The sequence below is a fragment of the Neoluteolibacter marinus genome, from assembly GCF_014904755.1.
In the GTDB taxonomy this organism is placed as follows: domain Bacteria; phylum Verrucomicrobiota; class Verrucomicrobiia; order Verrucomicrobiales; family Akkermansiaceae; genus Haloferula; species Haloferula marina.
Window position 1 is genome coordinate 1 of record NZ_JACZFQ010000072.1, and the last position, 57671, is coordinate 57671.

The window sequence follows — 57671 nt, forward strand, 5'->3', positions numbered from 1 at the left end:
TCGGAATCGTCGGGTGAAGCGCGGAGTAAGGGCTCCAAGCCCGGAAGCGGACGCCGGCGACGAACTCCCCCTGGCGGCCGGTGGGGTGAAGCGGGACCGGGATGCCGTTGCAGGTGATCCGGTGGCGGGAGTCGGTGAAGCCACTGACCTTGAGCTGGAGGCGTTCGATCGATGAGTCGACGTAGCGGGACGTCCCGCTGCTGGACTGTTCTTCGCCGAGTACGTGCCAAGGCTCGATTGCCTGGCGGAGTTCAAGGTGGATGTTCCGCTGGTCGTATTCGCCGACGAGGGGAAAGCGGAACTCGTGGTGGGGCTCGAACCAGGCCGGGTCGAAGTCGAGCCCGTGATCCCGGAGGTCGGAGACGATGTCCTCGAAGTCGTCCTTGATGAAATGGGGGAGCATCCAGCGGTCGTGGATCGAGGTCCCCCAGCGCACCGGCTTGGCGGTGTAGGGTTCGTCCCAGAACCGCGACAGCATGCCGCGGATCAGCAGTTGCTGGGCGAGCGCCATCTCGGGGTGGGGCGGCATTTCAAAGCCGCGCATTTCCACCAGTCCCAGCCGGCCGCTGGTGCCGCCGGGCGAGTAGAGCTTGTCGATGCAGATCTCGGCACGGTGGGTGTTGCCGGTCATGTCCACCATGTGGTTGCGCAGCACCCGGTCGACCAGCCACTGGGTGTGGTCGAGGGTCGTGTCGCCCTTCGGGAGCGCATCGAAGGCGGTCTCAAGTTCGTAGAGCGTCTCGTGGCGGCACTCGTCGAGGCGCGGTGCCTGGGAGGTCGGTCCGATGAACAATCCCGAGAACAGGTAGGAAAGCGACGGGTGATTGTTGAAGTAGGTGATCAGCGACGGCAACAGCTGCGGCCGTCGGAGGAACGGCGAGTCGAGCGGCGTGTCCCCGCCGACGACGATATGGTTGCCGCCACCGGTGCCGGAGTGCCGGCCATCCTCCATGAACTTCTCGGTGCCGAGGCCGATGCTACGGGCTTCCTCGTAGATGATGCGGTTCTTGGTGACGATCTCCTCCCACGTCTTCGACGGGTGGATGTTGACCTCGATCACGCCGGGGTCGGGCGTGACCGAGAACGAGTTGATGCGCGGGTCCGATGGAGGCCGGTAGCCTTCGATGCGGATCGGGGTGCCGAGCGACCTGGCGGTTTCCTCCAGGGCAGCGACCAGCTCGAGGTAGTTCTCCGCGTTGACGACGGGGGGCATGAAGACGTGGAGCCGCCCGTCCCGGGGTTCGACGCAAAGGCCGGTGCGGATCCTTCCGGCCGCGGATTCCCCGGTTCCCGGGGCCGTGGTGGCGAGCTGCTGTTGTCTCGAGGCCTCCCGTTGCTCCTCCCGTTCGCGATGGCGGGAAGCGTCACGAAGCGGATCCTCGTCGCGCGGATCGGCCTGGTACTGGCTGCGGATGGTGGCGGACGGCGGCAACTCGCCGGTGCCGCGGCGCAGGGCGGGGGGGAGAAACTGTTCCGCCGGGAAGGGCTCGCGGGGGACCGACGGGTCGTAGGGTTCGAGGATCGGTTGGTCGATGCGATCGGCCCAAGGCAAGCCGTCGATGGGAAGCCGGTAGCCCATCGGGTGATTGCCGGGGGCAAGGAAGAGCTCCTCGTCGCGCAGGAACCAGGGGCCGGTGAGCCATTCTTCCGGATGCAGGCCGCGGGCGATCGGCAGCAGGTGCCCGATGACCGAGCCGAGGCCCTCGTCGAAGACCTTGCTGAGGGTGGCCCGCTCGAGCTTGTCGGCGAGCCGGGGGTCCTCGACCGTGACGTTCATCGGCAGCCGCCGCTCTTTCCAGAGGTAGTAGAACAGGTCCTCGTAGCCGGCCCGGATGTAATTGTCCGGGAGATCGAGATTGCGGGCGAGTTGACGGATGAAGGCCTCAGATTCCTTGTGGCCGAAGCCGTATTCGACCCGGTGGTCGGCGAACAGGTCGGGATCGTTCCACACCGCGGTGCCGTCGCTGCGCCAGTAGGACGTGAAGGCCCATCGTGGCAGCGGTTCGCCGGGATACCACTTGCCCTGGCCGTGGTGGAGGAGTCCACCGGGAGAGAATTTCTGATAGAGCCGGCGCAGAAGCTGGTCGGCGTAAAGCTCTTTGGTCGGCCCGAGGGCTTCGGTGTTCCACTCGGGGGCCTCCATGTCGGTGGCCGAGACGAAGGTGGGCTCGCCACCCATGGTCAGGCGGATGTCCTGTGCCATGAGCTTCTCGTCGAGGCGATGCCCGAGCAGCTCGATCGCGGAGCTTTGCTCCGGCGTGTAGGGGAGCGTGACCCGGGGCGTCTCGCGGATGCGGGAGACCTTCATGTCGAATCCGAAGTCGGTCTCCGTGCCCTCGGGCATCGACAGCGATCCGGAAATCGGGGCGGCGTTCTTGTAGTGGGCGGCGGCACAGAGCGGGATGTGGCCCTCGCCGGTGAGCAGGCCGGAGGTCGGGTCGAGCCCGACCCAGCCGGCACCGGGCAGGTAGATCTCGGCCCAGGCGTGGAGGTCGGTGAAGTCCTCGGGGGGGCCTTCCGGTCCGTCGCCGACAGGCTTCTGGTCGGCCTTGAGCTGGATCAGGTAGCCGGAACAGAACCGCGCGGCGATGCCGAGACGGCGCATCACCTGGACCAGCAGCCACGCGGAATCGCGGCACGAGCCGGTCCGTAGACCGAGGGTTTGCTCGACTCCCTGGACGCCCGGCTCCATGCGGATCGTGTAGCCAACGGTGTCGTGGACGATGGTGTTGATCGCGACAATGAAGTCGATGGCCGCCATGCCTCCGGAGACCGGCAGGGAATCGAGAAACTTGGTGAAGAGCGGCCCCTTGACGTCCTTGACCATGTACGGGGCGAGGTCTTCGGTCAGCTCGTCGCTGTACTGGAACGGATAGGTCTGGGCATACTCGTCGAGGAAGAAGTCGAAGGGGTTGATGGTCGCCAGGTTGGCGATGAGGTCCACTTCGATGCTGAATTCACGGACCGGCTCCGGGAAAACCACCCGGGCGAGGAAGTTGCCCTGGGGATCCTGCTGCCAGTTGAGGAAATGCTTCTCCGGCGAGATCTTGAGCGAGTAGGAGGGAACTTCGGTTCGAGAGTGGCTGGCCGGCCGCAGGCGGATGACTTGTGGTCCTAGTGTAACCGGCTTCGAATACTTGTAGGAAGTAAGGTGGTGGAGCGCGCAGTGGATCGACATCGGCGGGTGGAATGGATGGGGTGAAAGCTCGATTGGGGCCAGAATCCGGGGGGAATCGAAACGATCCGCCGAATTCTCCTGATCCGTTGCGGGTGCGGTTGGATCGGTTCGGGAAACTGATGCGGGTGATGCTGGTTTTCCGCGGCTGGAGGAGGGTTGATGCGGATCAGGGTGATGGTGGCGATCCCAATGATCCTTAGCGGATTGCACCGGCTCCATGTCGACCGGGAAAATTTGAAGAATCCGTAACGCGATCTTGGCAGAATCTTAAAAAAGTCTCATCGTCGTCCTACCTCCCATCCCCCCGTGACCCCCTTGCGACTTCCCTTACTGTCGCTCGCTATTGGCCTCATCGTCCCCTGCATGAGCCTTGGCGGCGTCGTCATCAACGAAATCCAGTCGTCGAACCATGCATCAGCTTATGATGACGACGGCGATGCACCTGATTGGATCGAATTGTTGAATACGGGCCCGGATCCCGTGAATCTGGCGGGCTGGGGCTTGTCGGACCGGCTCGACGACCCGTTCAGGTGGACCTTTCCCTCTGTCGAGCTAACTGCAGGTGAACGGCTGGTCGTGTGGTGCTCCGGGAAGGACCGCAACGGAACGGGAGCCGGCTTGTCGGCGGATTCTCCGGACGACATTCCCGGACTGGTGCTGTGGCTCCGGGCCGAAGGTGAAGGATATGCGGATGGTCAATCGGCCGCGACCTGGACGGACCTCAGCGGGCACGGGAACCACGGCGCCGCACCTTCAAACGCAAGCCGGCCGGAGTTCCGGGCCGGCGCGGTCAATGGCAAGCCGGCCTTCGGCTTCACCAAGGTGGCGGGCCAGGAGTTCCGGCTGCCGGTGTCGAGCTTCGACGGATTGACCAATCTCAACAACTTCACCGTCTTCTCGGTGGGGAGCTGGACCGGGGGCGAAGGGACCTCCGGCTTTTTCGGTGCATGGCACAGCAGCGGGGGGGCGACCCCCACCCATCTGGAAGTCGGCGGCGACGAGGCGGTGAGCTTTCGAGCCGGCGACATGAACCGCATCGAGGTGACTGACGTGGTCCGGGGTGGGGAGTGGTCGGTGTTTTCCGCGACCCTGGCGGGCACCCAGGATTCCCCCTTGGCCCGCCTGTTCAAGGACGGCAGTCTGATCGGCAGTCGCGCGGAGAGTCCCGGCCTGATCCCGCTTGAGGATCTGGACCGGATGGCGGTGGGAAACTCGCAGGACGATCACCACCTCGACGGTGAAGTTGCGGAAGTGCTCCTCTACAACCGTCCCTTGGACGCCGCCGAGCTCGCCTTTCTCAATGTCTATCTCGGCACGCGCTATGCCTTGCCCGGCGCTTCGCTGCCGCTCATTCCGCAGATCCACACCTCATTCAGCATCGACTCCGGGGGCGAAGCCCTGGTGCTCACCCGTCCGGGTGGCGAGACCGAGGATCTCGTGCCGGCGGTCGCGATTCCGCAGGATGCGAGTTACGGGAGAAGTCCCGACGGTGGCTCGCCATTGGCCTACTTCGCGACGCCCACGCCCGGTGCGCCGAATGCCCTGGAATCTTACGGCCCTCCATTGGCCAGGCCGGTGCTGTCCGAACCTCACGGCTTCAAGACCAGCTCCTTTCTCCTGGCCATCACCCATCCGGACCTCGGCGCGACCATCCGCTACACCACCGACGGCAGCGACCCGAGCCCGACCCACGGGACGGTCTACACGTCGCCGGTCCCGGTCAACAAAACCACCGTGGTCCGGGCCGCGGCCTTCAAACCTGGCGCGTTGCCGTACCGCGCCGTTGCCACCCAATCCTATCTTTTCCTCGACGACATCGTCGACCAGACCGCGGCGGTGCCGCCCGGCTATCCCGCGGACTGGGATGGCTTTGCGGAAATCAGCTATGCCATCAGTCCGACGATCGCCTCCCGGCCGGGCTACGAGTCGAAGATGAAGGCGGCATTGGAGAGTTTTCCGTCGCTCGTGATCTCGATCGCACCGGACGACATGTTCGGCGTGGAGGGGATCTACTCGAATCCCCGGCGCCATGGCTACGAGAAGGTCGCGTCGGCCGAGTGGATCACGCCCGACGGGTCCATCGACGTCCAGGTCGATGCGGGGCTTCGCATCCATGGGGGGGCGAGCCGCTACATGGACCGGACGCCGAAGAAGTCGCTGCGTCTCAGCTTCAGGGGGATCTACGGCGAGGACCGCCTGAAAGTGCCGGTGCTCGGGGATCTCGGAACCTTGCCGAGTTTCGACACGATCATCCTGCGCGGCGAATACAACAACTCCTGGCTCGCCACCGTGTCTTCAGGGCGGGACCGGGGGACCAACATGCGCGATGAATTCCTGCGCAACACCCAGGCGCTGATGAGCGGCCAGGCGTCGCGGGGCAACCACGTCCATCTTTACATCAACGGGCTCTATTGGGGCGTCTACAATCCGTGCGAGGCCCCGGATGCCGCCTTCGCCGCCAATCTCTTCGGCGGGGATTCCGAGGAATACGACGCGGTCAATCACGACGGGGTCAAGGACGGCGACAACATCGCCTGGGAAGCGATGCGGGCGATCGCCGAGGCAGGCCTGTCGAGCCCGGAGCAATACGCGGCGATCCAGCAGTATCTCGATGTCGACCAGTTCATCGACTACATGATGGTCAACATCTACGGCGCCAACCAGGACTGGCCGGACAACAACTGGGCCGCCACCCGCCGGCGCCAACCCGGAGCCGGCTACAAATTCTGGATGTGGGACGGGGAGAAGGCGATGGAGTCGGAGAACTCCAACCGGACCAATCCGCCCCGCTCGAGTTTCAACTACGACAATCCCGCGGTCATCTACATGGCGCTGCGCGACAACGCCGAGTTCCGCCTGCGCTTCGCCGATCACGTCCACCGGCATTGCTTCAATGGCGGGGTTCTCGCCGCCGATGTCGTCGCCCAGCGCTACGCCGCCCATGCCGCACTTGTCGAAGCCGGTGTGTTCGGCGAAGAGGCGCGCTGGGGAGCGTATCGCAATGAGATCTTTGATCTCGATGGACCTTCTCCGATCTACTCGCTGGACCCCCACTGGTTGGCCGAGAGGGACCGCTTGCTTGACGACTACTTCCCGGGGCGCACCGACTTCGTGGTCGAGGAATTCCGCGAAGAAGACCTTTATCCGTCGATCGATGCCCCCGTGTTCAGCCAGCACGGCGGCCAGCTCACGGCCGGGCAGACGGTCACAATCACCGCGAACGGGGGCACGATCTATTACACGCTCGACGGCAGTGATCCACGGGTCGAGATCACCGGTGCGGTCTCACCGACGGCGATGGCCTATGCGGCCCCGCTGGTCCTCAGCGGCCACAAGACCCTCAAGGCCCGCGTCGTCAATGGGGGTGAGTGGAGCGCCCTGAACGAGGCGGACTTCCACACGATGTTGCCGGAGTCGGTCTTCAAGCCGGCAGGCAGCGGCGACTGGACGCTGAACTCGAATTGGACACCGAGCCCTTATCCGAACGGTGCGGGAGAGAGTGCGCTGATCCATGCTCCGGTCGGCGGCGATCGTAACGTCAACCTTCGTGCTCCGGTGACGGTCGGTAACCTTCGCTTCGACGAAACCGGCAATCTCTTCCGCAACCGGCTCCGCGACCAGCTCACTGGCAAAACGCTCACCTTCAACGGCGGAGGCGCAGATGCGCTGCTGCAGGTGGATGGCGACGGCAGCGGCTACGTCGAGCTGGAGGTGATCGCCGGGACCCATCTCGCCAGCGATCTGGAGGTGGCGGTCAATCATCCCGGCGGGGACCCGGAACACGGGGCCCTGCGCCTGCGCGAGACCTGGAGCGGAAGCGGCGGCATTCACAAAAGCGGCCCGGGGGTCCTGAGTCTCACCGGCGATGGCAAGGATTTCACCGGCGGCCTGGAGGTCCGCGAGGGAGTCGTCCAAGTCTCCGAACCGGCGTGCCCCGCTCTCGTCTCGTCGGTTTCGGTCGCCGCGGGAGGACAACTTCGCCTCACTTCCGGCAGTTCACCGGGGGTGCCGAGGCTGTATGGCTTCGGGGTCCCGATCCAGATCGCCGGGTCCGGCCGTGGCGCCGCCATTCCCGATGGCGGGGGATTCGGCAAGACGGGGGCCCTTCGCTATGACCCGGGCAGCGGTGAAAACCACGCCGTCCTGCCCGTGCCGGTCCGGCTCAACGCCTCCGCCGGCATCCACGTCGATGGGTCGGAAAATCGCCTCGAACTCACCGCTCCGATCGACTCGGGTTTGCTCGACCCGGCGGCGCTCACACTCACCAAGTCGGGTGGGGGGGCTCTGCACCTTCATGCCTCCAACGAGACGTTCACAGGAGCCATGGTGATCTCCAACGGCTCCTTGGAAATCTCCGGTGCGCTCGGGTCACCGGTCTCGATTTCCTCCGACGGGGTGCTGACAGGCTATGGTCAAACCGGACCGCTGTCCGGCAGTGGCACCCTTCGTCTCGACCGCCAGATCCTTGCCGCACCGTCGTTTTCCGGTGGCGCGCTCTCCGTCGTGATCGGGGAGGAAGGCTCGCCGGACTATCTGCAAGCGTCGGATTCCGGCAACGGGCTGCTGCGGGTGGATGCCCTCGCCGTGCCACCGTCGGTTTGCCGGATCTATCTCACGGGGAGCGGGAGTGTCTTCCGCGGCGTCCTTTTCGCGCCGTTCCCGGTTGACCTCGCGGCTGCGATGCATGCCTCCGTGACGGAAGTCTATCAGCCGGACGGTGGCGGCTGGTTGCTTGCCCCCGGGGCCCAGGTCGTCACGGTGCCGGAGATCGCGGATTTCGGCAGCGGGCCGGTGATGGGACATGTCGTTGAAGTCAGGCTCGACGCCGCGCCGGCTTCGATCGACGCGTGGAAGCTCCTGGCATTTCCCGATGCGGGCGACCGCAACGACCCGCTCGTCGGCGGTCTCGAGGCCAATCCGCAAAACGACGGGATCCCGAATTTGCTCCGCTACGCGCTCGGCATCGGGCCGGGAGACGATCCACACGCGCTGCTGCCACAGCTGGAGCTTCCGGGTGACAGGGCGGAGTTCCGTTTCCCCTTCGATCCGGGCCGCGACGACATCGCCTGCCTAGTCGAGGCCACCAGCGATCCCGCCGATTGGGCCAATGCCGAGGTCTTGTTCGATTCACGCAGCGACTACCCGCTCCGTCTGGAAGACGGCTGGCTCGTCATCGAAGACTTGCTGTCGGCACCGGTCCGCTTCTACCGGCTGCGCGTGTTCGTCCGATGAACAACGGTCTCAGTCCTTTGACGACTTCGGGTCGAGCGCGTCGCGCAACCCATCGCCGAGGAAGTTGAGCGAGAACAGCGTCAGCGAGAAGAAAACGGAGGGGAACAGGAGCAGCCAGGGATTGGAAAGCATCCGGTTGGAACCTTCCTCGATGAGGATCCCCCAGGAGCTGTTCGGCGGCTTGACCCCGAGGCCCAGGAAGGAAAGTACCGCCTCGAACAGCATCACTCCGGGGATGGTCAACGCGGTGTAGACGATGATCGGGCCGATGCTGTTCGGGAGAATGTGGCGGGTGAGGATCCTCAGGTGGCCGAGTCCGAGAGAGCGCGCGGCTTCGACGAAGTCCATGCGGGAGACGCTCTGGACCTGGGCCCGGACGATCCGCGAAACGGTGAGCCAGGAGAGGGTGCCGATGGCGATGAAAAGCGGAACCAGGGTGGTGATCGGTTCGACCCAGGTCCGGGTGTCGTTGACCTTCGCAGTAGTGGAACCACTGCCGGCGAACAGGTCGACGGTCCACTCGGTGAGCTTGCCGGTGAAGGGTTCGATGGTCTTGCCGAGCAGGATCACGACGATCAGGAACGGCAGCGCGTAGAGGATGTCGACGATGCGCATCATCAAGGCGTCGGTGCGTCCGCCGATGTAGCCGGCAAGGGCGCCCCAGCACACCCCGATGGTGACCGAGACGAAGGTGGTGATCAGTCCCACGGCGATCGAGATGCGGCCGCCGAAAAGCACGCGCGAGAGAATGTCGCGCCCCAGATGGTCGGTGCCGAACCAGTGTCCTGATCCGGGCGACATGTTTTTGTTAGGCAGGTCCTGGACGTTCGGGTCGGCAAGCAACCCGGGGATCGATGGCAGCACCAGGCATGCGAGCATGATCAATGCAACGATCACCAGGCTGGGCATTGCCGCGTGGTTCTTGCGCAGGCGCAGGGCGGCGTCGCGCCACAGCGAGGAGCCTTTTTCAACGGGGACGGGAGTGCTCACGTTCGGAGTGGAGAAGCTTCAGTTCGAGGACCGGAGTCGGGGATTGAGCCAAAGGCCGAGCAGGTCGGTCGCGAAGTTGGCGATGATGATCAGGGTGCCGTAGAGCATGACGATGCCGAGGATCACCGGGGCGTCGCCGACCTCGATGGCCTTGATGAAGTGCAGGCCGAGGCCGGGTACCACGAAGATGCTCTCGATGACCACCGAGCCCGAAATGATGCTGGCAAAGGCGGGGCCGATATAGGCAACGGCGGGGATGAGGCCACCGCGCAGGCAGTGGCGGGTGAGGATTGACATGCTGCCGACGCCCTTCGCCCGGGCGGTGCGGACGAAATCCTGGCTGAGGGTTTCCAGCATGCCGGCGCGGGTCAGCCGCGAGAGGTAGGCGGCGGTCCCGAGCCCGAGCGTGATGGCGGGCAGGACCCAGCTGGCGGGCGACAAGGGCGACCAGCCCATGACCGGCAGCCACTCGAGCCGGCGGCCGAAATTCTCGGCGAGCAGGGGGCCGATCACGAAGCTCGGGATGCAGATGCCGATCATCGCGATCGCCATCGAGGCGTAGTCGAGGGACGAATTCTTCTTCCACGCGGCGAGCACGCCGAGGGGAATCCCGATCACGATCGCAACAGCCATGGCGACGATGCCGAGCTGCAGCGAATTCGGGAATGCCTGGGAAATGATCTCGATCACCGGACGACCTTCGAGGCGGAGGCTCACGCCCGGGTCGCCTTTCAGCAGGTTGCCGAGCTGGCGGGTATACTGGGTGCCGATCGACTCGTTGAGACCGTAGTAGGACTCGATCTTCTCGCGGATATGGTCGGGGATCGCCTTTTCGGTCTGGAAGGGACCGTAGGGCAGCGCCTTGATCAGGAAGAAGGTGACCGTGAAGAGGACGAACAGAACGAGAAGTCCCTGCAGGAAGCGGCTGATGAGGGTGCGGAACATGGTCAGGGTTCGAGGCGGATGGCGCTGTAGGGGTGATTGTCGAGGAGCAGCGGATGCCAGCCCTTCACCTCGGGGCGCAGCAGGTAGTTCCGCGAATACCAAGACATGGGCAGGATCGGATACTCATCCATCATCAGGCGCTCGGCCTGGCGCAGGCTTTCGAGGCGTTTGGCCGGGTCGGCTTCCAGCGCGGCCCCGGACAGCAGCTCCTCGTAGCGGTCGGAATGCCAGCCGGTGTTGTTGTTCCCGTTGCCCTCCGTCCACATCGTGAGGAAGGTGGTGGGATCGAGGTAGTCGCCGATCCAGCCGGCGGAGGCCATGTCGAAGTCGAGGCTCTGCTGGGCGCTGATGTAGGAACCCCAGTCCTTGTTCTGGATGTCGATCAGCACGTTCAGGTTCTGCTTCCACATCGCCTGGATGGCTTCGGCGCTGGCACGTGCGGCCGGCTTGCTGATGAGCAGGGAGAAGCGCGGAAAGCCGCTGCCATCGGGATAGCCGGCCTCGGCGAGCAGGGCCCGGGCTTTCTCGGGATCGAATGACAGCACCTTGTCCGGTTCGTACGATCCCATTTTCGGCGTCAGCGAGGTGGCCGGGGTGTAGCCTTCCATGATGTAGTCGCAGAGTTGCTGGCGGTCGATCGCCAGGGCCAGAGCCTGACGGACCCGGGTGTCGGAAAGCACCGGTCGCGTGGTGTTGATCCGGATGAAAGTCGTCCCGACGTAGGGTTCCTGACGGAGATACTCCGGGGTGGTTTCGCGCACCTCCTTGATCAGGTCGGACGGCAGCTGATAGGTCGTGTGCAGCTGCCCGGACAGGAAAGCGCGGGTTTCGGTGTAGGGGTTTTCGATCGGCAGGAAGCGGATGCCATTGAGCCCGACATTGGCGGCATTCCAGTAGTGGGGATTGCGATCGACCTCGATCACGTCGTGGAAGAGCCAGGTCTTGAGCTTGAAGGGACCGTTGCCGACGATGTTCGGGTACAGGCTCCACGGCGTGAAGCGGTCGGAGATCTTGCCGTGCTTGAGCACCACGTGGCGCGGCACCGGGAACCAGGTGTAGTGGCGGACCAGCGAGGGCAGGTAAGGTACCGGTTCGCGCAACTCGAGCTGCAGCGTGTAATCATCGACCGCGGTGGCACCGACGCCGGCCAGCTCGAACAAATCGTCGGAGGCCTTTCCGGCCATGGTCGTCAGCAGGGCCTTGGCCTTCGCCATGAACGTGCCCACCGGCCAGGAATAGCGGCCGGCAGGATCGGCGAGGATCCATTCCAGCGCTTCTGCGGGAAGGGCGTCGAGTCCCTTCGCCGTGACGAACAGTTTCCGCTGGGCGTCATCCGTCAGGTCCGGCCATTTAGGCGATTCGCCGAGGGGGGCGAGGTCAACCTTGGCATCGGGACCGAATCCCACGTCCTTCATGTCGTCCCAGCTGGTGTTGGGGACGGCACCGGCCGTCAGGAGGATCTTGCCGCGGCGGTTCTTGTTGTAGTCCTCGGCGTTCTTCAGCGGGTAGACCATCTCGACATAGGGCGCCGCGAGGTCGGGATGGAGCATGCGGTGGTAGGAAAAGACGAAGTCGTGCGCGGTGACCGGTGCGCCGTCGGACCACCGGCCATCGGGCTGCAGGTGGAAGGTCCACCCGGTCAAGGTGTCGTTGTGCTCCCACGAAACCGCGGCACCCGGCGGCAGGCCGTCGTCTTTCTCCGGGTCGTCGGCGACCAGTCCCTCGAACATCGCGCCGATCAACTTGCTCTCGATGACCCCGGTGACGAGATGGAGATCCAGGGCCTTCGGTTCGGACGAATTGCCGATGAGCATGATGCCCTCGCGGTTCGCCTTTTCGACCTGGGTCTCCCGCTGGCAGCCGGCGAGGCAGAGGGCGAGGGGAAGTAGGAAAAGTGCGCGGTGTGTCATGGGGCGGGCGATGACTAGCGTTTCCCGTGCTCAGATTGCAGGGAAAATTTCACACGAATCGTTTGTTCGCGGCGCTAGATGGCAGGATTGACGCGATTTTCAGGGAATCCTGCACAATTGGCCCGAGGGGGCTTGCAAGGGTGTGAAGGATCGCTAGAACCGCCGGAACCGCCTTTGTTAGCTCGAATTGAAAGCCTACTTCCTGCGCCGCATCCTGCTGGTTCCGTTCACCTTGATCGGGATCACGGCGCTGGTCTTCTCGACCATCCGGCTCGCACCGGGCGGCCCGATGGAGCAGAGCCTGGCGCGCCTGATCGGCGGTGAGAAGCGGGCTCGTGCCGAGTCGTCGTTCTCGCTGACCGCGGCGCAGGTGCTGGAGGAAGAAGAGAAGTTCAACCGCGACAAAGGGCTGGCACGCGCCTACCTGGAGTGGCTCGGCGCGGTTCCGCGGGACCTGGAAAAGACCGGCAAGGAGTTTCCCGAGGGCAAGATGGAAGTGCAGATCCCGGTTCCCGGGACCACCCACGTTGTCACCGCCCGCAGGGATGCGGCGGGGGGCGTGAAGCTCGATCCGCTCGAAGGGGCCGACCTTTCCGCCTGGCAGGTCCGGCTGCGGACACCGGAAGAGCAGGCGGAGCGCTGGGCCCGCTGGGTGAAGGGCATCGATCTGGAAAAAATGCCCGACTACCGCGCGGTGCTTTTCAAGCCCGGCTTCGACGGTTTGCTGCAGGGGAGTCTCGGAAAGTCCACGAAATACCAGGATTCGGTTTGGTCGATGATCCTCGACCGTTTGCCGGTGTCGCTGTTCTTCGGCATCGCCAGCATGATCGCGGTCTACGGGATCTGCCTGCCCCTCGGGATCGTCAAGGCGATCAAGCACCGCAGCTTCCTCGACAACATCACCTCGGCCGCCGTTTTCGCGGGCTACGCGATTCCCGGCTACGCCCTCGGTTCCCTGATGGTGGTCTTCCTCGGTGCCAAGCTCGGCTGGTTCCCGATCCGCGGGTTCACCGGCGATGACTTTGAGACCTTGTCGAACGCGGACAAGGCCAAGGACCTCCTCCGGCACACGGCGATGCCGCTGGTCTGCTACCTGATCGGCAGCTTCGCCTTCATGACCATGATGATGAAAAACAACCTCATGGACAACCTGGCGGCCGACTATGTCCGGACCGCCGCCGCCAAGGGCGTGTCGTTCCCGTCGGCGGTGTTCAAGCACGCGTTCCGCAACTCGATCATCCCCATCGCCACGACCTTCGGGAACAACGTGTCCCTGCTGGTGGCAGGCAGTATGCTGATCGAGCGGGTGTTCGACATCAACGGTTTCGGCTTGCTGCAATTCAGCGCGATCTACGAACGCGACGAACCGCTGATGATGGGCGTGTTGTTTTTCTCCGCATTGTTGCTGTTGGTCGGCAACATCCTCTCCGACTTGTGCGTGGCGATGGTCGATCCGCGGGTGAGCTACGAATGAGATGAACTTTCCGCGCAAGATCGGCTTGTTGTTGATTCTCGTGGCACTGGCCGCGGGGTGGTCGCATTCCCGCGAGCTGGCCCTGCCGTCGCTGCGCTGGTTCTTTTCGTTCGGTGCCACACCGGACGAGATCCAGGTGGCCAGCCCGGCGGAGTGGAGCTTGTTTTCCTGGGAAACCAGCAACCGCTGGCTCCGCGAGCATCAGGGGGACATCGTCGGCTACGGGATTTGCGGGGTCATGGCGATCGCCGGGTTGGTGATGATTTTCACCGGCGGGAAGTTTCAATGGAATCCGCTGACGCTGCGCAAGTTCGCCCGCTTCCGTTCGATCGGCCGGGGGTGGACCGCCTACCGGATCCTCATCCTTCTTTTGTTGCTGGCGATGCTGGACCAGGTGTTGGTCGGCAAGCGGGCGCTGGCGGTGAATTACGAGGGTCGCTGGTTCTTCCCGGCCTTCCAGCAGCAGATCCTTTACGAGAAGGATTTCGGGGGCTCGGCCGAGCAAGAGGTGAACTACCGCAAGCTGCACCAGCGCTTTGTCGATGAGAAGTCCGGCAACAAGGTGATCCTGCCGCCGATCCCGTGGGATCCGACCTTCGATTCGGATGAAGTGATCCGCCGTCCCTTGCTGGTGATCGAGGGCAAGATCCACCGGAATGGCGACAAGGAGCCGTTCAACGGCCAGGCGGTGCAGTTCCGCGAAGACAATCTGGAGATCCAGAGCCTCGCCTCTCGGTTCCGCAAGGGGCTGCGCGACGGGACGACATCGGTTTACGACGAGAAAGGGGAATTCACCCGCCGGGAGGAATGGCGTGAGGGCAAGCGGGTCATGGAGGGGAGCGAGGAGCCTTCGGCCGATGTTCCCGAAACCGGCTGGGTCGAACTGGTCTATCCCCCGGCGCCGCCGTCGTGGAACGACAAGCACTTCCTCGGGACCGACTCCAAGGGCTGGGACATCGCCGCGCAGATGTTCGGTGGCTTGCAGGTGATTTTCAAAGCCTCGGCGATGTTCCTCGCCATCACCTACGGGGCCGGGATCGCGCTGGGCTGTATCATGGGCTACTTCGGCGGGTGGTTCGACATCACCATGCAGCGGCTGATCGAGATCCTCAGCAATGTCCCGTTCTTGTTGGTGGTGATGATCGTCACCGCGAGCATCGGCCGGGACAACGTGGTGCTCGCCAACATCCTGCTGATCTACTGCGCCTTTTCGTGGATCTCGGTGGCCACCTACCTGCGAACGGCCACCTTCAAGGAGAAGGCCCGCGACTATGTGGCGGCCGCGAGGGTCCAGGGGGCGGGAACCACCCGGGTGATCTTCCGTCACATCCTGCCGAACGCGATTTCAACCATCGTCACCCTGTTGCCGTTCAGCGTCGCCGGCCTGACCACGATGCTGACCGCCATGGACTTCCTTGGTTTCGGCCTGCCCGACTCCTACCCCAGCTGGGGCCGGGTGCTGGACGACGGCACCTCGAATCTTTCCTCGCCATGGATCGTGGCCTCGGTCTTCGGGGTGATGGTGACGGTGCTGCTGGTGATCACCTTCATCGGCGAGGCAATCCGCGAGGCCTTCGATCCCAAGAAATTCACCACCTACCAATGATCCGCCGGCTCACCATCCTGGCCGCGGCCGTGGCCGCCCTCGCTTCCCTATCCTGCACGGACCGGGGCGCCGACGAGTTTCCTTCGTACGACAACACTCGCGAGCGGGAACTTTTCTACGAGCGCAAGAATGCCGAGGTGCTGGAGGAGTTGACCGCCTCGCGGAACAAGCTCGAACAGGAGTTGGCGGGAGAGTTGGCGGACGACGTCAGGATGGAGAAACAGCAGCAGCTCGGTGCGTTGCGTCACCGGATGGAGCGGCCGAAGTTCTTCGACATCCTGACGGAAGCCGACCTGCCGCAGGACTTGGAGTGGAAGACCGACCTCGACCAGCCGGAGCTTGGATCGCCGGACGCCAGGAAGGGCGGAACGTTCCATTCCTTCATTCCCGGGGGCTCGTACCCGCCGACCATCCGGCCCCTCGGCAAGGAGGGCAACAACTCGTTCCGCAGCTATCACTGGGACGATGTCGAGATGAGCCTGACCGCCTGGCACCCCGGAACCGGCAAGCCGATTCCGGCGCTGGCGGACCGATGGGCGGTCGCCGAAGACGGGCAGACGGTCTACTTCCACATCGACGACGACGCCCGCTGGTCGGACGGCAAGGAAGTCACCTCGCGCGACTGGCTGATGGCCTTCTACATCTACCTGTCACCCTACCTGACCGAGGCGTTCTACCGCGCTTATTACGGCGAACAGTACTGGGGCATCGCAACCTACGGCGACGACTATGTCTGCATCCGTCTCGCGTCGGCAAAGCCGATGGCGGAAGGATTCGCCGGGCTGACACCGTTCCAGGAAGACTTTTACAAGGAGTTCGGGCCCGACTTCGAGACCCGCTACAACTGGCGGCCGCGGCCGACCACCGGTGCGTACAGGATCCGGTCGGAGGATATCCAGAAAGGCCGTTCGATCGCGTTGACGCGGGTGCAGGACTGGTGGGCCAAGGACAAGAAATACTACAAATATCGTTTCAATCCCGACCGGCTCGAGTACATTCAGGTCCGCGACGAGGAGAAGGTCTTCCAGCTGTTCCTTCGCGGGGAGATCGACGTCTACCTCCTTGGCGACGCCCGGAAGTGGTATGAAAAGACCGAGGTGCCGGAGGTCTTCAACGGCTACATCGAGAAGGCGACCTTCTACAACGAGTTCCCGGCGGTTTCCCGCGGATTCTATTTCAACCTGCACGAGGACTCGTTGAAGAACCTCGAGGTCCGCATCGGCCTGCAGCACGCGTGCAACTGGGAAAAAGTCATCGAACTGGACCTGCGGGGCGACGGCGAGCGGCTGAACCTGCTCAATGCCGGCTATGGCGAGTTTTCCCATCCCACGCTCCGCACTCGTCCGTTCTCAGTGGAAAAGGCCCGCGAGCACTTCGCCAAGGCAGGCTTCACCGATCGCGACAAGGACGGCATCCTCAAGACGCCGTCCGGCAAGCGGCTTTCTTTCACCGTCACCTACCCGAAGCACCCCATCTGGGACCCAATCCTCCTGCGGATCAAGGAGGAGGCCCGCCGGGCCGGGGTGGAATTCAAGCTCGAGGGAATGGATCCGGTCGCGGCGTTCCAGAAGATCAGCCGCAAGGAGCATGAGATCGCCTTCGCCGGTTGGCAGAGCCCGCCGCCGATCCCGGATTACTACCAGGGCTTCCATTCGAAGGATGCCTACGAACCGGGGTCGACCAAGCCCCGGCCGATGACCAACAACATCAACTCCTTCGCCGATCCGGAGGTGGACAAGATTCTCGAGGAAAACCGCGCCGCCCGCAGCCTCGATGTGATCCGCGACACCAGCTACAAGATCGAGGAGATCATGCACGAGCGCGCCGTGTGGGTGCCGGCGTTCACCCGGCCGTTCTACCGGGTCGGCTACTGGCGCTGGGTCCGCTGGCCGGACGATTTCAACGTCCGCCTCGGCAACGACCCGGAGATGAACCACGTGCTGTGGATCGACAACGACATCAAGCGGGACACGCTTGAGGCGATGAAAGAGGGCCGCACTTTCCCGGAGCAAAACCACGTGTTCGACCAATTCCGTTCCAAGCCCGCCGCGGCTGCCGCCGAGTGACCATGTCCGAGCCACTTCTTCAGGTCCGTGATCTCATCACCGCCTTCGACACCGATGGCGGCCTGATCCGTGCCGTCGACCAGGTCTCATTCGACATCGAGCGCGGCAAGACGCTCGGGATTGTCGGCGAGTCGGGCTGCGGGAAGAGCGTGACCGCGATGTCGATGATCCGGCTGTTGCCGCAACCGGCGGGCAAGATCCTGCAGGGCGAGGTGATGTTCAAGGGCCGGGACCTCACCCGGCTCAAGCCGTCGGAGCTCCGCAAGATCCGCGGCAACGAGATCGGGGTGATCTTCCAGGAGCCGATGACCGCCCTCAATCCGGTCCACCGGATCGGCAAACAGCTTTCCGAGTGCTTCCGCCTGCACAAGAAAATGAGCAAGCGAAAGGCGTGGGAGGCCGCGATCGAGATGTTGCGGCTGGTAAAGATTCCGGCGCCGGAGCTGCGGGCGGGCGACTACCCCCACCAGCTCTCCGGCGGGATGAGGCAGCGAGTGGTGATTGCCATGGCTCTTGCCTGCCGGCCCGACCTGATCATCGCCGACGAGCCGACGACGGCTCTCGATGTCACCGTCCAGGCGCAGATCCTCGATCTCATGAAGCGCTTGCAGGCCGAGATGGGGATGTCGGTGATCCTGATCACCCATGATCTCGGTGTCATCGCCGAAAGCTGCGACGAGGTGGTGGTGATGTACGGCGGCCGGGTGGTCGAGCGGGCGCCGGTGAAGGCGCTGTTTGCGAATCCCTTGCACGCCTACACCCGCGGGCTGCTGGCCTCGATCCCCCGGATGGAGACCCCGCGCAAGACGAAGCTGCCGGTCATTCCCGGGATGGTCGCCACGCTCAAGGATTTCGTTCCCGGCTGCCGCTTCTGCCAACGGATGGACCGCCAGGGAAGCACGCTCCGCGAGCGCCCTTCGTTCATCGAAGTGTCGCCCGGCCATTGGGTGGAAGCTTGTCCCCTTTGTTACGCCTCCAACGACGCATGACCCCGATCCTCTCCGTCCGCGACCTCAAGGTGCACTTCCCGGTTTCGGGAGGCTTGCTGATGCGCCAGATCGGCTCCGTGCGCGCTGTCGACGGGGTTTCATTCGAAATTGCGCCCGGCGAGACCCTCGGCTTGGTGGGGGAGTCGGGTTGCGGGAAATCGACCTTGGGAAAGACGATCGTCCGTCTGAACGACCCGAATGCCGGCTCGGTTGCCTTTGACGGCCGGGACATCACCCGGCTCAGCCGGCGGGCCATGCGTCCGCTGCGGCGGGACATCCAGATGATTTTCCAGGATCCGGTGGAATCGCTGAATGCCAGGCACAGCGTGCGGGAGATCCTCGAGGAACCGCTGATCATCCACGGCTACGGGAATGCCCAGGCCCGCCGCAAGCGGGTGGACGAGGTGCTGGAGCGCGTCGGACTGCAAAGCGCGGCGGCCGACCGGTATCCGTTCGAATTTTCCGGCGGCCAGCGGCAACGGATCGGCATTGCCCGCGCGATCGCCCTGAAGCCAAAGCTGATCATTTGCGACGAGCCGGTGTCGGCGCTGGATGTTTCCGTGCAGTCGCAGGTGCTGAACCTCCTTTTGGAGCTGCAGCAGGACATGGGGCTCTCCTACCTTTTCATCGCCCATGACCTGGCAGTGGTGAAGCACATCTCCGACCGGGTGGCCGTGATGTATCTGGGAAAAATCGTCGAAATGGCCGACGCCGAGACGATTTACCGGGAGCCGAAGCACGCCTACACCAAGGCCCTTCTTTCGGCGATTCCCGAGCCGGACCCGACTCTGGAGAAGAGCCGCATCTTGCTCGAAGGCGATGTGCCGTCGCCAATCGATCCGCCGAAGGGAAGTGCCTTCGGTCACCGGATCCAGCACCCGGGATACAAGGACACGATCGGGGCCGATCTGTCGCTCCGGGAAATCGATCCCGGGCACTGGGTCGCCGCGGATCCCTGTTGCCTCGAGCCGAAGGACTGGGCGAGGGTGTCCGGGGGCGTCGTCAAATAGCCGGCGGGAGGAGGATCCGGAGCCGGCGGCTGCTCAAGGGCAGTTGATGAAGAGCAGGGTGACCACCGAGTAGAAGGTCACGAGGGCCAAGAGCAGGCCGAGGGGAAAACGGGGTTTCATTGCGGAGGGGAAGGGTAAAGGGGGGGGAGGGCGATCCGATCAAGCGACCTGGGTCGTGACCGGACGGCTGAGTTCGGGAGCCGCGTCGGCCATGCGCACCTTGCGTTTGCCCTTTTCCTGGGGGATCCAGCCGATGCTGGTCCCGGTGATGGCAAGGGCGAGGACGAGGCGGGGGATGAAGTTGGAGCGGTTGGCGATCTTCATGGCGACAGAATGCCGTGGATGGTGCCATGGAACCATTACGTCATGACGGATTACGCAAACGCGTAGGGTCAATTGGGAGTTGAGTCCGGCGCTTCCATCACCCAAAACCGCCGCGAGAATGAAGATCGTCGTGGTGGGAAAGGGAGGGCGCGAGCATGCGCTGCTGAGGGCGCTGTCCGAATCGCCGGAGAAGCCGGAGCTCTATTGCTTTCCGGGCAGTTCCGCGATTTTCCAGATCGCCAGCCCGGTCGATGCCGACGGGCTTGAATCTCTGGTCGCCTGGATGGCTGCGAATGCCATCGACCTCTGTGTCGCGGGCGAGGAGAGCTACCTGGTGAAGGGCGAGGGGCTCGCGAACCTCTGCGAGAAGGCCGGCATCCCGTGTTGGGGGCCGCACCTGCAGTCCGCCCAACTCGAGGCCAGCAAGGAATTCGCCAAGTTGTTCCTGGAACGCCACGGTATCCCGACCGCCAAGGCCAGCGCCTGCGAGACCTTGGAAAAGACGGTCGCGGCCATCGGCGGGAAGTTTCCCACCGTTCTCAAGTTCGATGGCCTGGCTGCCGGCAAGGGCGTGGCGGTGTGCATGGTCGAACAGGAAGCCACCGATTTCCTCGACGAGGTCTTCGTCCAGAAGCGCTTCGGCCCCGGCCGCGTGCTGGTGGAAGATTTCCTCACCGGCCCGGAAGTTTCGATTTTCGCAGCGATCGTCGACGACCGCTACCTGATCTTCACCCCGGCCCGCGATTACAAGCGGATTGGCGAGGGGGATGCCGGCGCCAATACCGGCGGCATGGGCGCCGTCGCCAGCCGCAAGTTGATCCCGGCGGAACTTTTGGCGGAGATTGAAAAGAACATCGTCGCTCCGACCGTGGCCGGGCTCCGCAAGGACGGCCTGCCGTACCGCGGGTTCCTCTACTTCGGACTGATGCTGACGCCGGAGGGGCCGAAGGTCATCGAGTACAACTGCCGCTTCGGCGATCCCGAATGCCAGGCGGTGATGCCGCTGGTAAAGGGCGATCTCGCGGGCTTCTGCCTGGCCGGGGCAAAGGGTGAGTTGAAGCCGGAGCTTGTTTCCTTCGACGAAGGCTGGAGCGTCTGCGTGGTGTTGGCGTCCGCGGGCTACCCGGAGAGCTCGCATTCCGGGGACCGGATCTCCGGGTTGGACAGCGTCGGCGATGCCCGCGTTTACCATGCCGGGACGCTGCTCAACGCGGACGGGGTTTGGGAAACCAACGGCGGTCGCGTTTTGGCGGTGGTCGCCGGAGGGGAGAACCGCCATGCTGCCGTCACTGCGGCCCACGCCGCCGCCGATGGTGTCGAATTCGACGGCATGCAGCGCCGCCGCGACATCGGAATCCTCAATTTCACCGACTGATGAGCCGCATTCTCGGACCCGACGATATCGACGAAGGGATCGTCAAGCTGGCGACCGCGATCCGCGAGCGCACGGCCGGCCGGCCGATCGCGCTGGTGGGCATCCGCAGCCGCGGTGACGAGGTGGCGGAGCGGGTTTGCAACCGCTTGGCCGAGGACGACCGGGAGCTCGAGATGGGGGTGCTCGACATCTCGCTCTATCGCGACGACTACGAGCATTTGCACGAAAATCCCAAGCTGCAGGAAAGCGACATCCCGTTTACCGTCGACGGCGCGCACATCATCCTGGTCGACGATGTCCTTTTCACCGGCCGCACGATCCGCGCCGCACTGGATGCGCTCTCCGACTACGGTCGCCCGGCGAAAGTCGAGCTGGCGACCTTGATCGACCGCGGTCACCGCGAAATGCCGATCCAGCCGGACTACACCGGCATCCTGCTGGAGACCGCCCGGCATGATCACGTGCATGTTTCCTTGGAAGGTGCCGACGGCGAGGACAAGATCGAGATCGTCGCCAAGAACCCCGACTGACCATGCTTCCCGAACGCCGGAAATCCGCCGAGGAAATCGCGAAACTCCGCGAGTCAATCGGCGTTCCCGGCAGCGAACCGGTGGCTGCGGAGAAGGCGTCCGAACCGGAGATTCCGGTGACCGATGTTTTTGAACCGGCCCCGGCCGAGGAGGAATCTTCCAAGCCGGTCGAGGCGAAACCGGTAAGATCGTTGCGCAAATCGGAGCAGCAGCCGGGCAACCGCAAGCGCACCGCGCCCGCCAAGCCCGGCGCTCCGATCCCGGTCCGCCGCCACAGCGACCGGGAACTGATGGAAATGCGCCGCGTCCAGGCAACTCCGCCGGATCAGTCGATCGCCTATGTCCAGCAGCTTGCCGTGCCGTGGCCTTTCATCCTGTTCGGCTACTTGTTGCCGCTGAGTGGTGCGCTGGTCGGGTGGTTCGCGGCCTGGGCGCCCGGGGTTCCGGAGCCGAACTTCATCGCCGGCTGGCTTGCCGACCTGTCGCGCCAGCCTTGGCTCGGGCAGGCTGGCTTCGGCCTGTTGATCGGATTCTGTGTCCTCTCCCTCGCGGCCGCGGGCTGGATCGCCCTGAAAAAGCCGCGCTCCCGCCACCACGCCGGCTTCATCTGCATCCTCGCCGTTCTCGTCTCCGTTTTCGGACTCATCCACCAATTGACACCTACTTATGGCCCGTAAGGACCTCCTTGACCTCGTTTCACTCGACCGGGAAGAGATCGATCTCATCCTCGATCAAGCCGTCCCGTTCAAAGAGCTCTTCACCCGTTCCGTGAAGAAAGTCCCGGCCCTCAAGGGCAAGTCCGTCCTGATGTTGTTCTACGAGCCGAGCACCCGCACCCACTCCTCCTTCGAGGTCGCGGCGAAGCGCCTGTCGGCGGATGTCACCAGCTTCGACGTGTTCCAGTCGTCGATTGTCAAAGGGGAGTCCGTCCGCGAGACCATCGAGACCCTGCAGGCGATGCGCACCGACTACATTGTCGTCCGGCACGGCCGTAGCGGCTTGCCCGGGATGATCGCCGGCATGACCAAGGCCAGCGTCATCAATGCCGGAGACGGTTCGCACGCCCACCCGACCCAGGGTCTTCTGGACGCCTTCACCCTGAAGGAAATCTACCCGGATCTCACCGGCAAGAAGGTGCTGATCGTGGGCGACATCCTACACAGCCGTGTCGCACGCTCCACCAGCACCGTGCTCAAGCGTCTCGGGGCACAGGTCGCCTACCTTGGCCCCGGTTCACTGGTTCCGAAGGCGGGGCCGGACAACATCAAGCGCTTCACCGATTACGACGAGGCGATGAAATGGGGACCCGAGGTCGTTTACCTGTTGCGCGTCCAGATGGAGCGCCAGGACGTCCAGTATTTCCCCAGCTTGCGCGAGTATCACAAGGTTTACGGGGTGACCACCGAGCGGCTGAAACAAATCGACGACCGTGGGATCTACCTCATGCATCCCGGCCCGGTGAACCGAGGGGTGGAGCTCTGTGATGCCGCCCTCGACTACTCGCGCAGCCTCATCAACCGCCAGGTCGAGAATGGCATCGCGGTCCGCATGGCGGTGCTCTACTCGCTCAAGCCGGGCGGCGAGGGAAAGATCGAAGGCGGTGCCTGATAAGGCCCGGAGGGTGGCTCAATAGCCGAGACGCTTCTCCAACTCGAGGTCAGGAGAGGCTCCACGCTCCATCGCGTTGCGGTAATACTCAAGTCCCTGCTTCTTGCGGCCTTGTTCCGCGTAGAGGAAGGCGAGGTTGAAGTAGGCCTGATCGAGGGTGTCGTCGAACTCGAGGGCGGACTTGAACTCGGCCTCCGCCTTGTCCTCCTGGCCGAGATCGAAGAACAACTTGCCGAGGAGAACCCGGCCGTCGGCGTTCGACGGGGCGAGCTCGACGCTGCGCTTGTAGGCATCCAGCGCCGGTCCGTAGTCCTGCAGCTTGGTCAGCGAGAAGCCGAGCATGCGGTAGGCATAGGGGTTGGTCCCGTTGATCGCGACCGCGTCGCTGAAGACCTGCGCCGCAGCGGCGGGATCGTTCAAGCGGAGGTGGACATTGCCCAGCCGGCACATCGTGTTGGTGTCCCCGGGATTGCGCTCGAGGACCAGCTCGAAGAGCTCGCGGCAGGACTGGAAGCGATCGTTGACGTAGGCGCGGGTGGCGGCGTCGGTGTAGGGAAGGTTCTCCTGTTCGAGCTGGGCGACGCTGGCATTGACCTGATCGCGGGGACGACGGAACGGCGACACGAACTCGTCGTCGACCTTGCGGTTGCGGACGACGTTCATCTCGTCCGGGCTCAACGCGAGCTCGGTGCCATTGAAAAGGTCCAGGGCTTCCCGGATGGAATCGTCGTTCTCGGCCTTGTCGCCAACCGCCTCGACCAGCAGCTCGGCGGCCTGGCGGCGGCGGTCCTGGATGCGGAGCTGCTTCTGGATGATCGAGCGAAGCATTTCCGCTTCTGCCGGATCGGCGCCGGAGCTGGCGAGGCCGCCTGCTTCGGCGCGGAGGCGTGCTTCCAGGTCGGCCATCCGCTTGTCCTGGGCGGCCTTCTCCCGCTTGAAGTCGTTGATATTGCCCTTGGCGATGGCGAGGTCGCGCATCGCATCCAGCAACTGGTCCTGGGTGGCGTTGTTGCTCTTGTTGAGCCGGTCGACCTGCTCGTTGGCTTCGCGGAGCTGCTTGGCGAGGCCCATGTTCTGGTCGATCAACTGCTGGATCCGGCTGCCTTCGTTGAGGTTGAGCAAGGCGGCCATGTTGGCGTTCTCCCGCAGCAAGTTGTCGCGCTCGACTTCGAGGTCCTGGAACGACGACTGCACCTCCTTGAGGGTGTTCTCCAAGGAGGCGATTTTCTGGTTGGCGCGAGCCAACTCGTCGTTCTTGCCCCGCAGCTGATCCTGCAATTTGCGGAGCTGTTTGTGTTGGCTGGCGATGACCTCGTTCTGGGTCTTGCGCTCATCCTCGAGGCTCTTCTGGAGATCCGCCGCCTGCTGGGCCAGCCGGGTGCGCTCGGCCTGAAGGGCATCAACTTGGGCTCGGGCGGTGCGGGTTTCCGCTTGGCTTTGGTCGAGGGCCTGCGCCATGGCCGCCTTTTCGCGCTCGAGCGATTCAATCTGCCCGTTGAGGCGACGCATGTCTTGTTGCAGGGGCTCCGAGGCCATGCGGCTGCGGAGCTTGGCGAGTTCATCCTGGGCCCGCTTCATTTCGGCCCGGGCGAGGTCGCGCTGGGTGGTGAGGTCGCGGGCACGCGAGGCGTTGCGATCGGCGGCTCCCGGATTTCCTTTCCCGGCAAGGTCCTGCTCCAGCTCCTTGACCCGCTGTTCCAGTTCAACGATGCGGCGCGACTCGAGGGTCTCGACCTTTTGAGTCGGTTGAACCGGCGCTTCCGGCAGTTGGCTGTCCTGGAGAGCCGGGGCCTCGCCTTCCATCACGCCGGTGCGAAGGCCGCCCTCCAACTCGGCGATGGCGCGGTTCTTGTGGTCGCGCTCCTTCACGACCTCGGGACCGATGTCGTTGATGAAATCCGTCGTCTGGTCGCGGCGGCCCTTGACCATCTCCGGCTTCCAGAGCGGGTAGTAGGTGGCGACGCTGTCGAAGAGCTGCTGGGCGCGGCGGAGCTTCTCGTAGGCCTCGGTGAACTTCTTGTCGGCACGCAATTTCTCGGCGTCACGGGACAGCAGCCAACCTTGGAAATAGACGTCCGACGGATCGAAATGGGCCGGGGCGTCCTTGGTGGGAGTCAGCGGGCCGGGCTCCTGTCCGCGCGCCGGCGTGGACCAGGCGCCCACGCTCAAGGCACAGGCGAGTAATCCGGCACGACCGGTGGAACGGAAGAGGCTCCGACGCATAGGGCGGGCAAACTAGGAAAGCCGCGGAGCGGCGGCAAGGGGGAAATCGGGCCGGGCGGAGGCGTTAGACGGCGGAAATTACGCTACTTCCTGAGGAGTCGGGGCGGGACCTCGATGACCTGGTCTCCCGGTGCGACAAAGATCCGGTCGTCCTTGCGGGGCTCGACGATCGCGCCGCCGGTAAAGCTGCCGAAAGACGGGAGAACGAGCATCTCGCCGCGGATCAGGAAACAGGGAAGTCGCAGCGAGGTGCGCTTGCCATCGGCGATCCGGGCCACCGGATGCCAGTGTGCCGCGATGGTCGGCCGATCGTCCCTTGCCTCGCCGGGGTCGTGGACGATGTGAAAGCCGGCGGCTTCGATGGACGGGACCGGTTCGAGTTTCGCGGGCAAACGGGCGATCTTCCGGTCGTGGTTGCCGATCACCAGCTGAACCGGAATCCCCAGCTTTTCCATGAACGATTCAAGCGACTGTTCGATGGCGGTGGTGAGGCCGGCGGGGGAGTGGAAGAGGTCGCCATCGATGATGAGCCGCGACGCATTCTGTTGCTGGCAAAGAGTCGCGAGACTGGCCAGGTCCGAGTCGCTATCACCCTCCGGAATCGCGAGCCCCTTGGCCTGAAATGCGATGGCCTTTCCCAAGTGAAGATCCGCCACAACGAGGGTCCGATCCGCGAGAAGAACCGCCTTTTCTGGAAGTAGTTCAATCGTTTGTTCAAGGAGTGCTGTGGTCATCTGGTGGCGGCCTGATTGAGTTCTTCAAGCATCTGTTCGAGGCGACTTGCAACGTCCCCTGCGGGCAAGGTGGCGGAGAGGCGGTCCGCCCAGAGCGGGAATGCCATGGGTGTTAAGTTTTCTGTTTCAATCAAATGTATTGGTCGCTCTTTGATTTCTGATAGCGCATTTCCCAGTCGGCTGTATTCCAGTTGCTTCTCTAGAATTTCCCGTTGGGACTGGAGGAGAAGAAGATTGGCGGGATCGTAGCGTTCCAGGACCTCAAAGAGGAGGCGTGAGCTTGATTGAATCTCCCGTTGGCCGCGTTGCTGGCGCCCCGGCAGTTGTTGGAGAACCAGGCCGGCTACGCGGGCGACTTCGCGGAAGTGGCGGCGCGCCAACTCGGCGGTATTGAGACAGGCGATCAGATCCTCAAGCAAGGAATCTAACGTTAGATTGAAACGTATGGCATCTTCGCTGAGGTGTAGTCCCCGGCGTGCGGAGAGGCAGAATCCGTAATCGTTCTGGGTCACGGTGACGTCGTCCTTCAGGCGCAGCCGGTAGGCCATCAGGGCGCCAAGTCCTTCGTGCACCAGGCGGCCTGCCATCGGGTAAATAAACAAGTGTTCGCCTTCGCGGGACCGGGTGTGCTCGACGAGGAGGCTGCGGTCATCGGGGAGTCGTGACCAGCGCTGCTGGATGGCGAGGATCGGGGCGACTGCCGTCATCTCAGGCGCGCGCCCGCCCTCACCGCGCAAGCGGGCAGCCATGGCGTGGGAGAGCTCGGTGGAGAGCGGCATTTTGCTGCCGCCCCAGATGGCGACATGCCCCTTTGCCTGACGGGTGGCGACGCGGACGGTGGCGACGCGTTGGTGGAGTCTCATCAGCTCCAGTTTGCGGCCGGCGAAGACCAGCAGGTTGCCGGGTTTCAAACGACTGATAAAACCCTCTTCGACGGTGCCGAGGCTGTGGCCGTTGGCGAAGCGGACGCTGACGTGGGCATCTGAGGAAATGGTGCCGATCGACAGCCGGTGCTGGGTGATCAGGCGTTTGTCATCGACCTGGTATCGTCCGTCGACCAGGCGGGCCTTCTGGTAGCGCGGATAGGCGGCGAGCGCTTGGCCGCCATTTGAGATGAATCCCAGGCACCAGTTCCATTCGTCGTCGCCGAGGTCCCGGAAGGCGTGGCTCGACTGGATCTCGCGGCGCATCTCCGCGGGCTCGAACGGTTCGCCGATGGCGCAGGTGACGAGGTGCTGGACGAGCACGTCGAGCGGCTTGGTCAGGGGGCGGCGGGCTTCGAGGTGACGGGCCAGGGCGGCGTCGCGGACCGCGGCGAACTCGACCAGTTCCATCGCGTGGGTGGGCACGCCCAGTACCCGGGAGGTTTTTCCGGGTTGATGACCGGAGCGTCCGGCGCGCTGGAGCAAGCGGGCGATGCCCTTGGGTGATCCCACTTGGATGACTTGGTCGACGGGTGAAAAATCCACGCCAAGGTCCAGCGACGAGGTGCAGACGACACAGCGCAGCGACCCGTCGCGGAGGCCTGCCTCGACCTTTTCGCGCTCGGCACGGTCGAGGGAGCCGTGGTGCATGGCGAGGGTGTCCCGCCAATCGGGGCGCAGGGCGACCAGTTCCTGGAACCAGATTTCGGTTTGGGAGCGGGTGTTGGTGAAGAGCAGGGTGGTGTGGGCCTTTTCCAGTTCCCGGACGACCTGGGGAGCGAGCCGGGTTCCAAGATGGCCGGACCAGGGGAAGCGGTCGATTTCCCGGGGGATCAGGGTTTCGATGCGGATCGGTTTCTTGAGATCGGCATCGATCCGGACGGATGGGAGATCGCCGAGAAGGGTGGCGCGGGCATCGTCGAGATTGCCGAGGGTGGCGGAAAGTCCCCAGATCTGCAGGTCGGGAAGCCAGGCGCGGAGCCGGGCGAGGCAGAGTTCGGTCTGGACGCCGCGTTTGGTTCCAAGGAGCTCATGCCACTCGTCGACGATCACCGCGCGCAGGCCGGAGAGCTTTTCCCGCGTGTCCGGGTGGGTGAGCATCAACGAGAGGCTCTCCGGGGTCGTCACCAGGCCGAAGGGAAGCCTCTTCCGCAAGCGGGCGCGGAGCGCGGCCGGGGTGTCGCCGGTTCGAGCTTCGACTTGCAGGTCGGGGGCGAGGAGTTCCAGCGGTTCGCGCAATGCGCGGAGGGTGTCCTGGGCGAGGGCCCGCAGGGGGGTGATCCAGAGCACGCTGCAGCCGGACCGAGGGTTCATGATGGCCTCGATCACGGGGCCGCCCCACACGGCAAGGGTCTTGCCGAGCCCGGTCGGGGCGTGCAGCAGGCCGGATTTGCCGTCGGCGTAGGCGGCCCAGGTTTGCTTTTGAAAAGGGAAGGCCCTCCAGCCGCGTTGTCGGAAGAAGGGCTGGAGTGGGTTTCCCGGCATGGTGCGGCCAGATCAACCGCCAAGTTTCCCGGATGGCAAAGGGAGATTTGCGGTGGCGACCGGGCGGTCGTCATTTTCCGCTGCATGCCATGCGGATTTTGCGTCCCGATTGACCGCGGCGGCTCCGCGTTCTAGGAGTTCGCCATGGATCTGACCACCACCGCTTATGGCACCTGGAGCGCCGGACGTTTCATGCACTTCGGGGAGACGCTTTCCGAGGAGCGCTTCATCGAGTGCATCCACACCGCGTGGGATGCCGGGATGCGCACCTTCGTGACGGCCGACGTCTATGGCAACGGCAAGGCCGACGAGCTGCTGGGCAAGGCCTTGGAGGGCTATCCGCGGGACGAATACTGCCTGGTCGGGATGCTTGGACACGATTTCTACGAAGGCCAGCGCCAGGGCGCGCGCGGCTACCCGCGGTTCACCGACCCGGAACTCCACCAGCCCACGCACTACCGTGACTACCTGCGGACGGCTTGCGAGCGGTCGCTGGTTCGCTGCAAGACCGATCACTTTGACCTGCTGATGCTGCACAACCCCGATGAGATCGGATACACCAGCGAGGCGGTGTGGGATGGCATGAGGGCCTTGAAAACCGAGGGTCTTGCCGATCGCCTGGGGATCGCACCCGGGCCGGCAAACGGATTCACCCTGGACATCATCAAGTGCATCGAGAAGTTCGGCGAGGACATCGACTGGGCGATGCTGATCCTCAATCCGCTCGAGCCGTGGCCGGTCGGACTGGTGCTGCCGGTTTGTGAAAAGCACGGCGTCAAGGTGCTGACGCGCGTGGCCGACTACGGCGGGCTCTTCCACGGCGACATGAAGCCGGGCCACGAGTTCAAGCCGGGTGACCACCGCGCCTACCGTGCCGAAGGATGGGTCGAGCACGGCCTTGAGAAGATCGAGAAGATGAAGCCGGTCGCGGAAAAGCACGGCCTGACGCTGGTGCAGTTTGCGGCGGCGTGGAATCTCAGCCAGCCTGCCGTCGAGAGCGTGGTGCCGACCTTTATCCAGGAAGCCGGCGATGGAGTGCGGTCGATCGAGGAGCAGATCCGCGACTTTGCCGCCCTTCCGGACGTCCGCCTGAGCGCCGACGAGGTCGAGCAGATCCGCCAAATCGGCGACAACACCGGCTGCATGGCGCTGAAGGGCGCGAGCAAGCGCCATCAGGTCAGCGAGCGGCCCGACGAATGGCCGATGCGTGACGACCTGCTGGAAATCGCCGGTCGTCACGGGCTCGGGACGGAGTGGTGATTCCCATCCCTTTCATCACGGGGAGCTGGGCGGGCAGGTGAGTCCGGCCTGCTGGCTCCCCGTCTCCGCTAGAGGTTCGCGATGTCGCGGATCACGAATTGGGACCAAGTTTCCAGGCGGGGGAAGAGGGGGGCCTGGAGCTCGGCGAGCTCGTTGAACTGGAGGTTCGCCAGCGCGTCTTCGTTCGCGGACACTTCGGTGCTGTCGATGTCGATGACGTGGACGATTCCCAAATGCACCTGGCCGACCTCGTTGCTGTCGTCGTTGAGCAAGGCGGCGATGCGGTTGGTGTGTTCGATCTTGAAGACGAGTTCTTCCTGCAGCTCGCGCTCGACCGCGGCGAAGTAGGCGTCGCGGCCGGTTCGCCCGTTGCCGGTGTCGACGGGATTGATGTGGCCACCGACGCCGACGGAGAGTTTCGCGTGGAGCCGGTCCTCGCCGCCGGACTTGCCGCGGGTGTAGTTGAGGATCGAGCTGCCGCAGCGGATCAGGCAGTAGGGGATCAGTTGCTTGTGGGTCGGGTCGGCTTCGGCCTCGGCCCGGTCCATGAAGAAGTGATTGTCGGGATCCAGCAGCCGGTCGATCGCCGCGTTCATGTCATGGGTGCGGATTCCCTGGAAGGATCCGATTTCGTCAAAGAGAGGGCGGGGGACCACGAGGACTTGCTCACCGGCGTATTTGGACATGAGGGGAGATTGAAGTGCCACGTGTTGAAGTTCCAAGTGCCAAGAAAGGCATGAAGAGTTCCGAACGGGGTGCGCCGTGCCGAGCGGCCCTTACTTGGCGCTTGGAGCTTCCTCTCTTGGAGCTTCGACCCCGGCTTCAGTGGTCGAGCTTGAGCTTCTTGAGCTTGGGCTCGATTACCACCCGGCAGTAGCCGTTCTTCGTCTTGTTCTGGAAATAATAGTCCTGATGGTAGTTTTCCGCCGGGTAGAAGACGCCAGCTTTGGTGATCTCGGTCACGATGGGATCCTTGAAGTTCTCCTGCGCGGCCTTCTTGGAGGCTTCCGCGAGGGTCTTCTGGGTATCGTTTTCGTAGAAAATGGCCGAGCGGTACTGGGTTCCGACGTCCGCGCCCTGGCGGTTCAGGGTGGTCGGGTCGTGGAGGTCCCAGAACCAGGCGAGGACTTTTTCACCGCTGATTTTCTTCGGATCGAAGACGACCTGGACGACCTCGGCATGGCCGGTGGTGCCGGTGCAGACGTCCTCGTAGGTTGGGTCGGCAACCGAGCCTCCCATGTAGCCCGAGGTGGCGGAGATGACGCCGTCGAGCTGCTTGTAGGCGGCTTCGATGCACCAGAAGCAGCCGGCGCCGAGGGTGAGCTTTTCGGCGCCTTCGGGCACTTTGGGCGGGGAAGCGGGGAGTTTGGCGTCAGCGGGCATCGGTTTTTCTGGTTCGCAGGAAGCAAGCAAGGGCAGGGAAAGCAACAGGGCGACCAACTGGCGGCGTTTCATGGGAATTGGAGCGGGAAAGAGCGATCTTTATTCCTCAAGCTAGCGGTTGCCCGGTCCCCGTAAAGGGAAGAGGCGGCGGAGTCACGAATTGGAAGATTTTGCAGACAAATCGGCGGCACGAGGGCATTTTTCCCACGAGTGAAGGTGAATCCATCCGCAGCGTGGAAGTCGTGGCTGGCCGAATTCGGCCCGCGGCTGCTTCTGTTCGCCCGCGGCTGGGCGCCGAGCCGCGAAGATGCCGAGGATCTCGTCCAGGAGGCGGTTTTGAGGCTTTGGAATTACCAGCAGGACAAGGACTCCGCCGTGCCGGACTTGCCGCTGGCGTTCTCGACGATCCGTTTCTGCGGGCTCAACCGGCACCGCACCGACAGCCGCCGCCGCAAGCGCGAGGAGTCGATCATCTACCTCAATGATTTCAAGGACGTGTGGCTCGACCCTTCCGTCGAGGAAGACGAGGACGCGGAGCAGTTGCGTGCGGCCGTCCAGAAGCTCAGTCCGAAGCTGCGCGAGGTGATCACGATGAAGATCTGGGGTGGCTTGACCTTCGCCCAGATCTCGGAATCGCTCGCCATTTCCCAGAATACCGCCGCGTCGCGATATCGTTACGCATTGGAGCAATTGGCGCAGGATATGCGTCGCCTCAAGGAAGAACGCCATGGAATCGCCTGAAGAAATCGAGAAGGCCCTATCGCGCCTGATGCCTTCCGCGATCAGTGAGAAAGGTCAGCGTTCGTTGGACGAACTGATCGACAGTCTCGCTGCGGGTGAGGAGCAGGTTGCCGAAATGCCACGCAAGTCGCGCCTGCCTTGGTGGGGCGGCGTGGGCGCGGCGGCGGCCGCGGTGGTGGTGGCCTTGAGCTTGCCGACCGGAAATCAGGCGGCTGTGGATCATTCGCAGGTTCAGGTCGAACGGACCGGGAATAGCAACGGAGGGATCCTGCTGCTGGGGCAGTCGAAACGCGTCGAGGCGGCCGAACCTCAGGATTGGATGTCGGAGAGTGACGGGGTTGCCTACCGGGCATGGCGCGTCCGGGTTGTCGATGAAGAACGGGTCCAGGATCTGGAAACCGGCTACGAAGTGCTGGTGTCATGTCCCCGCGATGAAGTCCGGTTGCTTCCGGTCACTGCTTTTTGAAGGTCATGAAGATCATCAGCCTTATCACGATTTGCCTCACCGGGTGGCTTGCCGCCGAAGGTCCGGGCCCCGACGCGGTGGCGTCGGGGGTGATCCGTGGTGGTGAGAAGGCACCATGGCTGGGACTGAAGATCGGGCGCCTTGACGAGGCGACGCGTGCCCATGTGCCGCACGTTCCGGAGGGGATCGGTTTCGTGGTCACCTCCGTGGAGCCGGGTGGTCCTGCGGAAAAGGCCGGGATGAAGGCCTACGACATTCTCTGGCGCTTCGACGACCAATGGATCGCGAACGAGGCGCAGTTGTTCACCTTGCTGCGCTTGCGGAAAGACGGCGAACAAGTGCCGCTGGGCATTTATCGCAAAGGCGAGGCGATGACTCTCAAGGTGACCCTCGGGCACCCTCCCGAGCCGCGGGTTCTGACCCACACGGAAGTTTCCGCCGGCGCTCAGGATGCGCCGATGAAAGTGCTCAATCCCGCCGAACGCACCGCTGAGATCGAGCTCGCCGACGGCAAGGCCGTCCTTTCGCTGGTGGCGGGTGTGGCGGAAGTGACGATTGTCTCCAGTGACGGTGCCCCGGTTTACCAAGGCCCGGTCTACGACTTCAAAGGGGTTTGTCAGGTGCCCGATCCCTGGAAGCCCCGGGTCGGGGCGCTCGAGCGCGCGCTCGCCCATGCCATGCAGGGGAATTTCACGTCACGTCCGGCGCGGACCCGCGTGGTGCCTGCGGCGGAACGGGTCGAGGAGTGACCGGGTAAGAAATGCTAGGGAAGACCTTGCGTTTTCCGGTGCCGGTTCCCATTTTTCCCCGGCATGCATCCTGACTTGGCGAAATTGCTCGATGCCGGAAGAATCAATCAAGCCGTCGCAGGGCGTCTCGACCAGCTTGCACCCGGCAGCTTTTGTTTACATAAAGCCTGGGGGGCTGGAAAAGTGATTGATTGGGACCTTCCGGGAAAGAAGGTCACCATTGATTTTGAACAAAGCAGCGGACAGGTCATGGACCTGCAGTTCGCGATCCAGCGCACCGAACCGCTCGATGCCGAGGACTTCCGGGCAAAGAAGGTTGAACAGATCGAAGAACTCCGGGCCTTGGCCAAGAGTGATCCGGTGGCCCTGGTGATCCAGCTTCTCGAAAGCCACGGCGGCACGATGTCCGTCGACGTGCTCGAGCGGGAGCTGTCCGGTGGCGTGGTGCTGGCGAAAGACTTCCGCAAGTGGTGGGATGCCACCAAGCGGGCCCTGCGCGAGAGCAAGCGGGTGATCGTGCCGTCGCGCCGGACCGAGCCGCTGTCGCTGCGCGCCGGCGATCTGAGCCCGGCCGAGGCGTTGGTTTCCGACTTCGAACAGGCGCGCGATCTCAAGACCATGTCGAAGGCCCTCGAGGCGATCACCATGGACTCCTCGTTGTTCAAATCCGACACGGCCGCGCTTCAGCGCTTGCTGTCGGGCATCAACGAGACCGCGGCCAAGAGTGTTCGCATCCAGCTTGGCCCGGCGATCGAATTGCTTTCCGCTCGCGACGAGCTGATCGGCGCCTTCAAGGACATCGAGCTTCCGCCCGAGTCGCTGCGGCTGTCCGACGTCCTGGCGGCCGAGGAAGGCCGCTTGGCCGATGCCCTTACCGCGCTCTCTTCCGGTCGCCAGCGGGCGATCTATGAACAGTTCAACGTGGCCTTCGGCGAGCGTTCGATCGAGGTGCTCACCGAGATTTTCGACAAGGTGGGCTCCCGCGGTGTCACGGAGATCGCCAAGCTGCTCGACGAGCTCGGTCACATGAAGGTGCTCGAAGCTCACCTTTCGTCCGCGGTTGCCCGGCGCTCGCTCGGCACCGATGCCCTGATCTGGGTGTGCCGCGAACGCAATGGCGTTGCCGGCACCATCTTCAACGGCGAAGTCGGGGCCTGCATTCTCAACCTGCTCGAAACCGACCACTTGAGCGACGGTCCGCGCAAGACGACCCGCCTCCAGACCCTGGTTGCGGAGGACAAGGAACTGCTCGGAGACATCGTCAACAACATGGACGTGAATGAGGCCCGCAACTTCGGACGCCGCCTGATGGAGTGTCCGGTGTTCAACGACCTCGACCGCAAGTCCCTGATGGCCCGCGTGATCAAGGCGCGGCCCGAGACCGGCGAGCTGGTCAGCGGCCAGAACGCCAAGAAGGAACAAGAACTGCTGGTGTCCTGGCCGAGCCTCGAAAAGAAGAAGGCCGAGCTGGACGACATCATCCGCAACAAGATTCCCCAGAATACCAAGGACATCTCGATCGCCCGCGAATACGGCGACCTGCGCGAGAACTTCGAATACAAGTCGGCGAAGGATCACCAGAAGTACCTGAACAACCGCAAGACCGAGCTGCAGCGCGACATCTCCCGCGCCCGCGGCACCGACTTCAAGGGGGCGGATGCCTCGGCCGTCAATATCGGCACCATCGTGAACCTGATCAACGAGGACGGTAAAAAGGTGACATACACCGTGCTCGGCGCGTGGGACTCGAATCCCGAAAAGGCGGAGCTCTCGTACCTCTCGGTGCTCGGCGCGGCGCTTCTCGACAAGAAGATCGGCGACTCCGTCGAGGTTCGCGACGAGCACACCGAGGCCCTTCACAGCTACAAGATCGAATCGATCTCGCCCGTGAATCCCTGAATCCTTCCTGAATTCCCACACTTCCCCGAATATGGACTACACCACCATCGTTGAAATCCGCGGCCGCGAGGTCATTGACTCCCGTGGCAATCCCACCGTCGAAGTCGACGTTCACCTCGAAGGCGGCGCCGTCGGCCGCGCCGCGGTTCCCAGCGGCGCCTCCACCGGTGAACACGAAGCCTGCGAGCTGCGCGACGGCGACAAGAGCCGCTACCTCGGCAAGGGCGTCCTGAACGCCGTCGACAACGTCAACAGCAAGCTCGCTCCCGCCCTCTGCGGGATGATCGCCACCGACCAGGCGTCCATCGATGCCGCCATGCTCGCGATCGACGGCACCAAGAACAAGAAGGAGATCGGCGCCAACGCCATCCTCGGCGTGTCCCTGGCAACCGCCAAGGCCGCCGCGATCCAGCTCGACCTGCCGCTCTACAAGTACCTCGGCGGCCCGAACGCCAAGGTGCTGCCCGTCCCGATGATGAACATCATCAACGGCGGCTCCCACTCCGACGCCCCGATCGACTTCCAGGAGTTCATGATCGTGCCGATCGGCGCCCCAACCTTCCGCGAGTCCCTGCGCTATGGCGCCGAGGTCTTCCACAATCTGAAGAAGGTGCTCCACGACCGCGGCCTCTCCACCGCCGTGGGCGACGAAGGCGGATTCGCTCCCAAGCTCGATAGCGCCGACGACGCGCTCGGCGTGATTTGCCAGGCCATCGAAAAGGCCGGCTACAAGGTCGGTGAGGACATCGCCATCGCCCTCGACGTCGCTTCCTCCGAGTTCTACGACAAGGAGAAGGGTGCCTACGTCTTCCACAAGTCGGATGGCTCCGTGAAGAGCGCCGCCGAGCTGGTCGACTTCTACCTCGGCCTCCAGGCCAAGTACCCGATCATCTCGATCGAGGACGGCTGCGACGAGAACGACTGGGACGGCTGGAAAATCCTCACCGAAAAGATGGGCGCCAAGACCCAGCTCGTCGGCGACGACCTCTTCGTCACCAACACCGACTTCCTCGCCAAGGGCATCGCCCAGGGCGTCGCCAACTCGATCCTCGTCAAGGTGAACCAGATCGGTTCCCTCACCGAGACCTTCGACGCGGTGGAGCTTGCCAAGGAAAACGCCTACACCGCCGTGCTTTCGCACCGCTCGGGCGAGACCGAGGACAACACCATCGCCGACATCGCCGTCGCCACCAACTGCGGCCAGATCAAGACCGGCTCGATGAGCCGCTCCGACCGGATCGCGAAGTACAACCAGCTGCTTCGCATCGAGGAGCAGCTCGGCAACGACGCCATCTACGGCGTCGGCAAGATCAAGGTCCTGCACTAAGCGGCCCGACCCCTTCGAAAAGCCTCCCGGGAAACCGGGGGGCTTTATTGTTGGGGGATCCCGCAGCTTGCGTGCGTATCGACCTCGCCCCCGCGCCCGTCATGAGAATCCCGCTCCTCCTCCTTCTCCTTGCACTCCAGCCCCTTCTCGCCCGGCCGCGGGTGGTCGCCTATGTGCCCAACTGGATCAACCTCGGCGAGTTCGCCAAGACCATCGACTACCCCAAGCTTACCCACATCAACCTGGCCTTCGAGAACCCGGCCGACGATTCCGGCCAACTCTCGTTCAACTCCCGCAATCAGGCCGTCATCGAGGCCGCCCGGGCCGCCGGGGTGAAAGTGCTCGTTTCCATCGGCGGCGGCTCCGCTTCCGGGAACGAGGAACTCAAGGCCCGCTACTTCAGGCTCCTCACCCCGGAGCAGCGCCCCGGCTTTGTCGCCAAGCTCGCCGGCTATCTCGACGAGCACCGTTTCGACGGCATCGACATCGACATCGAAGGTCCGTCCATCAACGGCGACTACGGCCCCTTCATCGCCGACCTTGCCGCCGCGCTGAAGCCCAAGGGCAAGCTCCTCACCGCCGCCCTCTCGCAGGGCTACGGAGGCAGCCGGGTCCCGGACGATGCCCTTCGCCACCTCGATTTCCTCAACATCATGGCTTACGACGCGACCGGTTCCTGGGATCCCGATCGCCACGGCCAGCACTCATCGCTGGAGTTCGCCAAGAAGGCCGTCGCCTACTGGACCGGTCGCGGCGTGCCGAAAGACCGTGCTGTCCTCGGGGTGCCCTTTTATGGCTATGGCTTCGGCGAGGCTTTCCGTCCGGGCGGCTATGCCTATGCCGACATCCTGGCCCTTCACCCCGAGGGCGAGCGGCTCGATGAAGTCGGCAAGACCATCTGGCACAACAGCATTCCCACCATCCGCGCCAAGGCCGAATTGGTCCGCGAGGAAGGGTTGGGGGGTGTCATGATTTGGTCGCTGAACCAGGACGTTAAAGGCGACAAATCGTTGCTCACCGTGATCCATGCGGCCGTTGCAACGGAGGGGAAATAGCACGCCCCGGCCATCTCGGTTCCTTCGCATGGATCCAGGTATCGCAGGCCTTCAGGATGGGGTGAGCCACTTCTCGCGGCGGAACCAGGTTTCCTGGCGTTTCGCGTACTGGCGGGTGGCGGCGTTGATGAGCTCCTCGCAGGTGGAATGGTCGATCTCGCCGGCGAGGAGCCGCCGGATCTCGCGGAGACCAATGGCTTTTTCGACGCCGCCGGTGGTTTCCCCGAGTGCGGCAACCTCCTTGATGGCCCCGCCGGAGAGCATGGCGCGGGTGCGGCGGGCGATGCGGTCGTGGAGCTCCGGTCGCGGGCGCTGGATGAGCCGGCCCCTGAGCTTTGATTCGCGGGTACTGGAGGCTTGTTCCCAGTCGTCGCGCAAGGCGGAGCAGGGCACGCCGGCGAGAATGCAGACTTCGAGCGCACGGGAGACGTAGCGGCGGTTCTGGAGGGCGGTGCGACCGGCTTCGACGGGGTCGAGTTCTTGCAGGCGGGCGACCAGGGCTTCCAGTGGCTGGGCATCGAGCTCGGCGCGGAGGGCGGGATCGCCGGGAGGGAGGGGAGACGGGCCGTGGGAAAGGAACTTGAGGTAGAGTCCCGAGCCGCCGGTGATGATCGGGGTCTTTCCGCGGGCAACGACATCCCCGATGACCGGGGTGACGAGGCGAAGGTAGCCCATGGCGTCAATGGGCTGTTCGGGGGTAAGGACACCGTAGAGGTGGTGGCGGACACGTTCGCGGTCCTCGGCCGGGGGCGCGGCGGTCAGGACCTCGATGCCGCGGTAGAGCTGGAAGGCGTCGGCATTGACGACCTCGCCGTCGAGCTCCTCGGCCAGTTGGAGGGCGCAGGCACTTTTCCCCGCGGCGGTGGGTCCGCAGACGAAAAACAGCGTTTCGGGATCGGGCAGTGTCACGGACGGCGGAAGTTGGAAGGCAGGGGGGCGGGGGCCTTCAACAAAAAACGCCCCGTCCGGAGGAACCGGACGGGGCGCGAAGTAGCGGGTCGTGATCAGTTCGTCGTCTCGTCGAACTTGATCGATTCGGTGCTTTCAGCGGCCGGGGCCTGCTCGGGAGCGGGCTCGGCGGTAGCGGCAGCCTCGGCGGCGGCTTTTTTCTCCGCGGCGTCTTCAGCGGCTTCTTCCTTGGCGCCGTCCTCGTGATCCTTGGTCTTGGCCCCGCTCACCACGAGCTTGCGGCCCATGAAGAACTGGTCGTGCAGGATTTCCACGGAACGCTTGGCATCGTCGACGTTCAGCATGTCGACGAAACCGTAGCCCTTCGAGCGGTGGGTGCGGCGGTTGTAGACGATCTCGACGTTGCGGACGGTGCCGACGCCCTTGAACAGTTCCTTGAGGTCTTCCTCGCTGGCGTCGTAGGACAGGTTGCCGAGGTAGATGCGGGCGCTGGCGACTTCCGAGCGCTCGGGCGAGCGGCGCTTCGGGGTGTCGGAGCCCTCGCTGCGGGCGTCGCGGGTCTTGGTCTTCACCTCGCGGGGCGGACCCTCTTCGAAGCGGACGCGTTGCTGGCGCTCTGGACGAGGCGGGCGGACGGGCTCCTTGTAGAGGCCGATGGCCTTGAGGAGCTTCTGCCACCAGGTCAGCGGGGGCGGGGTGTATTCCTTGCGGGGACGGCGCGGTCCGCGATTGCCGCGGTTGCCGCCGCCTTCACCGCGGTTGGCATTGTTGCCTTGTTCGTTGTTGTTGCGGTTCCGGTTGCGATTCCGGCCTTTGCCTCCGCGGGAACGTTGTCTGCGACGTTCTCCTCCTTGGCCTCCGGCGCCTCTCGTATCAGGTGTGGCGTTGGACATGTTTTGCGTTTCGGTTGGCGGGCTTTGCTTGCGACGGCGGGCAGCCGCCCGCGAATCGGGCGGGGCTGCAGGCTCGACCTGCCGGTCCGGGTCTCCGGCTTTATGGTGCCGGGGAATGCCACCGCTCAAAGCGGGACGGGTGGGATTCCATGGACCCGGGATCTGGCGGTTATCGCGCGTTGGGCCCGGTTGGCAGGCTGTTCCGCGGATCCACCTCCGCCGGAGTCCGATCGCGAACCGCCCGAGCGGAGCGCTGCTGCCAAAATCTGCGTTTGGCCGGCGGCGGGCAAGCGGATGAACCGGAACTGCCTGACAGGCGGGATTTTAGCCCCGTGGCTGTCAATGGCAAGGCGCGAAGTAGGGGTTGGAGAAGTTCGCGCTGAACCGTCAGTCGCAGGCGGACATGCTGGCCAGTGACGTCTTCCCGGGGCTGGGAAACGCGGTTTGTGCTTTCGCGGCAAAACATCCGAGCCGGGTTGCGGCGGCGGTGACCCAGAGGAATCCGGGAGGATGGCGTTAAAAGTTTTCAAAGTGAAGTAAAGGTGATATTTGTGAACATTGTGGTGGATCCCTAGGTTCTGGGTTCATAGATGCGTTGGCGTCGCATGAGAACTCGTTCCTTGCCCGGGCTCCGGGTTCAAATTCTCCATGATTTCATGCATCCGGGACTCGCCTTGCTGTTCCTCACCCTGCCGCTCGTCGCTTCGGCTGCACCCCTGAAGCTATGGTTCGAGGAACCGGCTTTGCCCGACCGTTGGGAGACGGATTCCTTGCCGATCGGCAACGGTAAGGTTGGAGCCTTGCTCTTCGGCGGGACCGGGCAGGTGTTCGTCCACTTCAACGAGGATTCCTTGTGGACCGGCGATGCCAACGACACCGGGGCCTTCCAGAGCTTCGGCAACGTCACCTTCGACTTTGCCCGCAGCCCCGCGGCGATTTCCAACTACCGACGCGAGCTGGACTTGGAAGCCGCCGTTCACACCGTGAGCTACACGGCGGATGGCGTGGGATTCAGGCGGACCGCCTTTGCTTCCCAGCCCGCGGGCGTGATCGTTGTCGCTTGTACTGCCGATAAACCGGGTGCCTATTCGGGCGTCATTCGCCTCAATGACGACCACGGCGCAGCGGCACTTGTCTCCGGAGGAGACTCGCTTGAGGTTTCCGGGAAGCTCGCCAACGGCATGAGCTACGCCTCCCGCCTGAAAGTGGTCGCGCGAGGAGGAAGCTTGGTTGCGCGGAACAATGCGCTTGAAGTGACCGCTGCCGACTCGGTCGTCATCTACCTGGGTGCCGGCACGGACTACGTGCAGGATCACCGGAAAAACTGGCGGGGGGAACGGCCCGACGGGAGGGTCGAGACGACCGTGGAGGACGCCGCCCGGCAGTCACTCGACGAGCTTCGAGCGGCCCATATTGAGGATCACCAGGCGCTCTTCGGCCGGTGTTCGATCGATCTCGGAAAGAGCGAGCCGGCCGCCGGGTTGCTCGATGCCAAGGCGCGGCTCCTCAAGTTCGCCGGGAGCGGCCGCGACCCGGACTTCGAGGAACTCGTCTTCCAGTTCGGCCGCTACTGCCTCATCGCCTCGTCGAGGCCCGGATCGCTGCCGGCAAATCTCCAGGGTGTCTGGAACCGCTCCAACAAGCCGCCGTGGCGCTCCGACTATCACACCGACATCAATGTCGACATGAACTACTGGCTCGCCGAACCGACCCATCTCGCCGAGCTCCACCAATCTCTTTTCGACCACGTTCGATCCCAGATCCCGGTGCAGACGGCGAATTCCGGGGTCTACTTCAAGAAGCAGTTCAACAAGGACGTTCGTGGCTGGATCATCGAGTACGAGTCCGGGATTCACGGGGGCGGATCGTACCGCTGGAACCACTCGGGTTCCGCATGGCTGGCCCAGCAGTTCTGGACGCACTTTGCCTACACCCGTGACGAGGCTTTCCTCCGAAGCGAGGCGCTTCCGGTGTTCCGCTCCGTTTGCCTGTTCTGGGAGGACTGGCTGGAGGAGCGCGAGGGCGGGCTCGTCGCACCGCAGGGTTGGTCTCCAGAACATGGACCCACCGAGGACGGCTGCACCTACGACCAGATGTTCGCCTGGGATTCCTTCACGAACTATATCGACGCATGCGGGATCCTGGGCGTCGAGCAGGAGCATGCCGCCGCGGTGAAGGTGCTCCGCGACCGCTTGATGCCGCTCAAGATCGGCCGCTGGGGGCAGCTCCAGGAGTGGCTGCTCCACGACCGTGACAAGAAGCAGGAAGGGCACCGCCACTTGTCGCACCTGGTGGGACTTCACCCGGGGCGCCAACTTCACCCGGGAAGTCCGGACTTATTCGAGGCGGCGAGGAAATCCCTCGCGGCCCGCGGTGATGGCGGTGCCGGCTGGGCCATCCCATGGAAGGCCGCCATGTGGGCGCGGTTCGGCGAAGGCGAGAAGGCCCGGCAACTTTTGGTCAAGAAGCTGCATCCGGTTCTCGTCACCCCGGGAAGAATTGCCGCCGGGACGGATGGCACGGCGCCCAACCTGTTCACCGTGGTTTGGAGCGTGTTCCAGATCGATGGCACCTTCGGCTACACCGCCGCCCTCGCCGAGATGCTGGTCCAGTCCCACGAACCCGGCCGGCTGCACCTCCTTCCGGCCCTGCCCGCGGCTTGGCCGGACGGATCCGTGGCGGGGTTCATGGCGCGGGGCGGGCATGAGATCGATCTGGAATGGAAGAATGGCGAGCTGGTTTCGGCGACGATCACCAAGGGGCCTGGACCGCTGGAAGCGATCGTGATCCAGGGCGAAGCGGCATCGACCGGGGATCCCCGCTTGCACCTTCGCTGAGGCCTGTTGCCGGTCTCGCGACGCGGGTTTTGGGTTGAGTGGCCGCCGGGTGCCGGTAGAGTCCGCCCGAGTTCATGATCCGCCCTTTTCTCTGCCTGGTTTTCCTGCTTTCCGGCCGTTTGGCATTCGCCCAGCAGGGCGAAGCCTTCATGGTAGTTGAGGCGCATTCCGGGAAGGTGCTGATTGCCTCGAATTCGGTGGTGAAGCGTCCGATCGCCAGTTTGACGAAGATCGCCACCGGGGTGATCGCCGTCGATTGGGCGGATGCCATCAAGGTGGACTTGAGCCAGGTGGAAGCCGTCGTGCCTCCGTCGGCCCTCGCGATCGGCGGGCCGAATCCAATGGCGCTCCAGCCGGGTGACCGGATGTCACTGCGCGACGCCCTGTACTCGGCCATGCTCGGGTCGGACAACATTGCCGCAATGACCGTGGCGCACCATGTGGGCGGCGAGATCCTGCGGGCCCGTGGCAAGGGCGGCGATCCCGTGGAGGCCTTCGTGGGCGAAATGAACGAGCTGGCGAAAGCGATCAAGCTTTCCAAAACCCGCTTCCGCAATCCCCACGGCCTGGAGCTCCCGAAACAGACCGGCCTCTCGACGGCGGCGGACGTCGCCAAGCTCTCGATCTACGCGATGCGGAAACCGGGCTTCACTTTCATCGTCCGTCAGACCGATCGCCAGGTGACGGTGCACGGGATCAACGGTGACCGGTCGTTCAAGGTGAAGAACACCAACGAACTGGTGGGACAGCCGAACATCCTGGGCGTCAAGACCGGCACCACCGCGGCGGCTGGAGCGTGTCTGAGCGTCGCTGTGGAACGTGAGCCTCTGGTGCGGGAAAAACCGGACGGCGAGAAGTCGGTGACCCCGCGGCGCCTGATCATCGTGCTATTGAACAGCCCCGACCGCTTCAACCGGGCCAGCGCGCTGATCCCCCAGGGCTGGGATGCGTATGACCGGTGGGTCGCGGCAGGCGCTCCGGTGGTCAACCGCGAGAAGGAAATCCTCGAGGTTCCGAATCCGCGGTAAAGATGGCGCGGTTTTGACTTATCGAATCGGTCTTTAAACTCCACACCCACAAGCGATGCGCATCGGTATTCTCAATAGCGGGGGCGATTGCCCGGGGCTCAATGCGGTGATCCACGGTGTCGTGGGGGCCGCCACCCAGCTCGGCTGGGAAGTGATCGGCTTCAAGGACGGCTTCGAGGGGCTCCTGCCTCCCGGCGATTACAAGGTTCTCAAGCCGCAGGACACGCTGGGCATCCTCAAGCTCGGCGGCACGATCCTCGGAACCACCAACAAGGGCCACTTCGCGGCGAAGGTCGGCAAAGGTGACATCGCGGAAGTGCCGGCGGAGATCGTCGCCAAGGCCAAGCGCACGATGGAGCTCCTTGAAATCCGCGCCTTGATCATCGTCGGGGGTGACGGCTCGCTGACCACCGGTTTGCAACTCTACCGCGAAGGCTGGCCGATCATCGGGGTGCCAAAGACCATCGACAACGACCTCATGGCCACCGCCATGACCTTCGGGTTCGACAGCGCGGTCAGCACCGTGGTGGACGGCCTCGACCGCCTCCACACGACGGCGGAAAGCCACAAGCGGATCATGGTTCTCGAGGTGATGGGACGCCACGCGGGTTGGATCGCCCTGTGGGGCGGCATCGCGGGTGGCGCCGATGTCATCCTGTTGCCGGAAATCCCCTTCAACACCGAGAGGGTCGCGGAGTTCATCAAGCAGCGTGACTCCCAGGGCCATCACAGCACCCTGGTGGTGGTGGCCGAAGGGGCGCTGTTGCCCGACGGGGAACTGGCGACCGTGGCGGAGAACTCCGGCGGAGAGGTCCGGCTCGGCGGGATCGGCGAGATTGTCGCTCGCCGTCTTGAGGATCTGACCGGCAAGGAGACGCGGTCCTGCACGCTCGGCCACCTCCAGCGCGGCGGAGCTCCTACTGCGCTCGACCGGATCCTTGGAACCCGCTTCGGGGTGATGGCGGTGAAGCTGGCCGAGGAAGGTCGTTTCGGCCGCATGGTCAGCTATCAGGCGTACCACGTCGATTCCGTGCCGATCGAGGAAGCGGTCAACAAGCTGCGCCTGGTCGAGCCCGAAGGCGAAATGGTCCAGGCCGCCAAGGCAGTCGGGATTTGCCTCGGTGATTGATCGCCCGCACAGAGCTTTGATCCGGCAGCGGGCGCGGTGACGTGCCCGCTGTTTTGCGTCCGGGTTTTCACTGCTCTTGCGGCGGCGGGGCAAGGCGGATAGAAGACCGCCCACATGTCTATCGATCCGCTTCTGCAGTTGCTCCGCCGCCAGGCGCGTCACAGCCATCAGGAACTCGCCGAGTTGCTGTCGATGTCCGAGAACGAGGTCCGCGCCCGTCTTGAGGCCTGGGAGTCCGACGGGACCATTCTCGGTTATCAGGCGGTGATAGATCCCGAACAGGCGGGGGATGATGATGTGTCGGCCTTCATCGAGGTGAAGCTCACGCCGGAGCGCGGGGGCGGGTTTGACCGGCTGGCGATGCGAATCGCCCGCTTCGAGCAGGTCGTGAGCTGCTATCTCGCGAGCGGTGGCTACGACCTGATGGTGGTCGTGGAAGGCAGCGACCTGCGGGAGGTGGCGAGCTTCGTCACCGAGAAGCTCAGCACCATGGACGGGGTGCTTTCGACCGCCACCCACTTCCGGCTCAAGACCTACAAGGAAAACGGTTTCCTCTTCGAGGAGGTGTCCGCGCCGGAGCGGCTTGCGGTTTCCCCCTGATTTTTCCCGCGCAAAAGGAAAACCCGCCCGGAACGAATTCCGGGCGGGTGCCATGCCCGTCGAGGGCCATCACCTAAGGAAGCGGAGCTTGAATTCTCAAGGCTGGGCGGGAACGTGCAGCTCCGATCCCTTTGCAAGGACTGTACTGGAATTCAGGTTCAGGCCGTTCAGGGCATTCAGTTTTGCGGTGCTGGTGCCGTGTGCTGCGGCAAAAGCACCGAAATCGGTATTCTCGGTGATTGAGATGAGTTTGATGCGCGGGGTGCTGGCCACGGTTTGGCTGGTGGACTCGGCGACCTCCGGTGCGGCTGGCTTCGACGCAGAGGCCTTGGGAGCTGGCGGTGCGGGAGCGGGCTTGGTTTCCGCCACCGCGGGGCTCTTGCCGCCGAGAACGAGGGTTTGACCCGGACGCAGGCTCTCGGCCTTGGTCGAGGGATTGGCTGCCTGCAGGGTCTGCGGGCTCAGTCCGTAGTGGCGGGCAATGCTGTAAAAGGTCTCGCCGGACTTCACGACATGAGTGCCTTGTCCGGAGCGCTTCGCTGGAGCGGCTTTGGCCGGTGCCGCCTTGTCGGGTAAGCGGAGCTTTTGTCCCGGGCGGATGAGCGACGGGTTGCTCAGGTTGTTGAGCTTGATCAGTGTCGCGCTGGTGGTGCCGTGGCGCTTGGCAAGCTTCGAAATGTTGTCGCCGCTGCGGACGATCCCGTAGGCCGGCCCGGATGAAGCCGCCGGGGTTTCGGTGGCCTCGACATGCTCGCGGGGAGCGGGAGTCTTGCTGGCGGTTTCCACCAGTGACTTGAGCTGGCTGTTTTCCAGTTCAAGCTGGCGGATTTGCCGCTCCTGTTCCGAACAACGGTCTTGGAGCAGCTCCAACTCGGTCTTTGCGTTCGCGAAGGGGGCGGTGCAGGCGAGGGCGGCGAGGAACGGCAGGACTCTCATGACGGGATGAGAATTTTCAAAATTCCGTCCCGGAAACAAGGTAAATTTAACAAATCTTAATAATTAACCCCTAAGTGACTCCAGCTGAGGCGGGAGGCCTCGCGCGCGACTCAGGAGTCGCTCGAGCGCTCGGAATCGCCTTGCTGACCGGCGGGGACTTCCGCGGCGGTCGGTGCCTGGACGATCTCAACCGGGGCCCCGCTTGGCGCGTAGGGAAGGCGCGTGGTGGAGAGCCACTGGCCGCTTTCGAGGCCGTCGCGCACGACCAACAGGTCGGCGGTCGACCAAACCGGCGCGATCTTGGTCCGGACGATCGCTGGATTCTCGCGATCGACCAGATAGACGCTGTTCACCCCGCGCATGGCGTGGCGGGGAAGCACGAAGACCTCCTCGAGGATCTTGCCTTGGATGGATGCACGGACAGGCTGGCCGATGCGCAGCGGAGGTTTGCCCGAAGCGAGGCCAAAGGGATCTTCAATTCGGGCGATGGCGAACAATTCCCGCGACGATTCGTCCAAAGTGCCTTCGGTGCGGACGATGGTGGCCCGCCAAGTGTTGCTGCTGGCCGCACCCAAGGCGTCGGTGAGAGTGACGGGGACTTCAGTGTCCCCCGGCTGCGACGGCAAATCCACGAAGCCAAGCTGGCGGGGCGAGAGGGGCAGGCGGATTTCCGCGAAATCGGTTGCGAAAACTTCACCCAGAGGCGTCGAGCCGCCGACCGCTTGGCCTAGTCCGACCGCCCGCTGCTGGACGCGACCATCGAAAGGGGCGCGGATTTTGGTGCGATCCAGGTCGCGCCTGGCTTGCTCGAGATCGGCCTTCGCGGCATCGACCGAAGCCTTGGCTTCCTTGAGCTGGGGAATCCGCAGGACCAGCTCGGAGGGTTCTTCCTCATAGCCGAGGTCCTGCCAGTTCAGCCGGGCTTGTTTGGCGCGGGCCTCTTCCTGGACTAGGACCGCTTCCGCCCGGGCCAACCGTGACTCCGCCCCCGACACGGCGACCTGGAAGTCGGCGGGGTCGAGTTCCGCCAGTACGTCGCCTTTTTGGAAAAAAGCCCCGTCCTCGAAGCCCGGGTGAATGGCGACGATGTTTCCGGCGACCTGTGGCGTGAGGGTGGTGGTGTAGTGGGCGCGCACGCTGCCCTGGCTGTCCAGCAGGACCTGGAAATCGGTCCGGCTGAGTTCGAGGATCTCCGTCTTGAGCGTTTGGGGAGGGGCGGGCTGCGGCTTCGGGGCTTCCAGCGGAATGCCCAACCGCCACGCGGTGAGCGCACCGAGCGTCAGGATGACAACTGGAATGAGGAGTCGGAGAAGCATGAATCAGATGGGCGAACGTGCACCGCAAAGCGGGTTTTGCCAAATACGAACAGGATCGGCCGGAATTGCGCCTTTGTGCGTCAACGGGCCTCGGTCTTGAAATCACCGCCGAGGGCGAGGTGGAGATCGATGCGGTTTTGGAGCCGGTCGTTGCGCAGCCGGATCAAACCGCTGCGGGCGTTGGTGGCGCGGTTCTGGGACTCAAGCACGCGCAGGATGTCATCATTGACCCCGTCGGAGTAGTCGCGCGCCGCTTGCTTCTGGGCGAGAGCGGCCTGCTCGACTTCCTGGATAAGGTAGGCTTCCTGCTCGGCCAGCGAGAGGTCGGCGGCGAGGGCGGATTCCACCTCGCGGAAGGCTTCGAGCGCGGTTTGGGAGTAATCGTGGATGGTGGCTTGGTTGGCGGCCACCGCGCCCCGGGCGTCGGCCGCCAGGGCGCCGCCCTCGTAGAGCGGTTGGCTCAGGTTTGCGGCGATCGATGAGGTGAGCCAGGCCGGATTGAGGAGGTTCGAGAAGTGATCCACCGAGGTGCCGCTGCCGGCGCTGAGCGCGAGACGCGGGAGGAGGGCCTTGCGCGACGCGTCGGCGCGTTTGGCCGAGGCGAAGATCCGCGCCCTCGCTGCGGCGAGGTCGGGGCGGCGCTCGATGAGGTCGGCGGGGATCCCGGCGGGCACGCCCGGTTTCAGGGTGGGGAGCTCGCGCTGGGCACGGGTCCTGCCGGAAGGATAGCGGCCGGTCAGCACCTCGAAGCTGCGGGCGGCTTCGTCACGCAACAGTTCGGTTGCCTTCACCGCGCGCTCCGAAGCGGAGACGTTGGTACGGCCGAGCTGGACGTCGAGGGCACCCTGACCGGCGCCGCCCTTGAAGAGTCGCTCGACGGCGCGGAGCACCCGCTGGTTGGAGTCGAGCGTGCTGTGGGCCAGCTCCAGCAGTTGCTCGGTGGCGATCAGGTTGCACCAGGCCTTGGCGGCGTTGGCGGCGAGGGACAGGCGTGCGCCGCGGTAGTTGGCGCGAACGACCGCGTAGTCGGCATCGTCCGCGGCATTCAAGTCCCGCAGGCGCCCCCAGAGGTCGGCCTCCCAGCCGGCGGCGAGGGACAGGCCGTAGCGCTCGCTTTCACTGGCGGGCAGCTTGCCATTCTCGGAAATGCTGTAACCACCCGAGGTTCCGAGGCTGGCGGTCGGGCGGATCCGGGATTTTCCCGCGATGTTGGACTCCTTCGCCTGCCGCATCCGGGCGGCGGCGGCCTTGAGGTCCTGGTTGTGGGCGAGGGCCTCGTCGACCGCGCGGTTCAGATCCCGGTCGGAGAACTCGTTCAGCCAGCCGGTGCTGATCTTGCCATCGCTGCCGCTTGACGCGGCTTGCCAGGTGGCGGGGCTGCCGACTTCGATCCGTTCCCGCGGCGATTCGAAGTTCATATTATTGCAAGCCGCGAGGGGCAATCCGGCGAGGACGATGAGATGACGCAGACGGCCGGCCGGGGATGGTCCGGTATGCAGGCTGTGACGGGAATTCCGTTGCATTTCCTTGGTTCAGTCGCTGATAGTCGGTCCGCGTGACCGTCGAAAGAAAAGCCCTTACGTCCTTCCTGTCGGCAATTTGTCTTCTGGCCGCCGGTGTGGTTTCCCGAGCGGAGGAAGCTCCGAAACCCGAGACCGCGGAGAAGCCAACCGAGACCCAGCCCGAGGGCAAGGAAGAAGCGCCGCCAAAGAAGGACGCAACTCCGGCGGAGGGTGAAAAGCCCAAGGAAGATGCGCCCAAGCCCGAGAAAACCGACAAGGACAAGCCGGTGGAAGTGATGCCGGATGAAGACGATGCCGCCGCCGCCGAGCGCAAGGAGGCCGCCGAAGGAGCGGTCGCCGTGGCCCGGCCGCTGTCTTCGGATCCGGTGCAGGTCTACGGTTGGCGCGAATGGGTGAAGGTCGGCGAGAAGGAGGTGAAGCTCGCCGCCAAGCTCGACACGGGTGCACGCACCAGCTCGATCCATGCGGAGGAAAAGGAGCTCTTCGAGCGCGATGGCAAGAAATGGGTACGCTTCATCGTCACGGATCCGGGTGAGGAAAAGTCGGCCCGCATTCGTATCGAGGCACCGCTGACCCGGATCGCCCATATCAAGGAGCCGGGCGGGGAATCCGAGGCCCGCGAGGTCGTTCGCCTCAATTTCACCATCGGCGACCGCAAGCTGCGCGCCGACTTCACGCTCAACAACCGCAGCAACATGCTGAGCCCGGTCCTGATCGGTCGTACCACGATCAAGGAGCTCGGCTGGGTGGATCCGTCCCGCCCCTATCTGGCCGACCAGAAGATCATGCGCTGATTCTTCCCGCCGCTTTTCATGGCATCACGCATCAAACTGATCCTGGTGGTCGCCATCCTCAGCCTGATCGGCGGAGGCATTGCAGCCTACAAGCACGTCGAACTCGGCCTGCCCCTGCGCGTCGGTGATCTTCCCGAGCAGTGGCTGGTCGAAGCGAAGATCACTTTCATCGCCGACGGCGGGAAGGTGAACGCCCGGCTCTCCCTGCCGGCCGCCGCCATCGACGAAGGACTGGGCAAGGATGCCGGGTCGGTGGGTTACAACTACTATGTCGACAAGGATCTCGGGGAATACACCGCGGTCTGGACTTCCGAGAAGAAGGAGAAGGACGAGAACCAGGCCATCTACTACCGCGTGAGTTTCCCGCGGCGGCAGAAGAGCGGCGGCGAGCCAATCCCGAATGCCGGCGGCGGCAAGCCGGAGGCCGTGACACCCGGATTCGCCGGGGCGATGGAGGATGCGGCCAAGAAGGTCGTCGAGCGGGCGAAATCGGTGTCCGCCGATCCCGACTCATTGTTTGTGGGATTGTTCGGCGAAATCGCGGCGATCGAGACTTCGCAGGAAGTCGGCCTGCTTCGCGCCCGCTACGAGGACGAGTCCGGGCGCAGTGCGTTGACGGTTTTGGGCATCGATCTCCTGAACATGGCCGGGGTGCCCGCGCGGGTGGCCTACGGCGTGCGCCTGGAGGAAGCCCGCGGCAGCCAGCAACCGATCCGCCTGGTTGAATACTACGATGGTGCGACTTGGAAAGTCAGGGACCCCGATGAGCCTTCATCCACCATCGATCCGACCAAGATGTTCGTCTGGAACCGCGGTGGCGGTTCGCTGTTCGAAGTGACCGGGGGGGAGGCCTCGCAGCTCGTTTTCACGGTCATCCGCGACCTGATCCCGCTCAAGGACCTCACCGACCTGCGCGACTCGCCCTTGTTGATTTCCACCATCTTCGGTCTTCCTGCGTCGGAGCAGGCGGTGTTCCGCTTCGTGGTCCTCATCCCGCTCGGCGCCTTCGTGGTGGTGGTCATGCGCAACCTGATCGGGATTGCCACCCTGGGCACCTTCATGCCGGTGCTGCTGGCGCTGGCCTTGCTTGAGATGCCGGTGGACAGCGGGCTGATCATGTTTTCGGTCATTGTCGCGGCCGGCCTGTGGTTCCGCTTCCTGCTGTCGAAACTGAACATGCTCGTCGTGCCGCGGGTTGCCGCCTGTGTGGTGATCGTGACCCTGCTGATGATGCTGCTCAGCGTGATCAGCTACAAGCTGGGCATGCGGTCGGGGCTGCAAATCACTCTCTTCCCGATGATCATCCTCGCATGGACCATCGAGCGCATGTCGCTGATCTGGGAAGAAGAGGGCAAGCGCAGCGCGCTGCTCCAGGTCGGCGGCTCGCTGGTGGTCGCGGTCATCGCCTACCGGTTCATGGCAGTAAGGCAGGTGAAGTACCTGGCCTTCTATTTCCCGGAACTGCTGCTGGTCCTGCTCGCGTTCATCATCCTGCTCGGCCGCTACACCGGCTACCGCTTGTCGGAACTCTTCCGCTTCCGGGATTTCAAGGAGGTCTGACGATGCAAGACCTGAAGAAACAGGACGCAAGCGCCGGCAAGCTGGCATCCGGGCCGAAGCCGCCCGTCGAGCCTACGACACCTCCCCCCGTGGCGCCGACCAAGCGTTGGTGGCATCGTTGGATCCGCACCCCGCGCGAGCTGCGGGAAATGGGGGTGGTGGGGATCAACATGCGCAATGCCCGCTTCCTGTTGCCGAACAATCCGCGGCGGCTCTACGAGTTGGTCGACAACAAGCTCCGCACCAAGCAGATCGCGGCCGAGCACCAGCTCGCCATCCCGGAGACCTACGCGGTGGTTCGCAGCCCGCATGAGACCTCCCGCATTGATCGCCTGATCGAGGGGCGCGAGTCATTCGTGATCAAGCCGGCCCGGGGGTCCGGCGGCAAGGGTGTGCTGGTCATCATGTCCCGCGAGGGAGATGACTTCATCAAACCCAGCGGAGCCCGCCTGAGCCTCGATGAAGTCCGCCACCATTGCTCCAACATCCTTGCCGGGCTATTCAGTCTCGGTGGCAGGCGCGATTTCGCCCTCATCGAGCACCGGGTGCAACCGGCGAGGGCGCTCACGGAGATCAGTTTCCAAGGAGCGCCGGACATCCGGGTGGTGATGTTCCATGGCTATCCCGTCATGGCCATGTTGCGCGCTTCCACCCGCGAGTCGGATGGTCGCTCCAACCTCCACCAGGGGGCGATCGGCGTGGGGATCGATCTCGCCACCGGCCGCACGATCCGTGCCGTTCATCACGGCCACCCGATCGAACGTCATCCGGACCTGAAAGTTCCCGTCGTCGGCGTCCAGCTTCCCCATTGGGATGCCATCCTCGACATCGCGGTGACCTGTCACGAGATGACCGGCCTCGGTTACCTCGGCGTCGACCTGATGATCGACGAGGAAGCCGGCCCGCTGATGATCGAGGTCAACGCGCGGCCCGGGCTTGCGATCCAACTTGCCAACGGGGTCGGTTTGCTGCGGCGCCTGGAACCCGTCTTGGCCCGGCACGAAAGCCACCCGCACGATACCAAGGCCCAGAAGATCGCCTTCTCCCAACGAAGCTTCGCGGCCGCCGGTGTGAACGCGAAGCCGGCGTGATCCGGCAGGAGTCGGGGCGGCGCGGGCAGCGACCGTGCGGGGTGTCGACCTCCCGGGTCCCGATTCCTCGGGGGCGGCTTGACGGGGGCGGGGGGGTTTGGTCTTTCGGGGCATGTCCGACCCCGTCATCCAGGCCTCGAACCTTCACCGCAGTTATCGCATCGGGAAGAAGAGCATCGAGGTGCTGCATGGCATCGACCTCTCGATCCACCGCGGCGAGCGCGTCTTCCTTTGTGGTCCCAGCGGCGCCGGCAAGACCACCCTGCTCTACACCCTGGCCGGACTGGAGCATCCGGAACAGGGGACGGTGCACATCGACGGCACCGACCTCTATTCGCTCGGGCCGAAGCGGCAGGCGGCGTTCCGCAATGCCAAGATCGGCTACATTTTCCAGAACTACCTGCTGCTGCCCGAGCTCACCGCCTTTGAGAACGTCCTGGTTCCCGGGGCCATCGGTGGCGTGGATGCGGACGCCGCGGCGCGGGCCGCGCTGGAGCGGGTCGGGCTTGCGGACCGGGCGGATCACCTGCCCGCGGAGCTTTCCGGCGGTGAACAGCAACGGGTGGCGATCGCCCGCGCGCTGGTGAACCACCCGCCGGTGCTCTTTGCCGATGAACCCACCGGCAACCTCGACTCCCGCAACAGCGCCGAGGTGATGGGACTCCTGCTGGGGCTGGCGGCGGAAAGCGGGACCACGCTGGTGGTGGTGACCCACGACGAGCATCTCGCCACCCGCGGTGACCGGCGCCTGATCATCAAGGACGGCACGATCACCGACACGACTCCGGTGAGCGCCTAAAGACCGGGCAGGAAGTCGATCCCCACGAGCCGCTCGACCACCATCAGCAGGCCGGCCACAGCGATGACGATGGAGCCGGCGCGCTTCACCACACGGAAGCGTTCTCCGAGCCAGCCGAAGCACACGAAGGCCGCGGCCAGCACGGCGATCTGGCCGCATTCCACCCCGACGTTGAAGCCGAGCAGCGCGACGGGCAGTTGGTCGGGGCGATCGACCGGCAATAGTTCGGCGAGGACACTGGCAAAGCCGAGGCCATGGATCAGGCCGAAGGCGCCGACCAGCAGCAGACGCCCCTTGCCGAGTTCCTTGACCCAAAGGTTCTCCGCGCCGACCCACGCGATGCTGGCGGCGATCAGGATCTCCACCGGGTTGGCGGGCAGCGTCACCCAGCCCAGCACGGCGGCGGCGAGCGAAACCGAGTGAGCGACGGTGAAAGTGATGGTTTGCTGCAGCAGCGGCTTCCATTTCGGGGCAAGGAGAAACAAGCCGAGCACGAAAAGGATGTGGTCGATCCCGAGCGGAAGGATGTGCACGAAGCCGAGCTTTATCCAGTAGCCGGGCGAGGATTCCTTGGGCCGCATCTCCGGTTGCTCCGGGCTTCGTTCCGCCACCACGGCGCGCTCGCCGCTGACCATCGGGAGAACCTCCGCGGAGCTGCCTTCGCCGGTGGTGACGATCAGCACCACTCCGAAGGGCTCGCGCCAGATTGCTTCCAGTTTGCTTGCGCCCGGCGGGAGTTCGGCTTCGAGATGGATCTCGAGCATTGGCAACTCCTCCGCCTCCCCCTCGTTCATGAAAGGCGCCGGATCCTCGTGAAAGGCCGGGATCTTGAGGTTCCAGGGTAGGGGGGCGCCGTCGGCCTCAAGCTGCAGGCATTCGTGCCAATACTTGTCGCTCTCCCGCTCGATCTCTTCCCATCCCGCCGGGCCGAGCTGGCGCAACCAGGCCAGGTCTTTCGGCTCCTCATCCTCGTCCCCGCGAAGACCGGGTAACATGTAGGCGGCGTCCGCTTCGATGATGCCCGATACCTGGGTGCCATGGATCTGCAGGTCGATCGGCATCTCCGCGATCTGGTGGGCCAGCAGGTGGCTGCACGCCGCGGCGAGCAGGAGAAACAATCCGACGATGCGCATCGGGGTGGAGATCATCGCGCGGGAGGGTGCTTGCAACTAGAACTCTCCGCGTCGCTGCGGGGAGGCGAGTGCGGAAAGCCGGAACGCGTCCGCGACTTCGAGGGCGGCACCTTCCAGCAGGCGATCGAGGCCGCCGATTACTTCGAGGATGCCGCGTGTCCACTGTGTGGCCTGCCAGGCGGGTTCCGAAAGTTCCAGCAGGTGATCGAGCGCGGCTTCGCCCAGGAACGGCTCCAGCCCGTAGCCGACCATCAGGGCCGTGGATCCTCGCCGGGGATCGATGGCCAGCAGGATGGTCCGGTTCTCACCGCCACGGGAGGATTCGATGGAAATGCCGCCGCCGTTGAACACCCAGAACACATGCAACTCGAAGGGATGCTCGGCCGGGAAGGCATGGATCATCACGTGCAGCTGGACCTGCGGGAAGGTCCACATCAAGCGGCGGATCGCCTTGCGGATCCGGGTGATGTCGTTTTTCGAAAGAACACCTGCCGTGTCCGAGACGCCCTCGGTCAAGCGCGGCACCGGCCCCAGCAAGGCGTTCGCCCGTTCCAGGGTCAGCTTGCAGGACGGGCATTCCGGCGAGGTCTCGGTCAGCCGGGTCCTGCAGTAAGGGCAGTGCATGGGAGATTTCTAACGACTCCCGGTGGTCCAGCGGAAGGCCAAAGCTGTACGGGATCGGGAGCTCCATGCGGCGGGTTGCCGCTTTTCCCGGTTGGCAAGCGGGCGGACCGCATCGCACGATCCCGCCATGCAGCGCTTCGCAGGAAAGACGGCCGTGGTCACCGGGGGTGGCCGCGGGATAGGAGGTTCAATCGCCATGGCTCTCGCCGCCGAAGGCGCGAAGGTCGCCGTGGTCAGCCGCAGCGAGTCGAGCTGCGGGGCGTCCGCGGAGGCCATCAACGCCGACTATCCCGGGGCCGCGAAGGCCTATGCCGTGGACGTTTCCGATCACGAGGCGGTCCAGGAGCTCGGCAAGCAGATCATCGCTGATTTCGGCGGCGTGAACATCCTGGTGAACAATGCCGGGGTCACCCGCGACGGCTTGTTGATGCGAATGAAGGAGGAGGACTGGACGACGGTGCTCGACACCAATCTCAAGGGCGCATTCAACACCGTGAAGGCCTTCATGCGCGTGCTGATGAAGGCCGAGGATCCGCGCATCATCAACATCGCGTCGGTGATCGGGCTGATCGGCAATGCCGGGCAGGCGAACTACGCCGCTTCCAAAGCCGGCTTGATCGGGTTCACCAAGTCCGTGGCCCGCGAGCTGTCCGGCCGCCAGGTCACTTGCAACGCGGTGGCTCCCGGTTTCATCACCACCGACATGACCGGTGAACTCCCGGAGAAGGTCCGCGAGGAAGTGCTCGGGAAGATCCCGCTGTCATCCTTCGGTGAGGTCGGGGACATCGCTTCCGCGGTGCTGTTCCTGGCCAGCAAGGAAGCCCGCTATATCACCGGTCAGGTGCTCGCCGTCGACGGCGGCATGACCATGTAATCCACCCGCCGCCATGGAACTCTTTGTCATCCGGCACGCCAAGGCCGAGGCCCACGGGCATCCGCAGGGCGATGGAGCACGCGCGCTGGTGGCAAAGGGGATCGACCAGTCGCAGCGGATCGGCCGCTTTCTCAAGCAGATCGACCGCCGGCCGGACGTGATCCTCACCAGCCCGCTGGTCCGGGCGCGGGAGACGGCCGAGCACTTGTGCAAGGCCGCGGAAATGCCCGGACCGGTCGTCCAGGGCTGGCTGGCCTGTGGCATGGACCCGGAAACGGCGATCCGCGAGCTGGTCGCGTTTTGTGATTTCGAGCGGGTTGGCATCGTGGGCCACGAGCCCGATCTGTCGTCGTTCATCGAGTGGTTGCTCGGATGCAGTGGCAGTTCGGTGGAGGTGAAAAAGGCCTGCGTCAGCGGGTTGCTTGTCCACCCGCCGGCATGGCACGCCCGGCTGCTTTTCCATCTCCCCGTTTCGATGATCCAGGGGTGATCGGATGGGGGGAGCGGAGATTGCGAATCGAGGGCGCAATTTTGCGGAAATGGACATGAAAGCGCAGAAAGGTGCTTGGAAGGTGAGGTTTCGTGATTATTGAATTCATCACTTTCCATTCAGAGTTTGTGGATTCTTCATTCAGAAATTCTTCATTGGTGGCATTTTTACGCAGGTTTGATGGGTGGAGTTGACGGATTTGGTCGTGTGGGCGCGAATTGGGGCGACCCCACGATCCACATGAACATCAAAGTCCCGACTCTTCGAAGCTCTCTGCTGCACACCGCCATCGCGACGGCGCTGATCCATTCCGTGGCACCGGCCGCCTCGTTGTACTGGGACACCAATGGTGCGACCGCGGGCTCAGGAAACGGTTCCGGCAACTGGGATGCCGACAGCAACTGGTCGACCTCCGCTGCCGGCGATGCCGCCACGACCGCCTGGACCAACGGCGAGAGTGCCGTCTTCTCCGCGGGAAGCGACGGCGCGAATTTCACTGCAACGGTGACCGGCACGGTGACCACCCCTTCGATTGTCGTCGAGGAAGCCGGCAACACGGTGACGATCGCCGGAGGCACGATCAACATCGGCGGAGGTTCCATCGACACCTCGCTGCTCGGACCAACCACCAACCGCAATGTCGCGATCAGTTCGGTTCTTGCCGGCTCCGGCGGGCTCACGATCGCGGCCAACGGCAACACCTCTGACAACGGGGGGAGCTCGAACTCCGAGCTCGACCTGACCGGCGTCAACACCTTCACCGGTGACCTCACGATCACTTCCGGCATCGTCGGCTGGAATGCGGACACGGCCTTCGGGGACGCGGCCAACGGCTTGATCTTCGACGGCGGGGGGCTGGTGGACACCAACCGCGGACTCACGCTTTCACGCGACATCAGCATCACCGGAAACGGCGGCTTCATCCGCACCTACGGCAGCGTCAGCACGATCGTGACCGGAACCATTTCCGGCGCCGGAAGCCTCACCAAGACCGACGGCGGTCCCCTGGTCATCGAGTCCGACAACAGCGCCACCTACACCGGCAAGCTGCGGATCGGCGGCGGTCAGCTGAAAGTGGCGGAAGACTCCGCCCTGGGCGCCGTGCCCGCGGCTCCCGTGGCCGACGCGATCACCCTGGCGAACGGAGCCCGCTTCGCGAACGCCGATACCATCGGCGGCAACGACCTGACCCTACCGGCCAATCGCGGGGTGGTGGTGGAAAGCGGCAACGCCGGGTTCAATGCCTCCGCCAGCTTCATTCTCACCGTGGACAGCCCGATCACCGGGGCGGGGAACTTCACCAAGGGAGGCAACGGTGAAATGGTGTTGAACGGTGCCGCTTCGCACACGGGCGAGACCCGCGTGGAAGGCGGCTTTTTCCAGATCAACTCGACCATCGCCGGGACCACCCATTTCCGCGTCTACGGCACCAGTGAAGTGGCCATTAACAGCGGCGCGGAGATCAATGCCGACCGCTTCGTGACCTCAGATGGCAACGGCGCGAAGTCGACCATCACCCACACCGGCGGCACCTTGAACGTCACCGGCACGAGCAACATCAAGACCTCGCTGCGGTCTTTCAACATCGGTCACTGGGGCGCAGGCAGCGCTTCCAGCGTCTACAACCTCTCGGGCGGCGAGTTGAACGCCCTC

Annotated in this window: 45 protein-coding genes (1 of these 45 running past the window's edge); 28 read left to right on the forward strand and 17 right to left on the reverse strand. The window is 64.2% G+C overall.

Annotated elements, in window-relative coordinates:
- On the reverse strand, positions 1–3178 hold a 3178-nt coding region (locus tag IG178_RS13855; protein ID WP_193213158.1), incomplete at its 3' end, for a transglutaminase family protein.
- Positions 3179–3484: 306 nt separating this feature from the next.
- On the opposite strand from IG178_RS13855, the gene IG178_RS13860 reads away from it, so the two are divergent.
- The gene (locus tag IG178_RS13860) at positions 3485–8410 is read left to right on the forward strand and encodes an FN3 associated domain-containing protein (RefSeq protein ID WP_343225973.1); all 4926 of its coding nucleotides are present in this window, start codon (positions 3485–3487) and stop codon (positions 8408–8410) included.
- Positions 8411–8419: 9 nt separating this feature from the next.
- Here the strand turns inward: IG178_RS13860 and IG178_RS13865 are convergent, their stop codons facing one another.
- From IG178_RS13865 to IG178_RS13875, 3 genes are read right to left on the reverse strand one after another with little or no spacing between them, the layout of a single operon-like run.
- Positions 8420–9400: an ABC transporter permease gene (locus tag IG178_RS13865; protein WP_343225974.1), complete on the reverse strand. Its 981-nt coding sequence runs from the start codon at positions 9398–9400 to the stop codon at positions 8420–8422.
- Positions 9401–9418: 18 nt separating this feature from the next.
- Positions 9419–10345: an ABC transporter permease gene (locus IG178_RS13870; protein ID WP_193213160.1), complete on the reverse strand. Its 927-nt coding sequence runs from the start codon at positions 10343–10345 to the stop codon at positions 9419–9421.
- A 2-nt stretch (positions 10346–10347) separates the two neighbouring features.
- A complete protein-coding gene (locus tag IG178_RS13875) occupies positions 10348–12255 on the reverse strand; it encodes a peptide ABC transporter substrate-binding protein (RefSeq protein ID WP_193213161.1) in 1908 nt (635 codons plus the stop codon).
- Between the two features lie 187 nt (positions 12256–12442).
- On the opposite strand from IG178_RS13875, the gene IG178_RS13880 reads away from it, so the two are divergent.
- From IG178_RS13880 to IG178_RS13900, 5 genes are read left to right on the forward strand one after another with little or no spacing between them, the layout of a single operon-like run.
- Positions 12443–13729: an ABC transporter permease subunit gene (locus tag IG178_RS13880; protein WP_193213162.1), complete on the forward strand. Its 1287-nt coding sequence runs from the start codon at positions 12443–12445 to the stop codon at positions 13727–13729.
- A gap of 1 nt (position 13730) precedes the next feature.
- The gene (locus IG178_RS13885) at positions 13731–15335 is read left to right on the forward strand and encodes an ABC transporter permease subunit (RefSeq protein WP_193213163.1); all 1605 of its coding nucleotides are present in this window, start codon (positions 13731–13733) and stop codon (positions 15333–15335) included.
- Positions 15332–17401, forward strand: coding sequence for an ABC transporter substrate-binding protein (locus tag IG178_RS13890; RefSeq protein WP_193213164.1), 2070 nt, complete (start codon positions 15332–15334; stop codon positions 17399–17401). The genes IG178_RS13885 and IG178_RS13890 overlap by 4 nt, the downstream gene beginning before the upstream one ends.
- A gap of 2 nt (positions 17402–17403) precedes the next feature.
- A complete protein-coding gene (locus IG178_RS13895; RefSeq protein ID WP_193213165.1) occupies positions 17404–18390 on the forward strand; it encodes an ABC transporter ATP-binding protein in 987 nt (328 codons plus the stop codon).
- Entirely contained in the window at positions 18387–19400 is a 1014-nt protein-coding gene (locus IG178_RS13900) for an ABC transporter ATP-binding protein (protein WP_193213166.1), read from the forward strand. The genes IG178_RS13895 and IG178_RS13900 overlap by 4 nt, the downstream gene beginning before the upstream one ends.
- A 159-nt stretch (positions 19401–19559) precedes the next feature.
- Here IG178_RS13900 and IG178_RS13905 read toward each other — a convergent pair whose 3' ends face one another.
- Positions 19560–19724: a hypothetical protein gene (locus IG178_RS13905; RefSeq protein WP_193213167.1), complete on the reverse strand. Its 165-nt coding sequence runs from the start codon at positions 19722–19724 to the stop codon at positions 19560–19562.
- A gap of 118 nt (positions 19725–19842) precedes the next feature.
- Here IG178_RS13905 and purD point away from each other — a divergent pair, with 118 nt between their 5' ends.
- The 4 genes from purD to IG178_RS13925 are packed head-to-tail and all read left to right on the forward strand — an operon-like array spanning position 19843 to position 23237.
- Positions 19843–21099 (forward strand): phosphoribosylamine--glycine ligase, encoded by a 1257-nt coding sequence (purD, locus tag IG178_RS13910; protein ID WP_193213168.1) that lies wholly within the window; start codon positions 19843–19845, stop codon positions 21097–21099.
- Positions 21099–21629, forward strand: a complete 531-nt coding sequence (pyrR, locus tag IG178_RS13915) for a bifunctional pyr operon transcriptional regulator/uracil phosphoribosyltransferase PyrR (protein WP_193213169.1) — start codon at positions 21099–21101, stop codon at positions 21627–21629. Before purD ends, pyrR begins: the two co-directional genes overlap by 1 nt.
- A gap of 2 nt (positions 21630–21631) precedes the next feature.
- Positions 21632–22306, forward strand: coding sequence for a hypothetical protein (locus tag IG178_RS13920; RefSeq protein WP_193213170.1), 675 nt, complete (start codon positions 21632–21634; stop codon positions 22304–22306).
- On the forward strand, positions 22296–23237 hold the full coding sequence (locus IG178_RS13925; protein ID WP_193213171.1) for an aspartate carbamoyltransferase catalytic subunit: 942 nt from the start codon (positions 22296–22298) through the stop codon (positions 23235–23237). Before IG178_RS13920 ends, IG178_RS13925 begins: the two co-directional genes overlap by 11 nt.
- An 18-nt stretch (positions 23238–23255) precedes the next feature.
- On the opposite strand, the gene IG178_RS13930 is transcribed toward IG178_RS13925, so the two are convergent.
- The 3 genes from IG178_RS13930 to IG178_RS13940 form a co-directional block, all read right to left on the reverse strand.
- The gene (locus tag IG178_RS13930) at positions 23256–25460 is read right to left on the reverse strand and encodes a tetratricopeptide repeat protein (RefSeq protein ID WP_193213172.1); all 2205 of its coding nucleotides are present in this window, start codon (positions 25458–25460) and stop codon (positions 23256–23258) included.
- Between the two features lie 83 nt (positions 25461–25543).
- Positions 25544–26194 carry a ligase-associated DNA damage response endonuclease PdeM gene (gene pdeM, locus IG178_RS13935; RefSeq protein WP_193213173.1) on the reverse strand — a complete coding sequence of 217 codons (651 nt, stop codon included), beginning with the start codon at positions 26192–26194 and terminating at the stop codon, positions 25544–25546.
- On the reverse strand, positions 26191–28602 hold the full coding sequence (locus IG178_RS13940; protein WP_193213174.1) for a ligase-associated DNA damage response DEXH box helicase: 2412 nt from the start codon (positions 28600–28602) through the stop codon (positions 26191–26193). Before IG178_RS13940 ends, pdeM begins: the two co-directional genes overlap by 4 nt.
- A 144-nt stretch (positions 28603–28746) precedes the next feature.
- Here IG178_RS13940 and IG178_RS13945 point away from each other — a divergent pair, with 144 nt between their 5' ends.
- The gene (locus tag IG178_RS13945) at positions 28747–29862 is read left to right on the forward strand and encodes an aldo/keto reductase (protein WP_193213175.1); all 1116 of its coding nucleotides are present in this window, start codon (positions 28747–28749) and stop codon (positions 29860–29862) included.
- A gap of 68 nt (positions 29863–29930) precedes the next feature.
- On the opposite strand, the gene IG178_RS13950 is transcribed toward IG178_RS13945, so the two are convergent.
- Together IG178_RS13950 and msrA are read right to left on the reverse strand one after the other, a co-directional pair.
- Positions 29931–30548, reverse strand: coding sequence for a hypothetical protein (locus IG178_RS13950; protein WP_193213176.1), 618 nt, complete (start codon positions 30546–30548; stop codon positions 29931–29933).
- 136 nt (positions 30549–30684) lie between these two features.
- A complete protein-coding gene (gene msrA / locus IG178_RS13955) occupies positions 30685–31317 on the reverse strand; it encodes a peptide-methionine (S)-S-oxide reductase MsrA (protein ID WP_193213177.1) in 633 nt (210 codons plus the stop codon).
- A gap of 144 nt (positions 31318–31461) precedes the next feature.
- Here msrA and IG178_RS13960 point away from each other — a divergent pair, with 144 nt between their 5' ends.
- From IG178_RS13960 to IG178_RS13985, 6 genes are all read left to right on the forward strand, one after another.
- Positions 31462–31986 (forward strand): sigma-70 family RNA polymerase sigma factor, encoded by a 525-nt coding sequence (locus IG178_RS13960; RefSeq protein ID WP_193213178.1) that lies wholly within the window; start codon positions 31462–31464, stop codon positions 31984–31986.
- Positions 31973–32452 carry a hypothetical protein gene (locus tag IG178_RS13965; protein WP_193213179.1) on the forward strand — a complete coding sequence of 160 codons (480 nt, stop codon included), beginning with the start codon at positions 31973–31975 and terminating at the stop codon, positions 32450–32452. The genes IG178_RS13960 and IG178_RS13965 overlap by 14 nt, the downstream gene beginning before the upstream one ends.
- A 5-nt stretch (positions 32453–32457) precedes the next feature.
- Entirely contained in the window at positions 32458–33201 is a 744-nt protein-coding gene (locus IG178_RS13970; protein ID WP_193213180.1) for a PDZ domain-containing protein, read from the forward strand.
- A 249-nt stretch (positions 33202–33450) separates the two neighbouring features.
- Positions 33451–35100, forward strand: coding sequence for a GreA/GreB family elongation factor (locus IG178_RS13975; protein ID WP_193213181.1), 1650 nt, complete (start codon positions 33451–33453; stop codon positions 35098–35100).
- A 31-nt stretch (positions 35101–35131) separates the two neighbouring features.
- Positions 35132–36427 (forward strand): phosphopyruvate hydratase, encoded by a 1296-nt coding sequence (gene eno / locus IG178_RS13980; RefSeq protein WP_193213182.1) that lies wholly within the window; start codon positions 35132–35134, stop codon positions 36425–36427.
- Between the two features lie 101 nt (positions 36428–36528).
- Positions 36529–37482: a glycosyl hydrolase family 18 protein gene (locus IG178_RS13985; protein ID WP_193213183.1), complete on the forward strand. Its 954-nt coding sequence runs from the start codon at positions 36529–36531 to the stop codon at positions 37480–37482.
- Between the two features lie 51 nt (positions 37483–37533).
- Here the strand turns inward: IG178_RS13985 and miaA are convergent, their stop codons facing one another.
- Together miaA and IG178_RS13995 are read right to left on the reverse strand one after the other, a co-directional pair.
- Positions 37534–38391 carry a tRNA (adenosine(37)-N6)-dimethylallyltransferase MiaA gene (gene miaA, locus IG178_RS13990; protein WP_193213184.1) on the reverse strand — a complete coding sequence of 286 codons (858 nt, stop codon included), beginning with the start codon at positions 38389–38391 and terminating at the stop codon, positions 37534–37536.
- Between the two features lie 95 nt (positions 38392–38486).
- A complete protein-coding gene (locus tag IG178_RS13995; protein WP_193213185.1) occupies positions 38487–39284 on the reverse strand; it encodes an RNA recognition motif domain-containing protein in 798 nt (265 codons plus the stop codon).
- 656 nt (positions 39285–39940) lie between these two features.
- Between IG178_RS13995 and IG178_RS14000 the strand changes: the two genes are divergently transcribed.
- The 4 genes from IG178_RS14000 (at position 39941) to IG178_RS14015 (ending at position 44878) form a co-directional block, all read left to right on the forward strand.
- Positions 39941–42121 (forward strand): glycoside hydrolase family 95 protein, encoded by a 2181-nt coding sequence (locus tag IG178_RS14000; protein ID WP_193213186.1) that lies wholly within the window; start codon positions 39941–39943, stop codon positions 42119–42121.
- Between the two features lie 74 nt (positions 42122–42195).
- The gene (locus tag IG178_RS14005) at positions 42196–43149 is read left to right on the forward strand and encodes a D-alanyl-D-alanine carboxypeptidase family protein (protein ID WP_193213187.1); all 954 of its coding nucleotides are present in this window, start codon (positions 42196–42198) and stop codon (positions 43147–43149) included.
- A 55-nt stretch (positions 43150–43204) separates the two neighbouring features.
- Positions 43205–44278 (forward strand): 6-phosphofructokinase, encoded by a 1074-nt coding sequence (locus IG178_RS14010; protein WP_193213188.1) that lies wholly within the window; start codon positions 43205–43207, stop codon positions 44276–44278.
- 114 nt (positions 44279–44392) lie between these two features.
- Positions 44393–44878 (forward strand): Lrp/AsnC family transcriptional regulator, encoded by a 486-nt coding sequence (locus IG178_RS14015; RefSeq protein WP_193213189.1) that lies wholly within the window; start codon positions 44393–44395, stop codon positions 44876–44878.
- 96 nt (positions 44879–44974) lie between these two features.
- Here IG178_RS14015 and IG178_RS14020 read toward each other — a convergent pair whose 3' ends face one another.
- The 3 genes from IG178_RS14020 to IG178_RS14030 all read right to left on the reverse strand — a co-directional run bounded on the left by IG178_RS14020 (position 44975) and on the right by IG178_RS14030 (position 48653).
- Entirely contained in the window at positions 44975–45814 is an 840-nt protein-coding gene (locus IG178_RS14020) for a LysM peptidoglycan-binding domain-containing protein (RefSeq protein WP_193213190.1), read from the reverse strand.
- Positions 45815–45924: 110 nt separating this feature from the next.
- Positions 45925–47130, reverse strand: coding sequence for an efflux RND transporter periplasmic adaptor subunit (locus tag IG178_RS14025; protein ID WP_193213191.1), 1206 nt, complete (start codon positions 47128–47130; stop codon positions 45925–45927).
- A gap of 80 nt (positions 47131–47210) precedes the next feature.
- The gene (locus IG178_RS14030; RefSeq protein WP_226895434.1) at positions 47211–48653 is read right to left on the reverse strand and encodes an efflux transporter outer membrane subunit; all 1443 of its coding nucleotides are present in this window, start codon (positions 48651–48653) and stop codon (positions 47211–47213) included.
- A 32-nt stretch (positions 48654–48685) separates the two neighbouring features.
- On the opposite strand from IG178_RS14030, the gene IG178_RS14035 reads away from it, so the two are divergent.
- The 4 genes from IG178_RS14035 to IG178_RS14050 all read left to right on the forward strand — a co-directional run bounded on the left by IG178_RS14035 (position 48686) and on the right by IG178_RS14050 (position 52897).
- Complete coding sequence (locus IG178_RS14035) at positions 48686–49447, forward strand: putative ATP-dependent zinc protease (protein WP_193213193.1); 762 nt, start codon at positions 48686–48688, stop codon at positions 49445–49447.
- An 18-nt stretch (positions 49448–49465) separates the two neighbouring features.
- A complete protein-coding gene (locus tag IG178_RS14040; protein WP_193213194.1) occupies positions 49466–51007 on the forward strand; it encodes a UUP1 family membrane protein in 1542 nt (513 codons plus the stop codon).
- Between the two features lie 2 nt (positions 51008–51009).
- Complete coding sequence (locus IG178_RS14045; RefSeq protein WP_193213195.1) at positions 51010–52098, forward strand: alpha-L-glutamate ligase-like protein; 1089 nt, start codon at positions 51010–51012, stop codon at positions 52096–52098.
- A 112-nt stretch (positions 52099–52210) separates the two neighbouring features.
- Entirely contained in the window at positions 52211–52897 is a 687-nt protein-coding gene (locus tag IG178_RS14050) for an ABC transporter ATP-binding protein (RefSeq protein ID WP_193213196.1), read from the forward strand.
- Here the strand turns inward: IG178_RS14050 and IG178_RS14055 are convergent.
- Both IG178_RS14055 and IG178_RS14060 read right to left on the reverse strand, forming a co-directional pair.
- Positions 52894–54045 carry a HupE/UreJ family protein gene (locus tag IG178_RS14055; RefSeq protein WP_193213197.1) on the reverse strand — a complete coding sequence of 384 codons (1152 nt, stop codon included), beginning with the start codon at positions 54043–54045 and terminating at the stop codon, positions 52894–52896. The two genes, IG178_RS14050 and IG178_RS14055, sit on opposite strands and share 4 nt — an antisense overlap.
- Positions 54046–54066: 21 nt before the next feature.
- The gene (locus tag IG178_RS14060; protein ID WP_193213198.1) at positions 54067–54654 is read right to left on the reverse strand and encodes a TPM domain-containing protein; all 588 of its coding nucleotides are present in this window, start codon (positions 54652–54654) and stop codon (positions 54067–54069) included.
- Positions 54655–54781: 127 nt separating this feature from the next.
- Here IG178_RS14060 and fabG point away from each other — a divergent pair, with 127 nt between their 5' ends.
- The 3 genes from fabG to IG178_RS14075 all read left to right on the forward strand — a co-directional run.
- The gene (gene fabG / locus IG178_RS14065) at positions 54782–55528 is read left to right on the forward strand and encodes a 3-oxoacyl-[acyl-carrier-protein] reductase (protein ID WP_193213199.1); all 747 of its coding nucleotides are present in this window, start codon (positions 54782–54784) and stop codon (positions 55526–55528) included.
- A 13-nt stretch (positions 55529–55541) separates the two neighbouring features.
- Positions 55542–56018, forward strand: a complete 477-nt coding sequence (locus tag IG178_RS14070; protein WP_193213200.1) for a SixA phosphatase family protein — start codon at positions 55542–55544, stop codon at positions 56016–56018.
- A gap of 240 nt (positions 56019–56258) precedes the next feature.
- Positions 56259–57671: the 5' portion of a beta strand repeat-containing protein gene (locus tag IG178_RS14075; protein ID WP_193213201.1), read on the forward strand. It continues 2928 nt past the right edge of the window; the window shows 1413 of its 4341 coding nt (coding positions 1–1413); it begins with the start codon at positions 56259–56261; its stop codon lies beyond the right edge, outside the window.

Coding starts and splice junctions, on each gene's coding strand:
- IG178_RS14005 (WP_193213187.1), top strand. CDS start 42,196: ATGATCCGCCCTTTTCTCTGCCTGGTTTTCCTGCTTTCCGGCCGTTTG.
- IG178_RS14010 (WP_193213188.1), top strand. CDS start 43,205: ATGCGCATCGGTATTCTCAATAGCGGGGGCGATTGCCCGGGGCTCAAT.
- IG178_RS13940 (WP_193213174.1), bottom strand. CDS start 28,602: ATGCCGGGAAACCCACTCCAGCCCTTCTTCCGACAACGCGGCTGGAGG.
- IG178_RS13925 (WP_193213171.1), top strand. CDS start 22,296: ATGGCCCGTAAGGACCTCCTTGACCTCGTTTCACTCGACCGGGAAGAG.
- IG178_RS13885 (WP_193213163.1), top strand. CDS start 13,731: ATGAACTTTCCGCGCAAGATCGGCTTGTTGTTGATTCTCGTGGCACTG.
- IG178_RS14000 (WP_193213186.1), top strand. CDS start 39,941: ATGCATCCGGGACTCGCCTTGCTGTTCCTCACCCTGCCGCTCGTCGCT.
- IG178_RS13870 (WP_193213160.1), bottom strand. CDS start 10,345: ATGTTCCGCACCCTCATCAGCCGCTTCCTGCAGGGACTTCTCGTTCTG.
- fabG (WP_193213199.1), top strand. CDS start 54,782: ATGCAGCGCTTCGCAGGAAAGACGGCCGTGGTCACCGGGGGTGGCCGC.
- IG178_RS14015 (WP_193213189.1), top strand. CDS start 44,393: ATGTCTATCGATCCGCTTCTGCAGTTGCTCCGCCGCCAGGCGCGTCAC.
- IG178_RS14055 (WP_193213197.1), bottom strand. CDS start 54,045: ATGATCTCCACCCCGATGCGCATCGTCGGATTGTTTCTCCTGCTCGCC.
- IG178_RS13875 (WP_193213161.1), bottom strand. CDS start 12,255: ATGACACACCGCGCACTTTTCCTACTTCCCCTCGCCCTCTGCCTCGCC.
- IG178_RS13945 (WP_193213175.1), top strand. CDS start 28,747: ATGGATCTGACCACCACCGCTTATGGCACCTGGAGCGCCGGACGTTTC.
- IG178_RS14025 (WP_193213191.1), bottom strand. CDS start 47,130: ATGCTTCTCCGACTCCTCATTCCAGTTGTCATCCTGACGCTCGGTGCG.
- IG178_RS13905 (WP_193213167.1), bottom strand. CDS start 19,724: ATGAAGATCGCCAACCGCTCCAACTTCATCCCCCGCCTCGTCCTCGCC.
- pdeM (WP_193213173.1), bottom strand. CDS start 26,194: ATGACCACAGCACTCCTTGAACAAACGATTGAACTACTTCCAGAAAAG.
- IG178_RS14020 (WP_193213190.1), bottom strand. CDS start 45,814: ATGAGAGTCCTGCCGTTCCTCGCCGCCCTCGCCTGCACCGCCCCCTTC.
- IG178_RS14040 (WP_193213194.1), top strand. CDS start 49,466: ATGGCATCACGCATCAAACTGATCCTGGTGGTCGCCATCCTCAGCCTG.
- IG178_RS13895 (WP_193213165.1), top strand. CDS start 17,404: ATGTCCGAGCCACTTCTTCAGGTCCGTGATCTCATCACCGCCTTCGAC.
- IG178_RS13995 (WP_193213185.1), bottom strand. CDS start 39,284: ATGTCCAACGCCACACCTGATACGAGAGGCGCCGGAGGCCAAGGAGGA.
- eno (WP_193213182.1), top strand. CDS start 35,132: ATGGACTACACCACCATCGTTGAAATCCGCGGCCGCGAGGTCATTGAC.
- IG178_RS14030 (WP_226895434.1), bottom strand. CDS start 48,653: ATGCAACGGAATTCCCGTCACAGCCTGCATACCGGACCATCCCCGGCC.
- IG178_RS13975 (WP_193213181.1), top strand. CDS start 33,451: ATGGACCTGCAGTTCGCGATCCAGCGCACCGAACCGCTCGATGCCGAG.
- IG178_RS14045 (WP_193213195.1), top strand. CDS start 51,010: ATGCAAGACCTGAAGAAACAGGACGCAAGCGCCGGCAAGCTGGCATCC.
- IG178_RS13970 (WP_193213180.1), top strand. CDS start 32,458: ATGAAGATCATCAGCCTTATCACGATTTGCCTCACCGGGTGGCTTGCC.
- IG178_RS13900 (WP_193213166.1), top strand. CDS start 18,387: ATGACCCCGATCCTCTCCGTCCGCGACCTCAAGGTGCACTTCCCGGTT.
- IG178_RS14070 (WP_193213200.1), top strand. CDS start 55,542: ATGGAACTCTTTGTCATCCGGCACGCCAAGGCCGAGGCCCACGGGCAT.
- IG178_RS13890 (WP_193213164.1), top strand. CDS start 15,332: ATGATCCGCCGGCTCACCATCCTGGCCGCGGCCGTGGCCGCCCTCGCT.
- msrA (WP_193213177.1), bottom strand. CDS start 31,317: ATGAAACGCCGCCAGTTGGTCGCCCTGTTGCTTTCCCTGCCCTTGCTT.
- pyrR (WP_193213169.1), top strand. CDS start 21,099: ATGAGCCGCATTCTCGGACCCGACGATATCGACGAAGGGATCGTCAAG.
- IG178_RS13950 (WP_193213176.1), bottom strand. CDS start 30,548: ATGTCCAAATACGCCGGTGAGCAAGTCCTCGTGGTCCCCCGCCCTCTC.
- IG178_RS13930 (WP_193213172.1), bottom strand. CDS start 25,460: ATGCGTCGGAGCCTCTTCCGTTCCACCGGTCGTGCCGGATTACTCGCC.
- IG178_RS13920 (WP_193213170.1), top strand. CDS start 21,632: ATGCTTCCCGAACGCCGGAAATCCGCCGAGGAAATCGCGAAACTCCGC.
- IG178_RS14050 (WP_193213196.1), top strand. CDS start 52,211: ATGTCCGACCCCGTCATCCAGGCCTCGAACCTTCACCGCAGTTATCGC.
- IG178_RS13985 (WP_193213183.1), top strand. CDS start 36,529: ATGAGAATCCCGCTCCTCCTCCTTCTCCTTGCACTCCAGCCCCTTCTC.
- IG178_RS13965 (WP_193213179.1), top strand. CDS start 31,973: ATGGAATCGCCTGAAGAAATCGAGAAGGCCCTATCGCGCCTGATGCCT.
- IG178_RS14060 (WP_193213198.1), bottom strand. CDS start 54,654: ATGCACTGCCCTTACTGCAGGACCCGGCTGACCGAGACCTCGCCGGAA.
- purD (WP_193213168.1), top strand. CDS start 19,843: ATGAAGATCGTCGTGGTGGGAAAGGGAGGGCGCGAGCATGCGCTGCTG.